Annotated in this window: 38 protein-coding genes, 2 tRNA genes, 1 other RNA gene and 1 pseudogene (1 of these 42 running past the window's edge); 27 read left to right on the top strand and 15 right to left on the bottom strand. The window is 61.2% G+C overall.

What is annotated here, in order from left to right; all coding sequences use genetic code 11:
- Positions 1-1,572 carry a uracil-xanthine permease family protein gene (locus tag ACTFPK_RS05450; RefSeq protein WP_274733349.1) on the top strand — a complete coding sequence of 524 codons (1,572 nt, stop codon included), beginning with the start codon at positions 1-3 and terminating at the stop codon, positions 1,570-1,572.
- Between the two features lie 633 nt (positions 1,573-2,205).
- Entirely contained in the window at positions 2,206-2,586 is a 381-nt protein-coding gene (locus ACTFPK_RS05455; RefSeq protein WP_274733351.1) for a hypothetical protein, read from the top strand.
- A 62-nt stretch (positions 2,587-2,648) separates the two neighbouring features.
- On the opposite strand, the gene ACTFPK_RS05460 is transcribed toward ACTFPK_RS05455, so the two are convergent.
- The 3 genes from ACTFPK_RS05460 to ACTFPK_RS05470 all read right to left on the bottom strand — a co-directional run bounded on the left by ACTFPK_RS05460 (position 2,649) and on the right by ACTFPK_RS05470 (position 4,597).
- Positions 2,649-2,733: transfer RNA gene (locus ACTFPK_RS05460), tRNA-Ser, on the bottom strand.
- A gap of 95 nt (positions 2,734-2,828) precedes the next feature.
- On the bottom strand, positions 2,829-3,425 hold the full coding sequence (locus tag ACTFPK_RS05465) for a YbaK/EbsC family protein (RefSeq protein WP_241227539.1): 597 nt from the start codon (positions 3,423-3,425) through the stop codon (positions 2,829-2,831).
- 23 nt (positions 3,426-3,448) lie between these two features.
- Positions 3,449-4,597 (bottom strand): acyl-CoA dehydrogenase family protein, encoded by a 1,149-nt coding sequence (locus ACTFPK_RS05470; protein ID WP_274733355.1) that lies wholly within the window; start codon positions 4,595-4,597, stop codon positions 3,449-3,451.
- A 165-nt stretch (positions 4,598-4,762) separates the two neighbouring features.
- Between ACTFPK_RS05470 and ffs the strand changes: the two genes are divergently transcribed.
- From ffs to ACTFPK_RS05495, 5 genes and pseudogenes are all read left to right on the top strand, one after another.
- An RNA gene (gene ffs / locus ACTFPK_RS05475) (signal recognition particle sRNA small type) lies at positions 4,763-4,859 on the top strand.
- Between the two features lie 62 nt (positions 4,860-4,921).
- On the top strand, positions 4,922-7,597 hold the full coding sequence (locus ACTFPK_RS05480) for a DNA polymerase III subunit gamma and tau (RefSeq protein WP_274733418.1): 2,676 nt from the start codon (positions 4,922-4,924) through the stop codon (positions 7,595-7,597).
- Positions 7,597-8,202 (top strand): annotated as a pseudogene (gene recR / locus ACTFPK_RS05485) (recombination mediator RecR); the annotation flags it as partial. The gene ACTFPK_RS05480 and the pseudogene recR, both read left to right, overlap by 1 nt.
- Before the next feature lie 347 nt (positions 8,203-8,549).
- Positions 8,550-9,815, top strand: coding sequence for an aspartate kinase (locus ACTFPK_RS05490; RefSeq protein WP_126135699.1), 1,266 nt, complete (start codon positions 8,550-8,552; stop codon positions 9,813-9,815).
- Positions 9,812-10,867 carry an aspartate-semialdehyde dehydrogenase gene (locus ACTFPK_RS05495; RefSeq protein ID WP_126135698.1) on the top strand — a complete coding sequence of 352 codons (1,056 nt, stop codon included), beginning with the start codon at positions 9,812-9,814 and terminating at the stop codon, positions 10,865-10,867. The genes ACTFPK_RS05490 and ACTFPK_RS05495 overlap by 4 nt, the downstream gene beginning before the upstream one ends.
- Before the next feature lie 61 nt (positions 10,868-10,928).
- Here the strand turns inward: ACTFPK_RS05495 and ACTFPK_RS05500 are convergent, their stop codons facing one another.
- Both ACTFPK_RS05500 and ACTFPK_RS05505 read right to left on the bottom strand, forming a co-directional pair.
- Positions 10,929-12,182, bottom strand: coding sequence for a DUF4032 domain-containing protein (locus tag ACTFPK_RS05500; RefSeq protein ID WP_274733358.1), 1,254 nt, complete (start codon positions 12,180-12,182; stop codon positions 10,929-10,931).
- A gap of 28 nt (positions 12,183-12,210) precedes the next feature.
- Positions 12,211-12,990, bottom strand: coding sequence for an ABC transporter ATP-binding protein (locus ACTFPK_RS05505; protein WP_274736280.1), 780 nt, complete (start codon positions 12,988-12,990; stop codon positions 12,211-12,213).
- Between the two features lie 133 nt (positions 12,991-13,123).
- Here ACTFPK_RS05505 and ACTFPK_RS05510 point away from each other — a divergent pair, with 133 nt between their 5' ends.
- The 7 genes from ACTFPK_RS05510 to ACTFPK_RS05540 all read left to right on the top strand — a co-directional run bounded on the left by ACTFPK_RS05510 (position 13,124) and on the right by ACTFPK_RS05540 (position 20,399).
- A complete protein-coding gene (locus tag ACTFPK_RS05510; RefSeq protein ID WP_274733360.1) occupies positions 13,124-14,998 on the top strand; it encodes a serine/threonine-protein kinase in 1,875 nt (624 codons plus the stop codon).
- 139 nt (positions 14,999-15,137) lie between these two features.
- Complete coding sequence (locus ACTFPK_RS05515; RefSeq protein WP_274733362.1) at positions 15,138-16,037, top strand: DsbA family protein; 900 nt, start codon at positions 15,138-15,140, stop codon at positions 16,035-16,037.
- Between the two features lie 170 nt (positions 16,038-16,207).
- Positions 16,208-16,283 (top strand) — tRNA-Thr (locus ACTFPK_RS05520).
- Positions 16,284-16,487: 204 nt separating this feature from the next.
- Positions 16,488-17,174, top strand: coding sequence for a hypothetical protein (locus ACTFPK_RS05525; protein ID WP_439911295.1), 687 nt, complete (start codon positions 16,488-16,490; stop codon positions 17,172-17,174).
- Positions 17,175-17,549: 375 nt separating this feature from the next.
- Entirely contained in the window at positions 17,550-18,260 is a 711-nt protein-coding gene (locus tag ACTFPK_RS05530) for a hypothetical protein (protein WP_439911296.1), read from the top strand.
- A 390-nt stretch (positions 18,261-18,650) separates the two neighbouring features.
- Positions 18,651-19,313 carry a hypothetical protein gene (locus ACTFPK_RS05535; protein ID WP_274733365.1) on the top strand — a complete coding sequence of 221 codons (663 nt, stop codon included), beginning with the start codon at positions 18,651-18,653 and terminating at the stop codon, positions 19,311-19,313.
- Between the two features lie 375 nt (positions 19,314-19,688).
- A complete protein-coding gene (locus ACTFPK_RS05540; protein WP_274733366.1) occupies positions 19,689-20,399 on the top strand; it encodes a hypothetical protein in 711 nt (236 codons plus the stop codon).
- Here the strand turns inward: ACTFPK_RS05540 and ACTFPK_RS05545 are convergent.
- The 3 genes from ACTFPK_RS05545 to ACTFPK_RS05555 form a co-directional block, all read right to left on the bottom strand.
- Complete coding sequence (locus ACTFPK_RS05545) at positions 20,396-21,058, bottom strand: hypothetical protein (protein WP_274733367.1); 663 nt, start codon at positions 21,056-21,058, stop codon at positions 20,396-20,398. The two genes, ACTFPK_RS05540 and ACTFPK_RS05545, sit on opposite strands and share 4 nt — an antisense overlap.
- A gap of 118 nt (positions 21,059-21,176) precedes the next feature.
- The gene (locus ACTFPK_RS05550) at positions 21,177-26,876 is read right to left on the bottom strand and encodes a DUF6531 domain-containing protein (protein WP_274733368.1); all 5,700 of its coding nucleotides are present in this window, start codon (positions 26,874-26,876) and stop codon (positions 21,177-21,179) included.
- A 273-nt stretch (positions 26,877-27,149) separates the two neighbouring features.
- Positions 27,150-27,431, bottom strand: coding sequence for a pyrophosphorylase (locus ACTFPK_RS05555; protein WP_087070350.1), 282 nt, complete (start codon positions 27,429-27,431; stop codon positions 27,150-27,152).
- 450 nt (positions 27,432-27,881) lie between these two features.
- On the opposite strand from ACTFPK_RS05555, the gene ACTFPK_RS05560 reads away from it, so the two are divergent.
- The 4 genes from ACTFPK_RS05560 to ACTFPK_RS05575 all read left to right on the top strand — a co-directional run bounded on the left by ACTFPK_RS05560 (position 27,882) and on the right by ACTFPK_RS05575 (position 38,892).
- Positions 27,882-31,022 carry a hypothetical protein gene (locus ACTFPK_RS05560; RefSeq protein WP_311376864.1) on the top strand — a complete coding sequence of 1,047 codons (3,141 nt, stop codon included), beginning with the start codon at positions 27,882-27,884 and terminating at the stop codon, positions 31,020-31,022.
- Entirely contained in the window at positions 31,019-32,386 is a 1,368-nt protein-coding gene (locus ACTFPK_RS05565; RefSeq protein WP_279058509.1) for an ABC transporter substrate-binding protein, read from the top strand. Before ACTFPK_RS05560 ends, ACTFPK_RS05565 begins: the two co-directional genes overlap by 4 nt.
- Before the next feature lie 138 nt (positions 32,387-32,524).
- On the top strand, positions 32,525-36,730 hold the full coding sequence (locus ACTFPK_RS05570; protein WP_274733373.1) for an FtsK/SpoIIIE domain-containing protein: 4,206 nt from the start codon (positions 32,525-32,527) through the stop codon (positions 36,728-36,730).
- Entirely contained in the window at positions 36,727-38,892 is a 2,166-nt protein-coding gene (locus tag ACTFPK_RS05575) for a serine/threonine-protein kinase (protein ID WP_274733375.1), read from the top strand. The genes ACTFPK_RS05570 and ACTFPK_RS05575 overlap by 4 nt, the downstream gene beginning before the upstream one ends.
- Before the next feature lie 67 nt (positions 38,893-38,959).
- Here ACTFPK_RS05575 and ACTFPK_RS05580 read toward each other — a convergent pair whose 3' ends face one another.
- Positions 38,960-40,417, bottom strand: coding sequence for a hypothetical protein (locus tag ACTFPK_RS05580; protein ID WP_274733377.1), 1,458 nt, complete (start codon positions 40,415-40,417; stop codon positions 38,960-38,962).
- 133 nt (positions 40,418-40,550) lie between these two features.
- Positions 40,551-41,219, bottom strand: coding sequence for a uracil-DNA glycosylase (locus tag ACTFPK_RS05585; RefSeq protein ID WP_274733378.1), 669 nt, complete (start codon positions 41,217-41,219; stop codon positions 40,551-40,553).
- Between the two features lies 1 nt (position 41,220).
- On the opposite strand from ACTFPK_RS05585, the gene ACTFPK_RS05590 reads away from it, so the two are divergent.
- The 3 genes from ACTFPK_RS05590 (at position 41,221) to groL (ending at position 44,170) form a co-directional block, all read left to right on the top strand.
- Positions 41,221-41,595: a DUF3263 domain-containing protein gene (locus ACTFPK_RS05590; protein ID WP_274733379.1), complete on the top strand. Its 375-nt coding sequence runs from the start codon at positions 41,221-41,223 to the stop codon at positions 41,593-41,595.
- A gap of 4 nt (positions 41,596-41,599) precedes the next feature.
- Complete coding sequence (locus ACTFPK_RS05595; protein ID WP_274733381.1) at positions 41,600-42,226, top strand: LytR C-terminal domain-containing protein; 627 nt, start codon at positions 41,600-41,602, stop codon at positions 42,224-42,226.
- Between the two features lie 321 nt (positions 42,227-42,547).
- On the top strand, positions 42,548-44,170 hold the full coding sequence (gene groL / locus ACTFPK_RS05600) for a chaperonin GroEL (protein ID WP_016443292.1): 1,623 nt from the start codon (positions 42,548-42,550) through the stop codon (positions 44,168-44,170).
- A 204-nt stretch (positions 44,171-44,374) separates the two neighbouring features.
- On the opposite strand, the gene ACTFPK_RS05605 is transcribed toward groL, so the two are convergent.
- The gene (locus ACTFPK_RS05605) at positions 44,375-45,841 is read right to left on the bottom strand and encodes an HD domain-containing protein (protein WP_274733384.1); all 1,467 of its coding nucleotides are present in this window, start codon (positions 45,839-45,841) and stop codon (positions 44,375-44,377) included.
- 200 nt (positions 45,842-46,041) lie between these two features.
- Here ACTFPK_RS05605 and ACTFPK_RS05610 point away from each other — a divergent pair, with 200 nt between their 5' ends.
- Positions 46,042-46,857, top strand: a complete 816-nt coding sequence (locus ACTFPK_RS05610) for an SDR family NAD(P)-dependent oxidoreductase (RefSeq protein ID WP_241227402.1) — start codon at positions 46,042-46,044, stop codon at positions 46,855-46,857.
- Positions 46,854-47,687 carry a lysophospholipid acyltransferase family protein gene (locus tag ACTFPK_RS05615; RefSeq protein WP_274733386.1) on the top strand — a complete coding sequence of 278 codons (834 nt, stop codon included), beginning with the start codon at positions 46,854-46,856 and terminating at the stop codon, positions 47,685-47,687. Before ACTFPK_RS05610 ends, ACTFPK_RS05615 begins: the two co-directional genes overlap by 4 nt.
- 24 nt (positions 47,688-47,711) lie before the next feature.
- On the opposite strand, the gene ACTFPK_RS05620 is transcribed toward ACTFPK_RS05615, so the two are convergent.
- The 4 genes from ACTFPK_RS05620 to ACTFPK_RS05635 form a co-directional block, all read right to left on the bottom strand.
- Complete coding sequence (locus ACTFPK_RS05620; RefSeq protein ID WP_279058556.1) at positions 47,712-49,319, bottom strand: sensor histidine kinase; 1,608 nt, start codon at positions 49,317-49,319, stop codon at positions 47,712-47,714.
- Positions 49,320-49,328: 9 nt separating this feature from the next.
- Positions 49,329-50,072: a response regulator transcription factor gene (locus ACTFPK_RS05625; RefSeq protein ID WP_026428430.1), complete on the bottom strand. Its 744-nt coding sequence runs from the start codon at positions 50,070-50,072 to the stop codon at positions 49,329-49,331.
- A 233-nt stretch (positions 50,073-50,305) separates the two neighbouring features.
- Entirely contained in the window at positions 50,306-51,061 is a 756-nt protein-coding gene (locus ACTFPK_RS05630; RefSeq protein WP_279058552.1) for a PspA/IM30 family protein, read from the bottom strand.
- 102 nt (positions 51,062-51,163) lie between these two features.
- Positions 51,164-53,101: a TPM domain-containing protein gene (locus tag ACTFPK_RS05635; RefSeq protein WP_284891626.1), complete on the bottom strand. Its 1,938-nt coding sequence runs from the start codon at positions 53,099-53,101 to the stop codon at positions 51,164-51,166.
- 216 nt (positions 53,102-53,317) lie between these two features.
- On the opposite strand from ACTFPK_RS05635, the gene ACTFPK_RS05640 reads away from it, so the two are divergent.
- The 4 genes from ACTFPK_RS05640 to ACTFPK_RS05655 all read left to right on the top strand — a co-directional run.
- On the top strand, positions 53,318-53,695 hold the full coding sequence (locus ACTFPK_RS05640; RefSeq protein WP_016443284.1) for a cold-shock protein: 378 nt from the start codon (positions 53,318-53,320) through the stop codon (positions 53,693-53,695).
- A complete protein-coding gene (locus tag ACTFPK_RS05645) occupies positions 53,688-54,479 on the top strand; it encodes a DUF3027 domain-containing protein (protein WP_274733395.1) in 792 nt (263 codons plus the stop codon). The genes ACTFPK_RS05640 and ACTFPK_RS05645 overlap by 8 nt, the downstream gene beginning before the upstream one ends.
- A gap of 16 nt (positions 54,480-54,495) precedes the next feature.
- Complete coding sequence (gene manA / locus ACTFPK_RS05650) at positions 54,496-55,923, top strand: mannose-6-phosphate isomerase, class I (protein WP_279058107.1); 1,428 nt, start codon at positions 54,496-54,498, stop codon at positions 55,921-55,923.
- Between the two features lie 298 nt (positions 55,924-56,221).
- Positions 56,222-57,671, top strand: the 5' portion of a protein-coding gene (locus tag ACTFPK_RS05655) for an NCS2 family permease (protein ID WP_274778297.1). Its footprint extends 26 nt past the window's final position; 1,450 of the gene's 1,476 nt are visible here — the first part of the coding sequence; it begins with the start codon at positions 56,222-56,224; its stop codon lies off the right edge, out of view.

Genomic DNA, 57,671 nt, shown 5'->3' on the forward strand with positions numbered 1-57,671 from the left:
ATGGCACAAGTATGGAAACTTCACGGCGACGGTGTGCGCATCGCGCCGGGTGAGGTGGTTCAACCGGACGAACGGCTGGGGTGGCCAGCCACAATCGGCATTGGAATGCAGCACGTTGTTGCAATGTTTGGCGCAACGTTCCTCGTTCCCCTACTAACGGGTTTCGATCCTTCGACGACATTGTTCTTCACGGGATGCGGAACCCTTCTTTTTATCCTTATTACCGCCGGAAAATTGCCCAGTTACCTGGGCTCTTCTTTTGCCCTCATCGCGCCCATCGGTGCGGTGACCGGCTACACCCAGGGCGGCGGCCCCATTGATTCGCACGGGATGGCGCTCGCGCAGGGTGGCATTATTTCGACGGGCGCGGCCCTGCTGGTGGTCGGCCTCATCGTCATGGTTTTCGGTGCGGGGTGGATCGATAAGCTCATGCCCCCGGTGGTGACCGGTACGATCGTGGCGCTTATCGGCTTCAACCTGGCGCCCGCGGCCTGGAATAACGTCAAGGCGGCGCCGGTGACGGCGGTCGTCACTATCGTGGCGGTGCTCGCGGTGACGGTGCTCTTCAAGGGCATTATCGGGCGCCTATCCATCCTTATCGGCGTCATTATCGGCTATGTGTGCGCCTGCATCCGCGGCGAAGTGGACTTCAGCGCGATTGGCGATGCCAGCTGGGTGGGTATCCCCACCTTCCACGCCCCGGCTTTCGACGTGTCCACCCTCGGGTTGTTCGTACCGGTGGTGCTGGTGCTTATTGCGGAGAACGTGGGCCACGTGAAATCGGTGTCCGCGATGACCGGGCGTAATCTGGACGGCGTGACCGGCCGCGCCCTGTTCGCTGACGGCCTGTCCACCGTTTTCGCCGGTGCCGGCGGGGGATCGGGTACCACAACGTACGCGGAAAACATCGGCGTGATGGCCGCGACCCGCGTCTACTCGACCGCGGCCTACATCGTTGCGGCGGTGACTGCCCTGCTGCTGTCCATGTTCCCGAAGTTCGGTGTGGTTGTTGCGACGATTGCTCCCGGGGTGCTCGGCGGGGCGGCCACGATTCTTTACGGCATGATCGGGATGCTCGGGGTGCGTATCTGGGTGCAGAATCGCGTGGACTTCTCCGACCCGGTCAATCTCAATACCGCCGCGGTGGCGATGGTGGTTGCGATCGCGAACTACACCTGGGCGGTGGGGGATATGGTCTTTGAGGGGATCGCGCTTGGTTCCTTCGGTGCCATTATCATCTACCACTGCATGCGCGCGGTATCGCGCCTGCGCGGTACGTCCCTCGAACCGGCGACGCCGGCCTCGGCCCCGGCAGGTACCGAAGTTGTGGAAGGTCACCTGGAGCGGTCCTGGGATGTGCAGCCTGATGGCAAGCTCGCGCGCACGCCGGCGAGCCAGCGGGTGCAGAGCGCACCGGAGCTTGCGGATCTCGTGGAAATTGCGGGGCTTGCGGAAGGTACGAGCGGTGCCCGCGGTCCGGAGGCTGCGGATAGCGCGCGCGGCACGGACGTTTCGCGCGATGCTTCGCATGGCGCTTCGCACGGCGCGGACGGTACGCACGCTAGCAACTAGTAGCAGCATGGTGTAGCACGACGGCGCAGCTACGCGCCCTGGACTTTGCCACATAAGGTACGGGCCGGGGTGGGAGCTGGGTCGGCCTCAATAAATAAATGGATGCACGCGGGGCGGGAAGCTGAAGAAGTTTCCCACCCCGCGGTGCTTATGCCGTGACGGCTGTGACGGCTGGTCTGAGAGTGAGGCTAAAACCGCTATTTTCGACGTGCCCCAAGTTCCCCAATTTCGACGTACCCCACAAGTTCCCCACGAGTCACACGCGTCCTTGCGGGGGTGCTATGTGTTGTCAGAGCTGTACTGCATTTGTCGTACACGCGCAGTACACCTCGGAAAAACAACCCTTGCCCCGCTGGTGGCCGGGTAGGCCGGAGTGTTTAGCGACTTGACACACTGGTGTTTAGTTACTAAATTCATGGGCGCGAAGGCAAGAGAAATCAACAAACGCATCGAGCGAGCAGGGGGCGAGTGTGTCCGGCAAGAAGGCTCACATCGCCGCTACAAGCTCACGCGCGACGGATGAACCGTTTTCGCAACCGTTCCACACCACGGAAGTCACGACATTCGTATCGGAACCCTGAAAACTATCGAAAAACAACTCGCTCCAATGCTTGGGAAAGGATGGCTCACAACATGAGAACCTATCGCGTTACCGTAACCCGCGAAGAAAGCGACTGGCTTGGGCAGTGTGCTGAATATCCCGAAGCGGTAGACTTTGCCCCCACTCTCAAAAAACTGTGCAAAGGAATGGTGGACGCAATCGTTCTTGCTGCAGATTTACCCAGCGGAGCTAAATTTAATATCCAGTTGGAAGCGGGGGAAGGCCTAAGTCCGGAGCTCAACGTGGCGTTCGCAATCGCGAACAGGCGCCTTGAGCTCCGAGCTGAACAGGCGCGTCTGCAAGAAGCGACTTTGCATTCCATACATGTTTTGCGGGAGGAAGGGTACTCTACGCGGGACATTGCGTCGGCTCTCGGCATTACTGCGGGGCGTGTGAGCCAGCTTGCCGCCTAGCTGGGGTGATAGATAAAAGTAAGTACCCGCTCCGAAAAATCGGAGCGGGCACTTCACATCCGCGGAGGATGGGGGATTCGAACCCCCGAGGGCTTGCACCCAACACGCTTTCCAAGCGTGCGCCATAGGCCACTAGGCGAATCCTCCAGGGCAGTTTTAAACTGCCTGTACAGCTTAGCGTAGATTCGGCCGTGAGCACCACTCAGCTCAATGAGGTGATGCCCACGTTATTCGATTGCCGATTATTCTGTTGCCAAGTTGCTCAGCACGTGCGCGCCGGGTAGCTGCGCGAGCAGCGCCCCCGGCACCACGAGCTTCGAGCGGCGCAGTCCCGAGCCTATTAGGGCAGTGCCCGCAGCCACTCGCGCATCAATAAGGAGATTCCATGCCTGCGGAACTCCAACCGGGGAAATTCCGCCGTACTCCATACCAGAAGCTTCCACCGCTAGTTCGGTGGGCCAGAATGAAGCCTTACGAACGTTGAGGAACTTCTTCACCACGTGATTCACATCCGCGCGGGTAGTTGCCCGCACCACGCAGGCGGCCACCCGTTCCTCACCTTCACGCTTACCAGCCACCAGCACGCAATTGCACGACACCGCCAAATCCAGGCCGTAATGCTCCGTCATAGGTTCGGTATCCGCGAACTCCGGGTCAATCTCTGTGACCAGGGCCTGCGCTGCCAGCTCAGGATGGCGCTGCGCAACAGCCTGCAATCCCTGTGCCACCGGCGTGGCCAATAGATCCAGATTCTCCAGAGCCGGCTGCCAGGGAAGGTCACCGAGCAGCGCCCGATCCACGTTCGTGCTGTAGGAAACTTCGGGTACGGATTCACTCATGCACATACTCCTTGATTTTGGGGCTAGTTCTCCTTCGGGGTGACGGGCCCGAGCACCAGGCCTGCCCACGAACCGTGCAGGGATTCCTGGTCGGAAGGCTGGAAAAGCCCGGCCAGCACATCGCGGTAGAGCCGCGAAAGCTCATGGCCCGCGTAGTACGAGCTTCCCCCGCAGGCGCGGATGCATTCTTCCACGGTGCGCAGCGACGCTTCTGCCGCCACATTCTTGGCCGCGGAGAAACGCGGGTACTCATCCGCCCCGCCCAGCTCCCCGCTGTCAATATGTGCAGCCAGTTCACGCAGCTGCGGACCCACCGCGTTCATTGTGAGCGCGGCTTCCGCGATACGCCAGCGAATATCAGGATCATTTGCGTAAACATCGTTGTGGAGAACCGAGCGGCGCTTCTTGACATGCTCAACGGCAACCTCAATGGCGCGTTCGCCAATGCCCTGATAGGTAGCCCCGAGGAGGATCTCAAAATTGGAGAAGATGCCGTAGACCACCGGTTCCTTATTCGGGCCCGGCGCCACGATCCCCAACACGTTTTCATCGCGAAGTAGCGCGCCATCCAAAACCGTGGAATTGGATTGGGTGGCCCGCATCCCGAGGGTGTTCCAATCATCCTTGATGGCGAAGCCGCCGTCGCCCCGTTCAACCAGGCCGAAAACGTCACGCACTCCGGAATCATCCTTGAGCGCGCCGAAAGTCATGAGGTAATCCCACGCCGGCGCGAGGGACGTGAAAACTTTGGTGCCGTACAGCCGGTACCCTGCCTCATCACGTTCGGCCCGGGTGAGCGAACCGAAAAGCACCAGGTCATTACCCGGCTCAGAAATACCGAAAGCGAAGAGCTTACCGGCCGCGGCTTCACGCAGGATCTTTTCCCCGGCCGTAACGCCGTTGCGCACCAGGTGGCGGCCGAGCCCCACAATGATCTGGTGCATATTAATTCCCAGCGCGGTGGCGGGGGCGTACTTCGCCAAACGGGTTTGTTCCGCGCAGATCTCCACCAGGCTCAAGCCGGCTCCGCCGTATTCCTTGGGGACAAAAGCGCCGTAGTAGCCAGCCTGCTTCAAATCTTCGTAGTCTTCACGCGGGAATTCATTGGCGGCATCCACCGCCGCCGCCCGCGAGCGCAGTGTTTCCAATAGATCTTCGGTAAGGAAAGCCATTGATTCTCCCTGTTGTTGTGGACGACGGCGATACTCCCGCCACCGCGGGGATCGCCCACTCACGCTAGAGAGTGTACCGCGGGCCTCCGACACAAAAAATGGTGAAAACGAAGCCGGGCCATCTCCCCGTGTTTTGCATTCTTCGCGAACTCGTTTAGACTGGCACCTGACTCCCCACGTGGCGTCATCTTGCAAAACTCCCCCAGGGCCGGAAGGCAGCAAGGGTATGCGGGCTCTGGCGGGTGCGTGGGGCGTCTTGTATCCACAGATTTTTCACGCGGATGATTCGTGTCGTAGGTACCCCGTAGACTGATACTCGTGAGCATGGCATTGTATCGGCGGTATCGCCCGGAACGTTTTCAAGATGTTATCGGCCAGGAGCAGGTAACTCGTCCCCTCATGGCTGCGTTGCGCGGGGAGCGGACCGTGCATGCCTATCTCTTCTCCGGCCCGCGCGGGTGCGGTAAAACCACCTCGGCTCGCATCCTGGCCCGCTGCTTGAATTGCGCGCAGGCTCCCACGGATACGCCGTGCGGAGAATGCGCCTCGTGCCGGGAACTCGCGGGGGATGGCCCCGGCTCCCTGGACGTGGTGGAAATGGACGCGGCCAGCCACGGCGGGGTGGATGATGCCCGTGACCTGGTTGAACGCGCGGCTTTTGCCCCCAGCCGGGATCGCTACAAGATTTTCATTATTGACGAAGCCCATATGGTCACCACCCAGGGCTTCAATGCCCTGCTCAAGCTCGTGGAAGAACCCCCGGCTCATATCAAGTTCATTTTCGCTACCACGGAGCCGGAAAAAGTCATCGGCACTATTCGCTCGCGTACCCACCACTATCCCTTCCGCCTGGTGTCACCGGCGCGAATGGAGGAATACCTCTCGCAGATCTGCGCAGAAGAAGGGATTACCCCGGAACCGGGGGTGCTCGGCTTGGTGGTGCGGGCGGGCGGCGGCTCGGTGCGGGATTCTCTCTCGGTTCTGGATCAGCTCATGGGCGGTTCGGAAACATCCACGCTGTCTTATTCTCAGGCGGTTGCGTTGCTGGGCTACACGGATAGTGGCCTGCTGGATCGCGCGGTCAACGCTATTGCGGAAAGTTCTGGGAGTCAGCTTTTCGGCGTCGTCGAAGAACTTATCGGTGCCGGGCATGAACCGCGCCGTTTCGTGGAAGATCTGCTCCAGCGCCTGCGCGATGTGATCGTCATCGATTTGGCGGGGGAAGCTGCGGCGGATGCTTTGGGCGAATTGCCGCAGGATCAGCTTGCCACCATGCGCGCCCAGGCGCAGGCCTTGGGGGCGGCGCGTGCCACCGAAAGCGCCGAGCGTGCGAACGAGGCCCTCTCCGCGATGGTCGGCGCTACGTCGCCGCGTTTGCAGCTGGAGTTGCTCTGCGCTCGGCTTCTGCTTCCAGCCAGTGCTGCTCCGTCGCCTTCGGAGGCGGCTCCCGGTAGTGCGGGGCGGGAAAATAGCGGGGTGCGCTCGGGTGCCCCAGCTAGCGGGACCGCGCGGAAATCACCGCAGGAAATCGCGCGCGAAAAGGCGCGGGCGGCAGCAGCCGCGGCCGCAGCGCAGCGCGGGGCACCGGTGGCGCCAGGGTCTCCTAGCGTTCCGCCTGCGTCCGCACAACAGTCCGGTGCTTCCGTTTCGGTGCAGAACGACGCCGCAGCCCCCGCCCAGCCCGCTCCTCAACAAGCTACGGAATCGCCCGCGCCGCCAGCCGCGGATCGGCCGGTGCAAGAACCGGGCGAGCCTTCGGCTCAGCAGCCCGTGCAGGCACCTGCTTCGCAGCCGGTCCAGAAGCCCGATCGGAGCGCTGAGCAAGCTGCCACTCCTGAAGTATCGGGACCGGATCATGCCGCGGAACTCACGGCCGCGTGGGCGGAAGTCACCTCCTCCGGGCGTTTCGCCCAAGCTATTTTCTCCGGGCCTACCCGGGTACTCGGTTCGCAGGGAAACCAGGTTGCCCTGGAATTCACTTCGGAGAAAGTCCTCGGAGCCTTGCAGGATCCGCGCAATGTGGAGCGCCTGAGCGCGCACCTGTCACATTTCACCTCGGTTCCTGTTACCGTGCGGGTCGTTCCCGCGGCGGCAAAGCAGGCCGATGCCGCGGGGCAGCCGGGCGGTGCGGCAGCTGCGGAGAATCCCCAGTCCGCGGCGGTAGCTCTTCGGCCTCACCCGGGTGTTTCTGACGGCGGTGGTGCCCACCCAAAAGCTAATGCCGCCACCGCGGCGGCCGCTCCCGTTTCCGCAGGCGCTGGCGCTGCATCGGCGCGGCCGGGAACTGCCAACAGCGCTGGTGGAGCAGCTAGGGATAGCAGGGATGATGAGTGGCCCGAACCCGAAGAACTTTCCGATCCGGATGACGCGGAAGATTACCCGCCCAGCCGGCACAGTGTTGCGCCCCGTTCGGCTAGTTCTGGCGCGGTCAGCTCCGGCGGGGCTGGTGTGGAAACGAGCCGTCCTGGGGCAGGCAATGCCGGCGTAGCTAGTTCCGGCGGGGAGATTCCTTTCTACCTTCAAAACATGCCCATGCCGCAACCCTTCGCCGGCCCGGGAGATACGTCCGGGCAGCTGGCTGCACATGAACATGCGCAAGATTTCCATATCCCGCGCCCGCCGCAGCGTACCCAGGATGTCCCTACCTATGACGCGCGGGAGCACCTGCGGCAGCTCCGCCACGGCAGTGCAGGCGGTAACGCGCCCGCAGGAAGTGCATCTTTTGGTGGCGGACTCACCGCGCCGGCTAGCGCCGCACCCGCAAACAACACCGGCGGGGGTAGCGTGGCCGGTGCGAACGGCCTGAACAGTGCGAATGGTTCAAATAACCAGCATCATGCCGCCTCGCAGCCGGGGGTGGGGTATTCTACTGAAGAGGATGATGTCTCCTTAGACGATCCCACAATCGAGCAGAGCAATGTTGTCGGGCTGCACGTTGTGGTTGAGATGCTCTCGGGAACCATTGTTGAAGAAATTGATACCGCGCAAGGAGGAATGTAGTGGCGGGGGTGTATGATGGCGCCGTGCAGGAGCTCATTGATGAGCTCGGGCGTCTGCCGGGCATCGGCCCGAAGAGCGCCCAACGCATTGCCTTCTACCTCCTCGAACAAGAAGAACCCGAGGTGCGGGCGCTCGCGGAAGCCATGCTCCGAGTCAAGGAACGCGTCCACTTCTGCCAGATCTGCGGCAACGTGACCGAAACCGATATCTGTTCACTATGCTCAGATACCCGGCGCAGTGATTCCGTGATCTGCGTTGTTGAAGAAGCCAAAGACATTATGGTCATCGAACGCACCCGCGAATACCGCGGGCGCTACCATGTTCTAGGCGGATCCATTAACCCCATCCAGGGTATCGGCCCGGAAGATCTGCGCATCCGCGAACTGCTCACCCGCCTCCAAGATGGCCGTGTCACCGAAGTCATTATCGCCACTGACCCCAATATTGAAGGCGATGCCACCGCGGCCTACCTCATTCGCCTCCTCACTCCCATCGGTATCGCGCTTTCCCGCCTCGCCTCCGGACTCCCCGTGGGCGGAGACCTCGAATACGCCGACGAAATTACACTCTCGCGTGCTTTCGAAGGCCGCACCCGCATTACCAGCGGCATAACCGCGAACACCGCCACGGGTGCCACCGGCACCACACTGGAAACCGCCGGCACTGGCGCGAACACCACGGACACACCCGGCACAGGCACAACAGATACGGGACGAATGCCCTCGGTGGTTCCGGGCACCACGCCTTCCGCACCAGTCGCGGAAACGCACGGCGAGCACGACTAAGCAGCTCAGCTCCGGGATCACCATAAAGCCCAGCGCTCAGCCCGAATGCGGCATCACATCAGGCAGCCGATCAGGAGAACAATCTCACCTGAAAATATCGGAAAGCTCCGCAGGCGGCTACGCGCTTCCAGTTACCATTAGTACGTCTCGGAAAAATAGGAGTTAATGTGGCACTCATCGTGCAGAAGTTCGGGGGATCCTCGGTCGCAGATCCTGCCGGGCTCAGACGAGTGGCGAAACGAATTGCCCAGACCAGCAAGGCCGGAAACAAAGTCGTCGTCGTGGTTTCCGCCATGGGAGACACCACCGATAATCTCTTGGACCTCGCCCACAACGTTACCGATAACCCGCCCGCGCGGGAACTCGATATTCTTCTGACCGCGGGGGAACGCATTTCCATGGCCCTGCTCGCCATGGCCGTCAATGACGAAGGCGTCGTCGCCCGCGCATTCACCGGCCAGCAAGCCGGCCTCCACACCGATGCCCGCTACGGCAATGCCTCTATTACCGGGATCGTTCCCGAACGCATTTTCCGGACCGTGCAAGACGGTGCCGTCGCCATTATTGCCGGATTCCAAGGCGTGAACGACACCAATGATGTCACCACCCTCGGGCGGGGCGGATCCGATACCACCGCCGTGGCTTTCGCCGCCGCCCTCGGCGCCGACGTATGCGAAATCTACACGGATGTGGATGGGGTGCTCTCCGCGGATCCCCGCATCGTCCCCGCGGCCAGCCAACGCCGCGAACTCAGCTACGAAGAAACGTTAGAATTAGCGGCACACGGAGCGAAAGTGCTCCATTTGCGGGCGGTGGAATTCGCCCGGAAATTCAATGTGGCCTTGCACGTACGATCATCATTCTCCGAGAACGAAGGGACGTGGATAGTGGAAGAAACCGCGAAACAGGGCGGATACGAAGACGCCGTCGTCGTCGGAGTGGCACACGACCGCAACCAGGGGAAAATTTCGGTCACCGGTGTCCCTAACCTTCCCGGATCCGCCGCGAAAATCTTTTCCTGCGTGGCCGAAGCGGACTGCAATATTGACATGATCGTGCAGAACACCGCGCTTACCCGCGTGGGCCTGAGCAATATTTCCTTCACGGTTCCCCGCGACCAGGTGGATATCGCCGTCGCCGCGCTGCGCGCCAACCAGGCTGAATTCGGTTTTGAGGACATCGCCGTCACCTCCGAAATCGGGATCCTCTCCATCGTGGGGGCGGGTATGCGCTCCCATAGCGGCGTTTCCTCCAAGCTCTTCAAGACGCTGGGAGATAACGGGGTCAATGTGGATATGATCGGCACCTCGGAAATCCGGATTTCCGTGGTGGTGGACCCGGATGTGCTGGACGCGGCCGCCCGCGCCGTCCACACCGCCTTCGGGCTGGACGCCAGCGAAGAAGCAATCGTATACGGAGGGACAGGTCGATGAGCATCACCTTGGCAGTAGTGGGAGCAACCGGGCAGGTCGGGCGAGTTATGCGCGCCCTGCTGGAAGAACGCCAGGTTCCGGTGGATCGAGTGCGTTTCTTTGCGACGGCGCGCTCAGCCGGCACCGAACTTCCCTTCCGGGGTGAGAACATTGTGGTGGAAGATATTGCCACCGCTGACCTGGCCGGTATTGATATCGCGGTGTTCTCCGCCGGCGGGGATGCCTCACGCACCTACGCGCCGAAGTTCGTGGAGGCAGGTGCCGTCGTCGTCGATAATTCTTCCGCGTGGCGCCGCGACCCGGATGTTCCGCTCGTCGTTTCCGAAGTGAATCCGCAAGATATCGCGCGCCGCCCCAAGGGCATTATCGCCAACCCGAATTGCACCACTATGGCCGCGATGCCGATCCTCAAACCGCTGCACGATGCGTACGGGCTCACTCGCCTTATCGCTTCGTCCTACCAGGCGGTGTCCGGTTCCGGGGTGCGCGGTGTGCACGAACTGACCACCGGAATCCGCAGCGCCCTGGGCGGCGACGTGGAAGCCCTCGCCCTGGACGGGCACGCCGTGGAGCTGCCCGCCCCCGAGGTCTATCGGGCCCCCATTGCCTTCAACGCGGTCGCTTTCGCCGGGAACCTTGCCGAGGATGGCAGCGGTGAAACGGACGAAGAACAGAAACTACGCAACGAATCGCGCAAGATTCTAGGTATCCCGGACCTCGCGGTGGCCGGAACATGCGTCCGCGTGCCGGTGTATACCGCGCACGGGATGTCCGTCAACGCGGAATTTGAGCGGGAGGTCGACGTCGCAGCCGCTATCCAGCTGCTCGAAGCAGCCCCCGGTGTTGCGGTAGTTGATCTGCCCAATCCCCTGGATGCGGCCGGGAAGGACGCCTGCTTCGTGGGGCGCATCCGGCGTGATCCCTCGGTGCCGGGCGGGCGCGGGCTGGCCTTCTTCTGCGTGGCCGATAACCTGCGCAAAGGCGCGGCCCTCAATACCATCCAGCTGGCTGAGCTGGTTATCAAGGAGCTCACGGAGAAAAGCGCGGCCTAGGGGCAGGTGCGGCCTGAGTCCTGCAGCGCTCCGGCACACTACTCCGGCGCCGTGCCGCGCTTTATTCCGGCGTGGCGGTGACCGCGGGGATCTCCCCGGTTTCTCCGTCCAGGAAGGTTGATTCGTCACGCCGGTGGCGCAGCACTTTCTCCACGAAGGAGGCCACAGCCTCGGCCTGCGGCACATCGCGCTGCTGGTCTTCGGAGATGAACCAGCGGTGTTCGAGGATTTCGTGGAACAGCTCGGCCGGCTCCAGTTTCGCGGTGAGTTCGGGCGGGATTGCGGCTACGGTCGGCTCATAGACATCCGCGAGCCAATCGTGGGCAATCATCATGTCGGATTTGCCGCTCTTATTGTGGAGGGCGGCGTATTCGTCAATATCGTTGAGGATGCGCCGAGCCTGGTTTTCTTCCACATCTAGGCCGGTCAGGCGCCACACCTTGCGTGAATAATGCCCGGCCTCCACGATCTTAGGCTGGATGAGGAGGCGGTCTTCGTCCGGGCCGGAATTGATAGCGATTTCGTCCACGTCAAAGCCGAGGTCGTTGAGGCGCCGCACCCGCTCGGTGACCTTCCACTTTTCATCCGGGCCGATAGCCACCTGCGCGGTGATTTCTTCCCATAGCTCGAAGTAGCGATCAGCGAAAGTATCACCCACCCCGATGGTGTCGAAATCTTCGGGGAGGACGCCGCCGGCTTGCAAATCCATGAGCTCACCGATGATATTCGTGCGGGCCACGTCAATATCGTATTCGCGTTTACGTTGGGTGATGGGGCTGTAGAGCTCCCCGGTTTCCGCGTCCACCAAATAGGCCGCGAAAGTTCCCGCATCGCGGCGGAACAGGGTATTCGAAAGTGACACATCGCCCCAGAAAAACCCGAGAAGGTGGAGTCGTACCAGGAGCACGGCCAGCCCGTCGATGAGCTGGGCGATGGTGGCGCGCCGGTGCTGCTGCCCGAAAATAGCGCGGTAGGGGAGTGAGAAGGGAAGATGCTCGGTGATGAGGCAGGCGTTGAGGGCATTGCCTTCCGCGTCGGTACGTTTGGAGACCACCGCTACCGGTTCCACCGAGGGCGCCCCGAGGCGCTTCAAGGTGCGTAAGAGTTCGTATTCGCGTACCGCCACGAGTTCGGAAATCTCTTTGATGGCGATAATGCGCCCGGAGAGCCGCACGAAACGCACCGTGTGGCGGGAAATACCGCGGGGGAGCGCAGCGATGAGATCGCGCGGCCACTCTTCGAGCGCCACGTTCCACGGCAGATCGAGGAGGTCAGGTTCAACGCTAGCCGCCATAATGGATAGCGAGGATCGCATGAGTGTCCTTTCCGGGAGTAGCTGCGGCTTAATCGTAGCCGAAAGCTCGCGAGCCCGGCGTGCCATCAACCAGCGCACCCGCCTCCACCATCCCGGCTTCTTCCAGGAAGGCCCGTACGGGCGGGGTGAGATCCGCCAAGATTTCGGCGGGGGTGCCGACCTGCTGGAGCGCACCGTCCACCATCACACCCACGCGGTGAGCGCAACTGAAAGCTTCGCGCGGATCGTTCGTCACGTACACCGTGGTGATCCCGGTGCGTTCTTGAAGTACGGAAATCTGTTCGCGAATCTCATCGCGAATTTCCACATCCATATTTTTCAGCGGCTCGTCCATGAGGAAAATACGCGGCCGGCGCACCACCGCCCGCCCCATGGAGACTCGCTGGCGTTCCGCGCGGGTCAGCTGCGCGGGTTTCGCGTCCAATAACTCGGTGAGTTCCAAAATATCCGCCGCCTGCGCCACCCGCGCGGCGATATCTTCCGGGTCCGCCCCGGCTATTTTCAGGTGGAAGCCCATATTATCCGCGACCGTCATATGCGGATACAGGGCGTAATTCTGAAATACGATCACTACATCGCGCATGGAGGGCGGTAGCGCGGTCACATCTTCTCCGTCCAGCAGCACAGCTCCGTAGTCGATATCCTCCAGCCCCGCAATCATGCGTAAAACCGTGGATTTACCGGAGCTAACCGGGCCGGTGAGCGCGAAAAATTCGCCGTCGTTGATATGGAGATTCACGTGGTCAACCGCCGGCGCGGGCGCATCGGGATAGTACAGTGTCGCGTTGACGAGTGACACAGAAGCCATGGGAATTCTCCATCAGTAACAGCGGTCGGCATTGACACGCTCACCCACTATTATGCCACGTCAGGAACTCGAATACGAGGGCGTGCTCCGCGGGAAAAATGCGCCGGCCCGCACACTTCGGTATTTTTGAGGTATGCGGGAGGAAATCGGTGGCTATCGGCTGGTGCGGCGCATCGGCTTTGGCGGCATGTCCACGGTCTACGAGGCGGTGGATGGTGCCGGCACCCGCGTTGCCCTGAAACTTCTCCACCCGGCGGCCGTGGACGGGGTGGCCGGGCGCGAACGCCTCCGGCGCGAAGTTGCGATGTTGCAGCGGGTGCGCGGGCCCTACGTTGCCGAAGTTCTCGACGCGGAAACGGATGACGAGGATGCCTTTATCGTCACTCAGCTGGTGGAAGGCCCCACCCTCGCGGAGGATGTGCGCGTGGACGGCCCTTACCCGCCGGCGGAACTCGTCACCCTGGCCCGCCAGCTCCACGCCGCGGTCACGTCTGTACATCGCCTCGGGGTACTGCATCGTGATCTCAAGCCTTCGAATGTCATGCTCGGCGCGGGCGGCCCGGTTCTCATCGATTTCGGAATCGCGCAAACGGGTGGCGATGCCCGCCTAACCGTATCCGGCGCGGTCACCCACACTCCCGGTTACCTCGATCCGCGGGTGCTGCGCGGTCACGCCCCGGACGAAGCCGCTGACCTGTGGGCCCTCGCCGCGGTCATCGCTTTCGCCGCCACCGGGCACGACCCGTATCCCGGCGCGAACCCGGCGGTTATTATGCGCCGCGTGCTCGAAGGGGACGTGGATGTCACCGGCGTGCCCCCGCGCATCGCGCACGCCTTGCGCGCCGCGCTCGCGGAGCCGGTGGAGGAACGCTGGGGGATTGACGCGGTGGTCGCGGCGCTCGCGGATCCGGCCGCGTGGGCGGAGCCTCCGGTGAGCGCACCGCCTCCTGCACCCGCACAGCGGCCTGCACCCGCGCCACTTCCCGCTACCGCGCCACTTTGTGCGCCGGCGGCACTGCCGCTCACCTCCCCGGAGAGTTCAGAAGATGCGGGGGAGAGCGGGGAGTACGACGCCGCCGCTACCGCCCCCCGCCTGCTGCCCACCCAGGTGGCGCCAGTCACGCCGGCCGCCGCTCCCGGAGCCGCCGCAGGGCCGAGCTACAACGCCGCGGATAGCGTGCCCAGTGCTTTCCCGGAGACCTGGCCCCAGCCCATTTACGCCGGGTCCGCCACCGCACCCTACCCGGCAGCCGTACCGGGGCCTGCTGCGCCGGGTCCCACCGCGCCAGCTACCTTCAGCCCCGCAGCTTTCGAATCCCAGTCGGAATCCGCACCCTATTCGCAGTTCGCACCGCAGGAACCCACGCCGCCGGAACCCACGCCGCTCCCGCTGTGGGCCCGCCCGCCGCGCCGTACTCCCATTCTCACCTTCGTGGCGGGTGCGCTGCTGTGCGCCCTGGTTGCTGCCTGGCAGATAGCCGGATACGTGGGATATGCACTCGTCACAGTGGGCTTGGTTTTCGCGAAGCGGAACGCGGCGCGGCTGCTGCGGCGTCGTGAAGAAGAAGGCGGGCCGTTCCGCGGGGAACACCTGGGGCAAATTTTGCGCGCCCCGCTCACCTTTGTGGAAAGCGTCGTCAGTGTAGTTCCGCTGCACGGGATCGGGCTTCTCGCGGTGACGTTCGGCTACGTGGCGGCGCGCCTGGGCGGGTTTTCCGGGCCGGGCGCCGGCGCGGTGGCGGCGCTCGCGGGGGTGGGAATCTCCTGGCTGAGCCCGAGCGGGCGGCCCGCACGCCGCGGCAGCGCGGTTGTTTTTGGGCGCCTAGCCCCCACGCGCTCCTACCGAGTTTTCTGGACCGTGGTGCTGGCCGCCGGCGCGGCCGGGATCGCGTTGCTGGCCCTTGGCGGGGTGCTGGGCGTGCCCGCGGATACCCCGCTCAGTTTCGGATATTACGGCGAACCGCTCGTCGCGATGATCAGGGATATTATGGGCGGCGTGGCCAACTAATTGGCCCGCGCGGGCAATGTCACCCGGCTGGCCCTCACTTTTCCCAGGGAAAGCGGCGATAATTGACATGTTAAAGTCAGGGTGAAAGGCGCAGTGGCCGGCTGGCCGCAGGCGCGTCGTCGTAACCGAGGGAAAGTGAATGGCACAGACTCAGAAGAATAACCGGCAGACCTCCGCGGCACAGCGGCGTGAAACCGCGCGCGCGGCGGCGGCCCGGCTCCAGGAACAGGAAAAGAAGCGGGCGCGGCGCAATCGCGCGCTCGCGGTTGTTGCAGCTGTTGTGGTGGTGGCGCTTATCGCTGCGGCCGTGTGGTTCATCCTCTCGAATAAGAAGGATGAGGCGGGCGGACCGGCCACGCAGGAAAGCTCCGCGGCCGCGTACCCGAGCGCGCCGGCTACGCCGCTGGCTGAACGCCCCGCCCCGAAGGTCACCGCGGAACTGCCCAAGAACACCACCCCGGATGTGGGGGTGAGCGTGGGGAGCTCGCTGGCGGCCGGCACCGTGAACGAAGGTAAGCCGGTTGTTGATATTTACTTCGACTACCTGTGCGTGTGGTGCAACCGCCTGGAAACCTCCTATGCGGAGGAGCTCACCCAGCGCGCGAAGAATGGCGAGATTACGCTGGTCTACCACCCGCTCGTGGTGGAATCCCAGTACGAATTCTCGCATACTGCCTCCGCTTCGGCCCTGTGGGTCGCGGAGCACCGCCCCGATGTTTTCGCGGCCTACCACAATGAGATTTTCGCGATGACGGCCCCGCTTTTCGAATCGAAGGAAAAGGTGCCGGTGCCGCAGACCGCGCAGCTGGCCGAGCTCGGTAAGAAGGCCGGCCTCACCGATGCCGAAGCCGAGCAGATGATCGCGGACGTGGCCGTTGGCGAAGGCAAGCCCGGCATGTACTCCGAGCTGCTGGGGCAGTCGCTCCAACAGTTCAGCGCCGACGGCTTCACCGGCACGCCCACCGTGCTTCTCAACGGCAAACAGGTGGCAGACTGGACCGACGGTAAGCTCACCGCCGCGCTGGACGCCCTCAAGTAGCGCTTTACCCGGCGCCGCGTGCCGTGATGGTACGACGACGCCGCAGCGGGGCGGTCGCTTCGCGCCGCCCCGCTAGCGCTTAGCTCCCGGGATCCCTATTTGTTCCAGAGGGGGGATTCTGGCATGATAAACTCTGGTTCCTTGCTTGGCGGGTGCGCCGGGCAAGAATTGCCTCCGTAGCTCAGTTGGTAGAGCAGCTGTCTTGTAAACAGCAGGTCACAGGTTCGAGTCCTGCCGGGGGCTCCACTACAACAGATTTTTTATGGACACCACCCCTCGTGACATAGTCGGATAAACGGCTGCTTGCATTCCAGCAGTTTATTGGTAGCGCAGGATGAGCTTCGCATCGTACCGTTAGCGGTGATGGTGCGTGGTATTGGCAGCTGCGTCCATTTGGTCGTTCTAGTGAAGCACTCTAGCCGCAGCGGCTCGTGAGTATGGAGGTCCCTTATGTCCGTTCCTGTCAGTACTTTGGTAGCTGCCGCACCCTCGTTCCAGCGGGCTTTGCGGAAAATGAGTAAATACCCGCGCGAGCCGCGGGTATTTTCACACAAAAAGCTTTTTCTCACATTTGGATGGGTAAGTGAATTCACGATTGCTTTTACCGGCATTGCTTTAGTTTTCTCTGACGAAGCAAGCCGACCCGATGATGCCACGATTGGAATTATTTTGTGCCCCATTATGATGGTTTTCTGTTCTTGGTTCTTGTGGGTCGGATACAAGCGCCGGCTTGGCGTGGATAATGAAAAAACTTGGTACAGCTTCTCGCCATTGCCTTATCGGGAGGTCTATTTTACTGATATAACTCGAATTATTTATACCGGTATATCGTTTAGTCTTTTTACAGATAAAAAAGATAAGCGCTTTGCAAAGAAAAAGAATTCCATTGGTATTGGGATTAATCACTTCGACTACACTCTTGCCTATCTGCGGATTCTTGAGGAGATGCGGGTGCGGCGTTTTACGGTTGGGAAGATTGAGCCGGATGATCCGCGCTGGCCGGAGGCGTGGCAGGAAATGCGTAATCGGCTTGCGGCCGAAGCGTATCGAAACCACCAAGAGTACTATGATTCCCACCCGGCTGAATTAGAAGAACTTAACGCATTAGCGGTAGGGCGTTACCCTGTGGGCTCTTAGTGCCCTTCGGAGAGTTTGTGATATCCCGCGTCACGTTTCCGTTTTGTTTTTTCCGGTAGTTCCTATGCGGCTTCGGGCCAGCATGGGTCGTGCGGGGCGACGTCGCCCACCGTGAACCTGCGGTGCTTCAGCTCTTCAAAGATCCGTAAGTAGGCGAGGGTGTAATCGAAAAGAACTTTGGAGAGCGTGAGACTCGCACCGAGAGAAGTGGGAATTCTCGTAGAAGTTGGCAAGAACTTTGCTGATGATGGGCGGAGCGAATGGGAGAAAAAATTTGCGAATCACTTAAAGGAGCTATCGGAGTTTGGTTCCGTATTCAAGTACGCTGGGAATCGGTGAGTATTCGCTGGAGGTGATTCCCGTTAGCTGATCTCAGTGGAGTTTTCTGTATCTGCAGGTGTCACTCTTGATTTTTATTTCTTTGGAGGTCTTATGTTTCTTCCTTTTAGTGCTGCGGCGCCCACGATACAGCGAGCTTTGCGAAAAATGAGTAAATATCCGCGCGAGCCGCGGGTGTTTTCTCAAGCTAAGATTTGGATTACTGTTGGTTGGCCGGGCTTAATTGTTATGGCTATAACTGTTATTGCGTTAGCAACCGCTGATGAGGCGAATCGTCCTGATGATGCCACACTCGGAATTATTTGTTGCTCCGGCATGATGGCCCTTTTTTCATGGTTTCTGTGGATGGGGTACAAGCGGCGTTTTGGTGTAGATGATCAAAAAGTGTGGTCCAGTTTTGCGCCGGTCTTTTATCGGGAGATTTATTTCTCGGAGATAACACGGGTGACCTTCGCGGGGGTATCTTTCGGAGTCTTTGCGCACAATAAGAAGCCTCTTGTTTTGGGTATCAATCGCTTTGACTACACGCTTGCTTATTTGCGGATTCTTGAGGAGATGCGGATCCGGCGTTTTACGGTTGGGAAGATTGAGCCGGATGATCCGCGCTGGCCGGAGGCGTGGCAGGAAATGCGTAACGCGCTTGCGGCCGAAGCGTATCGGAACCACCAAAACTACTATGATTCTCACCCGGCTGAATTAGAAGAACTTAATGCATTAGCGGTAGGGCGTTACTCTGTGGGCTCTTAGTGCCCTTCGGAGAGTGCAATCAGTGTTTGGAGCTTTTCCGGGTTACTCTCGTAGTAGCTTCGGTGGTTGCGGTAGGTTTCCGCGGCTAGTTCGTAACGTAGCTTTTGTGCGGCTTCGGGTCAGTGCGGGTCGTGCGGGGCGACGTCGCCCACCGTGAAACGGCGGTGCTTCAGCTCTTCAAGGATCCGTAAGTAAGCGATAGGGTATTCTTCCGTCCATGGCCGTGCAGCACGGCTGACGGTTATACTGACGAGACTAGAAAGTTGGGCTACTTTTCGACCGTTGCTTACAAGGCGCTATCGGAGTTTGGTTCCGTATTCAAGTACGCTGGGAATCGATGAGTATTTGCTGGAGGTGATTCCCGTTAGCTGATCTCATTGGAGGTTTCTGATGTCCCTTCCTGTTGGCGCATTCACTGCTGCGGCGCCCTCGATTCAACGCCGTTTGCGGAAAATGAGCAAGTATCCGCGCGAGCCGCGGGTGTTCTCGCAAGCGAAGCTCTTTATTCTGAGTGGGGCAATATGTACATTTCCTCCGCTTATGGGCTTGGTTATTGTTTTGACTACTGATGAGGTTCCTGATCCCGTCGATAAAATCCTGTTTCTCGTTTTGATTTCGACAGTAATTATTTTGGGTCTTTTGTTTTTGATGCATGGTTTCTGGCGGCGTTTCGGCGTAGATGATCAAAAAGTGTGGTCGAGGTTTGGGGCTGTTTTCTATCGGGAGATTTATTTCTCGGAGATAACACGCGTGACTTTCGTCGGCATATCCTTTGGAATCTTTGCGCACAATAAGAAGCCTCTTGCTTTGGGTATCAATCGTTTTGACTACACGCTTGCTTATTTGCGGATTTTGGAGGAGATGCGGGTGCGGCGTTTTACGGTTGGGAAGATTGAGCCGGATGATCCGCGCTGGCCGGAGGCGTGGCAGGAAATGCGTAATCGGCTTGCGGCCGAAGCGTATCGAAACCACCAAGAGTACTATGATTCCCACCCGGCTGAATTAGAAGAACTTAACGCATTAGCGGTAGGGCGTTACCCTGTGGGCTCTTAGTGCCCTTCGGAGAGTTTGTGATATCCCGCGTCACGTTTCCGTTTTGTTTTTTCCGGTAGTTCCTATGCGGCTTCGGGCCAGCATGGGTCGTGCGGGGCGACGTCGCCCACCGTGAACCTGCGGTGCTTCAGCTCTTCAAAGATCCGTAAGTAGGCGAGGGTGTAATCGAAAAGAACTTTGGAGAGCGTGAGACTCGCACCGAGAGAAGTGGGAATTCTCGTAGAAGTTGGCAAGAACTTTGCTGATGATGGGCGGAGCGAATGGGAGAAAAAATTTGCGAATCACTTAAAGGAGCTATCGGAGTTTGGTTCCGTATTCAAGTACGCTGGGAATCGGTGAGTATTCGCTGGAGGTGATTCCCGTTAGCTGATCTCAGTGGAGTTTTCTGTATCTGCAGGTGTCACTCTTGATTTTTATTTCTTTGGAGGTCTTATGTTTCTTCCTTTTAGTGCTGCGGCGCCCACGATACAGCGAGCTTTGCGAAAAATGAGTAAATATCCGCGCGAGCCGCGGGTGTTTTCTCAAGCTAAGATTTGGATTACTGTTGGTTGGCCGGGCTTAATTGTTATGGCTATAACTGTTATTGCGTTAGCAACCGCTGATGAGGCGAATCGTCCTGATGATGCCACACTCGGAATTATTTGTTGCTCCGGCATGATGGCCCTTTTTTCATGGTTTCTGTGGATGGGGTACAAGCGGCGTTTTGGTGTAGATGATCAAAAAGTGTGGTCCAGTTTTGCGCCGGTCTTTTATCGGGAGATTTATTTCTCGGAGATAACACGGGTGACCTTCGCGGGGGTATCTTTCGGAGTCTTTGCGCACAATAAGAAGCCTCTTGTTTTGGGTATCAATCGCTTTGACTACACGCTTGCTTATTTGCGGATTCTTGAGGAGATGCGGATCCGGCGTTTTACGGTTGGGAAGATTGAGCCGGATGATCCGCGCTGGCCGGAGGCGTGGCAGGAAATGCGTAACGCGCTTGCGGCCGAAGCGTATCGAAACCACCACAAGTACTATGATTCTCACCCGGCAGAATTAGAAGAACTTAACGCATTAGCGGTAGGGCGTTACCCCGCGGGCTCCTAACGCACCTCGGCAAGCTCGATCAGTGCTTGGAGTTCAGTCGGGCGGCTGTTGTAGTACTTCTGGTGGTTGCGATAAGCTTCCGCGGCTAGTTCATAACGTAGGTTTTGTGCGGCTTCGGGCCAACGCGGGTCGTGGGGTTCAACATTGTTGGCGGTGAAACGACGGTACTTGAGTTCCTCAAGGATCCGTAGGTAGGCAAGAGTGTAATCGAAAACATCTTTGGAGAGCGTGAGATGGGTGCCATTCCCATAAACCTTCCAGCCGTCGGTGCCAGCAGTGGTGATATTGGTGATCTGAGAGTATTGGATGTCGTGATGGAAAAACGGGGCCAGACGGGACCACATGCTCGTCTGATTGGCGCCGTATTGGCGAGCTAGACCTCCCCATACAAGGAGCAAACCTAGAATAAGACTGACGTAAAATCCCGCGAGTTCCGGCATGAAGTCACCCAGGTCTGATCCTGATGATGCGATGAAGGTACCGAGAAGACCGAGGATTCCGATTGTGAGGAAAACGCCGGCGATCGGCACAGTCCGCTTCGCTATCGAGAAAACTCGCTCTTGCCGCGGATAGTCGCTCATTTTCCGGATCCGACGCTGCAGCGAGGATTGTGTGGCACCGGTAACAAAGCCTGCGAACGGAGCAAATGCAACTGACACAGTCGTTCCTTTCAAGAACATTGATGTTTGAGAAAGCACAGTGGTGGGTGGGATCATGAAAGTTATCCCACCCACCGTTTTCTTACCTGACGGCATTTGATTGATTACACAGAAAACCTTATTTCTGTGTAATTTTCGATAATGAGTCACCAACTGCCTTGATCTGTTTCTCGGCGTGTGACTCCTTTTTATTGAGGGTGGGATCCCCATCCAGGAATCTATCTTGGACGTATCCGCCGAGGTTCTTGATCTCCTTCGAGGTCATTTCTACTGCGAATTGTCCCCCACTGTTGAGCACCCGTTGGCCGACATCCTTTAGCTTGGGGTTCTGAGGAAGCTTGTCAATGCCAATCTTGTCCAGACCCTTGGTTTTGGCAATTCCGCTTCCAGTGGCCCCGAGCCCCGATTTTACGAGATTTCCCGTAAGTTTTCCGACATCGTAATTGGGTTTAAACTGTCCGTTCTCAACAAAGTTTTCGAACGTTCCGTTTATGGCCCATGATGTCGTCTCTTTTGCGGCATCGGAAGCAAAGCTTTTCATTCCATTTATAGCTACGTTAGTAACAAACTCTCGTCCGCCCTTAGAAAGCTCTGAGATGGTGTTCTTAGCGAGAGGTGTTTTACCAAGGAAACGTTGTCCGAGTTTGTTCATTCCGGAAATCACGCCATTGATTTTATCTGGAGCGGCTGCGCCAAAACGCCCGGCGAAGTTCTTAACGATACCGAGGTCTCCGACCCATTTTCCTAACCCTCCGGTTGCTCCCCCGACCACAGTACTAAGGGCGAATTCCGAGAAGCTAAATTGATTAGCTGGTTTGAATATCGCTTGAGTAGTCATATTAGCGCCGCCAGCAACCGCAGCTCCCGCTAGAACCGCAGCTGCGAGCCCAGTTCCAACTAGCGCGGGCACTGCAAAAATACCGACTGCAACGAGCGCGATTCCACCAACAATGAGTGCTCCGCGCTTGATATCTTCCCAGTGCACCTTAACCCAATTGACAGTTGCGTTGAACGTGCCCTTGAGCCAGTTCCACCCGTTCTGAAGGAAGTTGCCGACCGGTTTGAGGATTTTCTCCTGGAAAGCCATACGACCAGCGTGACGCAGCAGAGTAACGCGATCCATGATGGGACGCAGTCCCTTCAGCATGCTTCCGAAGTAGGTGTCGGTTGCGGGGGAGAGTCCGAGCGGGTCCATGAGCGCGAGTGGGTTATTCGCAGCGAAGTTATACGGATTAGTTTGGTAAGAAGTCCCGGCCGGTGCCGCAAGCGGGTCCGGAGACAAGAACGCTTGGGTAGCCGGGTCATACAAACGCTCACCCATCCACTCCATACCACCAACACGCAACGACCCAGTCCCGAGCATGTCAACACCCTCAGGCAAATACCCAGACAAACCCGAGACCACACCCGGGCTAGCAAACGGGGACATCGGGTCAGTGCCCCGCCCCGCCCTCCAGCTAGAACCAGCCAGAGTCTCAACACCCTGAGGGCTGAGCATCACACCACCAGGAAGAGACATGAACGAGGTACCACTCATCGCCCCTACCGTGGGAATAGGAGAGGCATAATCCCAATCAATATCAGCTTTACCATCGAAACCGATAGGATTACCCAACGCATCCAACGTGATAGCCAAATCGTGTTCCCGGCCGTCGGTCACTTCCGTGATACCCGCCAGGCTCCCACTCGCGTCCCAACGCAACCGCCTAGCAAGCTCACCATCCACGGTCTCACTGACCCTATGACCATCCGCGTCATAGGCAAAGACCGTGTGGCTCGTGCCTTGCGGGCTAGTAAGACGACGCTCAACGAGCTGGCTCGCGCTGTCATAGGTGTACTCGCTGACCGTATCACCGTCGATGAAACGGATAATACGAGCAGCCTGGTCATACTCCCACGCCTTCGTAGCCCCGCTAGTAGAAACAGCAGCAACAAGCTGGCCATCCCCACCATACTCATAAGTGACTTTCTCACTACCAGTAGTCACCGAGGTGACACGACCCCACGAATCATGCTCAACACGGGTGGTTTCCTCCACACCGGCTGTTGTGTGAGTATGGCGGGAAACAAAACCATCCTTATAGGCCCACTGGTGGGTATCTTCACCGGCAACCATGTGGGTGACTCGGCCCATCGGATCGTAACCAAAGCGGACTGTATCCAACTCCGGATGCGTGATCGTGGCAAGATTACCAACCGCATCATAGCCATAACGATAAGTTGCCCCGCCAGCTGGAGTATAGGAGGTCCGCTCACCATCCTTCCCGTACGTCCAGGTAGAACACCGCTCCTGGCCTGCCACGGTAGTGTTCTGGGAAATCAAACGCCCCAGGCGGTCATAGGTGAACACATACCGATTATGTGAAGCATCGGTGAGGGTGAGGGTACGGTCATCATAATTAAGGTCCGAACAGGCAACTTCCTGATCCCCGATACGAGCCTTGGTAACCGCGCCATCCTTATACTCGAAACTCGTCACGGTTCCATCAGCACCCGTACGGGAGAGCGGGTTCCCAAGCTCGTCATACGCCACCGACACGGTACGCCCGAGCGGGTCAGTGACCGAGACAAGGTTATCCACACTGTCATAGACCCGCTTGGTCACCCCGCCAGCCGGGTCAACCACCCGCACCAAGCGATTACGCACATCGTATTCATAACGCGTAATACCGCCCAGGCCGTTACGCACCGAGACTAGATTCCCCGCCGCATCGTAACGGAAATAGCGTATACCGGTGAGGATATCCCGCGAGTAGGTCACCCTCCCACACGAGTCATACCGGAACTCGGAGGTACCCCGCCCAGCCACCCGGGCCCGCAACAACCTCCCACACGAGTCATACTCGAAAGTCGAACGCTCCCCAGCAGTATTCACCGTGGCAACCACCCGGCTATCAGCATCGTATTCGAAGCTTGTCACGCCTTCCGCGGTGGTGAGAGCTTCCAGACGCCCGGAAGGCCCATACGTGTAGTCAGTGACTTTCCCACCCGGACTCGTCATGGAAACCACACGCCCGGCAGCATCATAATCCAGGGTTGTTAGCCCGCCCTGGGCATCCAACATTTCCGTGACATTACCGTTCGTATCGTAAGTAACCACGGCCGCGTCTGTCGCGGTGTCATAACTAGCCACCGGACGCCCGAACTGGTCGAACTGCATAACCGCACCATTACCCTGGCTATCAACCGAGGTAGCGGTCCGTTCCTGAGAGTCTCTCACCGTCCGGGTAGTAACCCCAGCCGGGTCAATCACCGTTGAGAGATCACCCACCGCGTCATACTCAAACTTCCAGGCATGGCCCACCGGGTCAGCAACCTGGCGCAGGCGTGAGAGAGCATCAAAAACGAAAGTGAACTCATCACCGTCCGGCATAGTGATAGAACGCAGATTACCCAAGTCATCCACATCGTTACTCAGGGCATGGCCTAGCGGGTCAATGATTTTCTCTACCCGCCCATCAACCTCGCTATACACCAAGGTCAGTTTCGCCCCGCCAGGATCAGTGACCACAACCGGGCGCCCATAAACATCGTAATCAACCGTGGTCGTAGCCCCATCAGGATCAATACGGCGCGCTAACGTACCATCGGCGTTATAAACAAGCCGAGTCGTGAAACCGAGCGGCGTGACCATCTCAACCACGCGCCCCGCGCTATCACGCTCCATCCGATAGGTATTACCCAACGCGTCAGCGAAAGAAATAACCTCACCGGCATCGTTGTAGCCAATAGTCTGGAACACTCCGGTTGGATCCGTCGCCTTAACAAGGAGCCCGTTTACCCACTCCAGGCTGGTCACCGCACCATCAGCGTTAATGAAACGGCTCGGATTAGGGCTATCACCCTCATACTCATACCGGGCCACCAAACCAGTAGGCCCTACCGCCTCAACCAGGCGGTCCTGCTCATCATAGGAGGCAGTCAGTTCCCCGCCAGCCGGGGAAACCGTGCGAACCAGGTGTCCACGCTCATCATAAAAATGCGTAGTGACTTTATTATCTCGATCACGCGAACGCAGCAAGTTCCCGTGCCGGTCATAAGACATGGTCTGGCGGTTACCATCAGAATCCTCAGCAGCAATGGTACGCCCCCGACTATCAGCCACCCAGGTATTCGAACGAGTACCATCCCCATCACTGACCACCGTGACCCGGCCCGGTAGATAAGCAAAATGAGTATCCCGACCATGCTCAGAGGTCTGCTTGACCACGCGAGCTTCGCCGTCGTAAACATTCACGCACTCAACCACGCCAGTTGTCGCAACCACACGCGCAACCAACCCAGCATCATCAATCTCGTAACGCCGGGTACCATGCGGGCCGCTCGCGCCCACCAAATGCTCGCCCTCGTAGTGGTATTCGAAACGGGTACCATCCCAGCCACGGGCCACAACCACCCGGCCATCCCGATACTCAATATCGATACGCCGCCCACGCTCGGTTACCAGTGCACTGACCAGGCCATCACGATCACGCTCGGCTCGCACCCCGAAACCTACACGCCCACACACCTCAATCCACGCGCCAGCACGGGTGAAGACCCAACGCTGACCAGTATTATCCGAAACCTCCCAGCACGGCACTCCCTCGCTATCGCCAGGCACCGCAACCGCACGCAGCCAGAAGTTTTCTCCCTCAGCACGCACCACACCCGAACCTGGTTCGAACCGCTCAGCATCTACCGGGAAATACACATGCTGGCCATCCGCACGCATCCACACCACGTGATCAGCACGCTCGACCAGACACTGATCAAGCACGCTCACCCACCCGATACCAAAAACACCCCGCGCGGGAGCATCCTGCGCGCCCGTATGCTGCATATGACTCAGGATCGAGTTATACATCCGCGACAGGCCACCAACCTGGCAACCCTCCGGGAAACTAATATCCAACTCCGGTTCAAGGAAATTACCCGTCGCACTATTAACCGGATCAGACACCAAAGCAGAATTAACAACCTGACCAGTCAGACACGGCCACGCTACCTGAATAGCCTTACGCCCCGCATCCAAACCAGCATTATCAAGCACCGCATCAATATGCGAATCCAGCAACGTAAGCACCGGACCACCCTCGCCAGCCTCCTTGAAAGCCTGACGCACCACATCAATCCAGTCCGCATCGTTATCGTTATTACGAATGTAATCGTTAATACCCCACGCGATACTCTCACCACCAGAAAGACTCCCAAACTTCCAACCGCCCACAAAGGCGCTGACGGCAGTCTGCAAGGCACGCGGATGGCTTTCGAGAGTGTCATGCGCTGAACGGGTGGCTAGTACGTATTCGTACAGGTTCGCGGGGTAGCAGGAAGAACGCCCGCCTGAGCCGCCCCCGCCGCTGCCTGGCATGGGGGTGTCGTGCTGGGGTAAGGCAGGCTGATCGATGGAATGTGCGGGCGGGGTGCCCGGGTAGCGCGCGCTCGGAGGGATGAGGAGTGGTTCGTTAGCCAGCCACAACGGTATGAGCTCCGGGTTAATGGGCCGCCGCGCAAGCCAGCGGTTGTGGTCATCTTCCCAAGCATTGAAGATATCGATCATCTTCTGCTCAGCCTCAGCCGCTTCTTCCAGATCGGTAACGCCCGATTCCAGAGCCGTCAAGGACGCGACGAGCATCTCTTTATCCGCGCGTTGGATATCCATATTCTGCGCGTACACATCCGCGAAACGCCCAGCGAAGTCAATTTGCGCGTAGGCGATACCGCCGTTAAGAGTGGCTTGGGCGGTGTTTAGCGCCTCAATCGCGTTCTTGATAGCGCTCTTTAAATTGCTCGCGAGACCGATTTCGAAACCGGTATATACGTTGGGTCTTGGCATGGGAACTACCTATCGTTGTAAATCGACATCCGGGCTGGGCAAGCTGTGTTTCGCGCGCTCGGTGTGAGCACCTCGCGGGGCACGGGACAGTGTGCTGTGGTGGCGAGGCGAGACAGGGCGAGCGATGAAGAAGCCATAGAGGAGAAAGAAGCCATAGGGAAGAAACACGACATAAGGGGAACGCACGATCCGGGCGGTCCGCCGCGTGGTGACACGCAAATGCGGTGAACCGCCCGGATTGCGCGCAAATCGGACTGGGTGGTGGTGTGGTGCTTACTCGCCGCCGCCGGCGGTGAAGATATTGGTCGAGATCTGGTCGAGCTGGTTACGCAGATCTTCAAGCTCCTGCTTGGCCTTGTCCAGAGCCGACTTGGTCTGCGGCCACACATCACCGCGGAACTGCTGAGCGAGCGGACCGTCCCACACATTCGCATCCGAGAGAGTCTGACCCTGGGTATCGAGCTGCGAAATCTGATCGGTCAGGCCACCGTTAATAATGGACTGCATCTGCTGAATGGCCTGCTTGGCTTCACTGGATGTAAGAACACGAGCCATGATTGGTCTCCTTTATTGGGTAGAGAAGAGTTCTGACAGTGCCGACAGGGCGACATTGTCATGTCTAGCCATCGACGCTTTTGACGCTACTGACCCTGGGTAAATACTCCGTAACGCGAAATGTTACAAATCGATAACATTTTCGTGGGTGGTGGTGGGCTTGCGTTAATCTTCTCGCGGGCTTTACTGCTCTGCGGTGGAATATAACGACGACGGCGCCTTTCCGGCCGGGTGGAACCGCGCGGTGAAGGTAAATTCGCATAGTATGTGCCCCCAAGGTTAATAAAAATCAAACTCCCGGGAAACGGCTTTCTGGCGCGGTTTAAGCCGCGGAAATATGTCATCGCATGGTGATAGGGTGTGGCCGTCATGCGCTCACCACACTACGAAAGGCGCCCAATGTTTCCTGTCCGCAACTTTGTGAAGCGATGCCGGCCAGCGCTTCTGGCCTTGGCGGTTCCCGCTCTGGCCGTGGCCGGGGTAGCGGTGGCCGTCCCGGCTCAGGCCGATCCTGGAGTTGTTACGATCCAGGTGGGCGGCGACGGAGCTATCACGGCGATGGCCGGCGGTGATGGCCATCGTATTGATCCGGCAGCCGCCGGTGGAGAGCTCCCCATCCGGGTGGTGACCTCCTACACCTTTAACGGGATCACCACCTCGGATGCCAGCAGTGTTGCAGGCGCTACCGGCCCGGTTCGCATCGATGTGACTGTGCAAAATGTCACAGGTAAATTGGAGCGGGTGAATGCCGATGTTGACGGGCGCGCGGTTAGTCACGAGGTCCTGGTGGCCACCCCGATGTCGGTTGCTGCCGGTGTGGAATTGCCCGGGATCGCCCCCGAAGCCGTTCGGACTCCCCAGGCCGGCGGTGAAGGCGTAGCAACCAACGGCGTCGTCGCCGTTAATGACCGCGGTACCACCACGGTGCAGTGGGCTGGACTTACCGGAGTAGGGTCCACCACCTCTCTGCTGCATTTCACGTTGGTTGTTGAGGCGCAGGATTTCGTCACGCCCGTTATTAATATTGCGACGCAGCCAGGCTTCGGAATCAACCCGGATTCGCGCAAGCAACGTGAGGAAACACTGCTCGTTTCCCAAACGATCCGTACCCTGCAAGAATCCGCGGATATCCTCGCGGATTCCGGAACCGCCCTGGAGGATGCGCGTGCCATGCTCGCCAACGCCGGTGGTTCCATCGGTTCGCGCACTATCCGGGATTTGGAGATGTCACGCGGGCGCATTGAGAATTCGGCGCAATCCGTCTCATCCACGCTGGAGAGCCTGGAATCGCGCCTCAACAGCCTCTTCGCCAGCACGGGCTCCACCATGTCTAGCTCGCTGGCGGAAACAACCGCCACCGTGCGTACCCTTTTGGGTAACCCGGATGCTCCGCGGCCGCGTATCGATATCAACCCCGATACCTGCGAAATCAACTTCGGTCTGGAAGAAGATCTGCCGGCTACGCCGAGCCCGGCGGCTCCCAGCCCGGGGGAGGGGCCGAGCGCTTCGGCATCCCCGGTCCCTTCGCCTTCCGCTTCTGCGGGTACGGGTGCCGCGCCTTCGCCGTGGCCTACCCTCCCGAACGGGGATCCCAGCCCCAGGCCAACCGCAAGCTCCATCCCCATGGCCACGCTTTCGCCGGCGCCCAAGCCCAGTGGTCCGGCCGCGGGCGATGACCTGCCCACCGTCACCAACCCGGAAGAAGTAATTCCGGCCGGTGGGGTATACGGGGTTATCAACGGTCTCTCAGCCCGTTTGGAAGCACTGAGCGCCACCACCACCCGCTGCCAAGAACATATTCTTTCCGATCTGGATAGCATCCTCGGACCGCAAAATCCCTCCCCGGAAGACTGCGCAAATCCGGCCGTTGCCACCACCTTGACCTGCACGATTCTCAGCGCCCACCACGATCTGAATGAGCTGAGCAACCAGGTGCGTGCCGAAGGTGAGGAACTTGTGACGCAGCTGCGGGGCGGCTCCCAGCACAAAAACCTGGATACCGTGGAGCAATTGGATGGCGCGCTGCGCAGCGTGAATGCCCTCGCGAAAGATCTCCAGATCTACCAGCATGAGGGCCGCCTGCCGCAGCCGGCACCCACGCCGGAGCTTGCCCCCAGCGTCCCGGCGCTTCCGGGAACCGAACCTTCTGGTTCGCCCGAACCGAGTGCGGGGTCGGAACCGAGTGCGGGGTCGGAACCAAGCGCGGCTCCCGCGCCTTCTAGTTCGCCGGCACCCAGCACGGCACCCAGCGCGGCTGCGCCCCAAGTGATCCCGCCCGAAACGGTGGATTCCAGCGCACCCATGACGCCCTATATTGACGAACTCAAGAAGCGTTTCGATGCTGCCCTCAAGCTCGTGGATACCCTGGATAAGGAATTTGCGCGGGTGAATGCGGAAGCCGGAAAGGCTTTTGAACGCAATCAAGCCCAGGACAAGCGCCTCACGGAGATCACGGAATCCATGTGTATTGACGCGGGCCTCACCCGCGCGGTTGGCGCCGAGGATCCTATCGCCAATCCCAAGCTCGATAAGAAGACCGTGCGGGGAGTTGTTCGTGATCTCACCGGCGCTGAATGTCCGCATACCGCGGGAATGATCGGCAACCGGGCGGGCAAATATCGCGAATCTGTACGTTTCCTCGGGCAGGAAACCCGCGATCACATCACCTCAATTATGGAAGCCACCCAATCGGTGAGCGGAACGAATCAGCCGGAGGCAATTGCCGGGCTCACGCAGCTACGCGAGGGCCTCACGCAATCCCAGCAGATCCTCACCGATCTGGATACCGAACGTGCCCGCCTCGATGATCAGCGCAAGGACCGCACCGCACAACTCGCCCAGATGGTCGATGAACTCAATAAGAACATCGCCACAACCGTTAATATCTACGCAGATCTGGCCCCGCTGGCCCGTGACGTAGTGGGAGAATTGGATGCCTTCGCCACGGAGCTAGACGGCTTCGTTGGAAAATCAAAGACCCGTGCCGACGAAACGGGCACTACCAATCGTGACCGCCTCTACACCGGGGTCTCTACCGCGCGGGACCGCACAGAACGTTCCTCCAGCGCAATTTTCGATAGCGTATCCAATCAGCTGACGGTCTTCTCCGGGAACCTGCGCGATACCGGATCCCGAGCGGTGCGGAGCACCACCGGTCTTATTACGGATGCTAATAAGACCCTCGATGCGGAAACCAGCCAACTCATGGATGAGAACAGTACAACCGTGAGCGCAACCAGCCGCAACGCCGTCACCAATTCGGATGCCGTTTCCGCCCTCATCATGCAGGACCTCGTGAACGTGCTCGCGGATATCGGGACCAATACCCCCGGTGGGGGCGGTCTGCTCGGAGCAATGAAAACCTCCGAAGGGCACCTTGGAATTGCCGATGCCAAGCTCAGCGATTCCACCGCGACCACCACAACCATTCAATCCGGGTACCGTTCGGCACTCGGGGCGGATGCCTTCGGGGCCGCACGGCTGCGCGCCTCCCTGGCCCGCCTTGAACAGTTGCCCACGCTACCGGCAACCGGTAACGCGGAAATCGGAATGTACTCCTTCCACGTCATTCCTACCGAGGAGGAAAAGTGAGCGAATCCGCCAAGCACACCGAGGCCGATACGCAATCCCCGGGGGCCTACCCGGCGGGCAGCGAATCCATTCGTGATCGGCGCCGTACCGCATTCGGTATTCTCGCGACTCTTCTGCTGCTCGCCCTTCTCGCGGTCCTGGTCTGGTTCTTCCGGTACCAATCCGAAAAGGCGCGGACGACCGAAGACCCCGATTTCGAGGCATTCCCGCCGGCATCCGTGGAGCTCGCCGTGGAGAATGCTCCCGAGGGGCTCAAGCTCGGCGTCGTCGTATCCTATACGGAAGATCTCACCCAGGGACCGGGCTGGGACCTCAGCGGTGAAGGCGTGCGAGTGGCGCAATGGCGCCTCGCGCAGGGCGGCACCCCAGTGGAGCTTGTGACCGTTTCCGATCAGGGCAGTGACGACGGCGCCCGCGCCGCCATCACCGAATTATCCGATAGTGATGTTTCTGGGGTCATCGCCCTGACTACCGGTAGCCACACCCTGGCGCTCGCGAACGCGGCTGCCGATGCCGGGCTTCCCATTATCTTCCCCTACCAACTTCAGCCCTCCGCCAACGTGCCCGAGGGTGCACACTATCGGCTTCCCACCGCGGGTGGCTGGATCACCGGGCTGACCAACCAGCTCGGTGACCTCCAGTGTTCCACCGTGGTTTCGGTGGGCGGAGAACTTGCTAACGGGGTGCGGGGAGTGCGCGGGGTAGATGCCCACATCGGCCTGGCCGAACCGGCCACCGTGAGCGCCCAGGTGCTTGAAGCAACCCTGGGGCGGCCCAATCCCTGCGTGGTTATTGACGCTCCGGCATCCACGATCGCCCAGCAGATCACCGGCTTGCGCGGGGCGCGATACGATGGCCCGATTTTGGTGGGGCCGGAAGCTTTTAATGGCGTGCTGAGCACGGGCCTTACCGATGCGCACACCCCGATTGCCGGTATCTACAGCTACGGATTCCCCACCCCGGGCGGACTATCCCTCACCTCACCGGATGCCAGCGGACTACCGGCCGGCGGTTTCCTTCAGGCCGTGGAAGTGATGCGCACCAACGGCGCACTTCCCTCCTTGCGAGATGACACCGAGTTCAGCGCACGCTGGCAGTACGCGGACGGCCTCAGCCACGATGCGGTTCTCAGCTTCGTGGCGGCCGCTGCGGTAGCCGACTCCACCGACCCGGCCAAGATCACGCAGGCCCTCACCACCCCCGAAGCACACGAAGCCGCGGTAGCGGGAACCGAACGGGTGGCGCGCTGCGGTGCCGGCGGCAAGGGCAACGGGGCTGGCGGCCAGACCGACGGGCCGTGCCCGGTGCAAGCGGCCATCGTGGACGGGCGCATCGAATGGATTTCTTCTGAGGCCGTGCGCTAAGGAGCAACCCGAAGAAAAAGCGGAGCGGGCCGCCCGCATTCCCCAGGCGTGGCCCCTGAAGGTAAAGGCACAGCGGATAACGATATGCGTATTGTCATTAGGAGCGATCACTCGGATCGGTTGTTTTCTCTGACAAACGTGACAGAGGAGACGCGCGTCGGGGATATTCTCGACGGCGCCCACCTCGACCGGCGCGAATGGGCCACCGTGTGGGTGGATGGCGTAGCGGTCACTCCCTCCACCACCCTGGCCCGCGCCGGGGTGCACGAGGGGAGCGTCATCTCCGCCGTCGAACCGGAGCATCCCACCGATGAATGGGGCTTCATCATCACCGCGGGGCCGGATACCGGGCGCTATATTTCCCTCCCCGCGGGTCGCACCCTGCGCATTGGCCGCAGTCCGCAAGCCGATATCCACCTTAATTCCCCCACGGTTTCGTGGTCGCATTGCCTCGTGGAAGTACGCGAGGATGGCCTGTGGATGAGTGACGATAACTCCTCGAACGGAACCATCCTGGACGGTGCGGCCCTGAAGGGGGAAGAAGGCGCCACCGAATTGCACCCCGGCGACATTATCGGCATCGGGGCCTTCTACCTCGAAGCGGTTCGGCGTGATGAGGAGGGCTCTCACCAGAACGACGACGCGGCTAACGGCGTGCTCACCGCCGTCTCCACGGTCGCTTTTAACCGTCCCCCGCGCCGGGCCCTGCCCGCCCACCCTAAACAACTCGAAGCACCGGAAAAGAAAACTCCGGAAAAGCCCGGTCGGCTCTCCTGGGCTGCGATCCTGGCTCCGATTTTCATGGCCGTGGTGCTCGTAGCGGTTCTTGGTTCCTTCCGCTTCGCCCTCATCGCGCTTTTCTCCCCGGTTATCGCCATAGGTTCTTTTATTGAACAGAAACGCCGCTCCAAGAAGAGCAAAATCGAAGAAGAAGAAAAGTTCGTGGCCGCGCTCCAGGATTTCACCGTGGATATTGGCAAAGCGGCCCTGGTGGAACGCTCCCGCATGCGCTCCCAAACTCCCTACCAGCATGAGCTGGCCGAACAAGCCCGGCGTGGCGGGCCGCGCCTGTGGCAGGTGCGCTCCGATCATTTCGATTTCGGCAGCGCCCAGATTGGTACCGGGCCGGTTCCCTTCGAGGTCCCGCTGGAAAATGCCAGCACCAAACCGGAGCCGCGGGTGCGCGAGGTGCTCGACCTGGCCCGCATCCCCGCAGCCCCGGTTCGGGTGGATTTCACCAAGGGCCCGGTAGGGATCTGGGGTGAGCGTGACGAAGCCCTGGCGTTGGCGCGTTCCCTGGTGACCCAACTAGCCACCCTCTCCGGTCCGGCCGATGTGACAATCGCGGTCGCCACGGACCGGGCTCGTTCCGAACACTGGCGCTGGTGCGCCTGGCTGCCCCATACCCGCGTGGGCGGAGCTAACCCGAATAACCGCCATCTCGCTTTCGAACGCACCCCGGCCCAAACGATGCTGCGCGGCCTGCGCGATGGCCTCAACGGCTTACCTTCAGCATCCCTCTTCCTCGTTATTGATGATGTTGCGCTCCTGGAAGGCCGCGATTGCCCGGCCCGTGACCTTCTCGCGTACCGCGGGGAGGATGTGACCGGTTCCCAGAAAGCCAAAGAAGTAAGCGGTATCGTGTTGGCTACCCGCCCCGAACAGCTCCCCGCTTCTTGCCATAGTGTGATCGAGGCAAAACCCGGGGCAGAGCTGATTCTGAGTATCCCCTCCGAGGACATCACCATCGAGCATATCGCCGGGGCGGTGTCCACCGAGCCGCGCCTGGAAGAGTGGGCGCGTTCACTCTCCCTCTTCGACGATCCGGAAGTGCGAGACGCCGGCGCGGCCCTACCTCCCCTCGTTCACCTTCTCGGTTTGCTCGGGCTTTCCCGCGATATGACCAGTGCGGATATCACCCAACTGTGGCAGAACAACAAGGGGTTCCGCTTCCCGCTAGGCGTATCCGAAGATGGTACGTACTGGCTGGATATGGTTCGGGATGGGCCGCACGGCCTCGTGGGTGGCACCACCGGTTCAGGTAAATCGGAAATGCTGCGCACCATGGTTGCCGGGCTCGCCGCCCGGGTAGACCCCCAGCACCTCACCTTCATCCTTGTTGATTTCAAGGGCGGGGCTGCCTTCGCCACTCTCGACCAGCTCCCGCACACCATCGGCACTCTCTCGAACCTGGAGCCCTCCCTGGCTTACCGCGCTCTGCGTGCCCTAGAAGCTGAGATGCTCTACCGTCAGCAGTGCTTCGCGGCCGCCGGGGAAGGCGTGGACAACCTCGATAACTACTTGGCAACGAACCCTAGCGAGCCCATGCCGCGCATTCTCGTCGTCGTCGATGAATTCGCGCAGCTCGCGAAAGAGTACCCGGACGTGCTCTCCTCCCTGGTTTCCATCGGCGCGGTGGGGCGTACCCTCGGTGTACATATGGTGCTCGCTACCCAGCGCCCGGCTGGCGTTGTCAATGATGACATCCTCGCGAATACCAATATGCGGGTGGCTCTGCGTGTGCAATCACGCGATGATTCCTCGAATGTTATCGGGGTGCCGCACGCCTCCAGCATCGGTCGCGAACAGCGCGGGCGCGCCTATATCAAACTTGGGGAAGAGGATATTCACCCCATTCAAACCGCGCTCGTCACCGGCATAAGCGACGCCGCCCAATCCACCGATCTTCACGTGGACGAAATTGAGCTGGGCGGGCCGCTGCCCGATCACACCGTGGCCCGTGCCGGGGACGAAGAATCCGACGTCGATCTTCTTATTCGCGCCATTCAAGAAGCCCACCGTGCCGCGGGCTTTGGTACCCCGCGTCCCGTGTGGCCCGAACCGCTGGGCGAACGCGTGGATCTGCTTCTCGATACCGATACCCCGCGCGCAGGGGTGGCCAATATTCGCGTAACCGAGGGTGGGGATACCGTTGCTGTGGCCCTGGCTGATGATCCCAGCCACCAGCGCCAAATCCCGGCTGGCTGGCGGCCCGCGGAGGGGAATCTTATGCTCGCCGGCATTCCCGGTTCGGGAACAACGACGACGCTGCAATCCCTCGCCCTCGTGATCGCGGCAACATCCGACCCGGCCACCACGGATTTTCTTTACCTCGACCTGGGTGGGCGCGGCCTGGAACCCCTCCACGAACTGCCCCATTCCATTGGTTACGCCGGGCCGGGCAAAGCCAATCGCGAACTTCAGCAGCGCCTGCTGCGCTACCTGCGCACCGAATACGATAAACGCACCACGGACCCGGGAGAATATTCCGATATTTACGTCTTTATCGATTCTTTTGCCACCCTGCGTGAAGAATACGATGATGCGGAAGGTATGGAACTCCTCGAAGGTCTCTACCAGGTGTGGGGTAAGGGGCCGGGCGTAGGCATCCACATGGCGGGTGCTACCTCGCGCCTCAAAGCAATTCCTGCGGCAGTCGATGAAGTCACCACCCAGAAATGGCTCTATCGCCTGGCTGATTCTTATGACTACTCCCTGGTGGGGGTCTCGCGTGATAACATCCCCGCCCAGGTTCCGGGCCGCTACGTGGACGCGGTCACGAAACTCCACGGGCATGTGGCCACCGTTCCCGCCTCGCTCGAGCAGGCTATTGCCTCGGTGGCAGCGCGCTGGCAGCCGGTGGAGAAAAGCACCGTGGTGGCGCGCCTGAGCGATGACCTGCGAGTATCCGATCTGAGCACCACCGCGCAGCTGACGGGGGAGCCCTGGATTATCCCGGTCGGAGTGGAAGAAGCCACCCTGCACGATTACTGCCTGGAAGCCTACGCCGGGGAACATATGCTCATTTCCGGCCCGGCCCGCAGCGGGAAAAGCTCCGTGCTCCTGGGCATCGCCATAAAACTTGCCGGCGATGCCCGGGCTGCCGGAAGTCCCCTGCGGATTATCGGCCTGGCTTCGCGCCGCTCCCCGCTGCACGGTAGCGATGTCTTCGATATTGTTTATGACCATGAGGACGTTCCCTCCGCGGTGGCGGAGGCGGGTCTGGGCACCACGCCCACAATTCTTGTGATCGACGACGCCCACCACATCACAGAAGGGGAAGACGCTCTCAAGGATCTCCTCGCCACCGCCAACCAGCAGCTCCTCATTATCGCGGCCGGCCGCAATGATGACCTGCGTTCCGCCTACGGTAAATGGACGGCCACGTTGCGTAAATCGCGATTGGGTATTCTGCTCCATCCGAACCGCGATTATGATGGCGACCTCCTGGGCGTGCGCCTCCCGCGCCGCTCCCCGGTCAAAATGACCGCAGGGCGCGGGTATGCCTGCGAAGGCGGCACCGCGACCCTTATCCAAGCCGTGACCGTGCGAGATGACGCATGAGTACCGCTTTTGATTTCGGAGCATCCTACCGCGCCCTCAGCCCCATCGGTCGCGGTGCCTCCGGTGTGGTGTACGAGGGGGAACGTAAGGACGATGGCACTCGCGTCGCCATTAAATTCCTGCGCGATGAATACGTGGGAGACCCGGAAATTCTGCGGCGCTTCATTACCGAACGTTCCGTCCTCACGCAGCTCAGCCACCCCCATATTGTCGGGGTGCATGATCTGGTGGCCGACGGCGGGAAACTCGGCATCGTCATGGAGTACGCTCCGGGCCCCAACCTGCGTGAATACCTTACCGAACGCGGTCCCTTAGCACCTGCGGACGCCTTGGCTATCACCCGCCAGGTGGTCGAAGCATTACAGAGCGCACACGCGGGCGATGTGGTCCATCGCGATATTAAACCGGACAATATTATTTTGACCGCGCTCGCACCGGACGCGGCGCACACGCCGGACTCCGCCTCTCACGAAGATAAAGATAGGGTGCTTCCGGGGCGGAAAAAACTGCGGGGGCGCACCGAAGCGGAGGACCGTTTCAACGTCAAAGTAACAGACTTCGGTATTGCCGCGATTATCGGGACCGGCTCAAAAACCACGAGCATCGTGGGAACCCCGGATTATATGGCCCCGGAACTCATTGCGCAGGCGCGCGCCACCCCGAGCGTGGATATGTACGCGGTGGGCATTATGCTCTACGAGATGCTCACCGGGCGCACCCCCTTCGGAGGGGAGGGCCTCAACCCTTTCACCATTGCGCATCGTCACCTCACGGAGAAAATTGCTCCATTGGCCGGCCTGGAAGAAAATACCGCCGCGCTCCTTGATGAACTGGTCGGGAAGAACCCGGATACCCGGCCGAATGCCGCGGAAGTGCTGGAACGGCTACCCGACTGCCTGGAAGCAACTGCCGGCCATGCCCCTCTGGAGATCAACACCTCTGCTCCGGCCTTTTATCCGGCCACCATGTTGGACGGTGCTTTCAGCGCCGCCGCGCTCACCCCTGCTGCGCTGAGCTCGACTAACGATACTGAGAAAGAAGCGCCGGCCCGCCCCGCCGTCGTCCTTTCCCATGAAAATTTAGCGGAGCTCGATGCTGCGCCGTCGGCCACCATTATTAGTTCCGGCGCGGCACTGGACCTTAACTACGCGCCCGCGCCCGTGGTTGAACATGAGCCGAGCTTCTGGGAAAAAATCGGGAGCTTTATACGGGAGCACTGGATGCTCGTGACTCTAGGCGCCGTGACGCTCATCGCAGCGATTGCCGGGGTGGTGTGGATGCTGTGGCCGCAGGCAGAAAGCGCCGATACCGGCCCAACCGAACCGATCCAGGCGCGGCTGGAGGACCATCCGCTTCCCTCCGGCCTGTCGATTGTGCGCGAGGCGAAGTGGAATCCGCAACGCCAGGTTATCGACTACACCGTCACATATAAAACCGCGAAAAGTCCGATTTCGGGCAATGTGCTGGAGGTACTTCCCGCTCCGCAACCCAAGGACGAGGGTGGGGACGCCCCGAAGAATCAGTCTGATAAGCAGAACGCGCCGGGCACAGGCGGGGCAGCGGCGCCGCAATGCGCCGACGTGGTGTGGGATCGGGCCGGCAAACCGCATTCCAATGCGACGACCTCGCTCACTGCCCGCTGCGCCTGGACTCTCGCGGCTCCCACCGTTACCGTGGGGCAGCCGGTGACCATTACCGCCACGGTGAGCTCCGACTACATTCCTGAAGACGAACAAGAACTGTCACGGTGGCTCACGGAGGTCAGTGAGGCAACTGCGAAGGCGGCCGGGGACGAAACAGCTACGTCTACCGCCTATCCGCTCCAGCGCTTACGCTCCGTCAAAGTCACGGTGCCTCCGCGGATCCAGCAGGGGCAGCCGATCCCCATCAGCATTATCGGGGTGTGGCCCAATGGTGAGAACGTGACGACGCCGCTTTACACCAGTCCCGCCAGCGGTGCCCCGACGAGTATCCTCGCGGATCTCACGGGTGGGGATACCAAGAACCTGCGCTTCACCGATCGCTGTTCCGGGGCGGTGACCATCAGTTCGGACGGCCACGCAGTTTCCGCGCTCTACCCGGCCCAATGCGAGATCGGTGCGGTTGTCGGTAATTTCGATGCTGCTCCTGGCACCATCGCCATTACCGGCGCGGGCTCGTAGCAATACGAAGCAGCATCGGAGGGAGCCGGGCGCGGGCCCGGAGCGGCAAACGGATTTTGGGCCAGCTTTAGCCTTGGAGACGCCGCCCCACCGCGAGTGCTAATCCGACTCCGCCCAGCAATGCCGCGAGTACCAGGCCCGCAGTAGAACTCGCTCCGGTGCGTTGCAACGAGGTTGGGCGCGGCGTGGGCATATTCACCGGCGGGCGCGGCGTGCTTACCGAAGACGGTGAGCTGGGAACGCTCGGAGTGCTCGGGACCGTGGGAGTGCTGATAATAGCCGGCGCGGTGGGTGTAGGCGCCGGCGGCGCGGGCGTGGGCGGCGTCGGGCTGGGAACGCTCCGGTCGCTAGGTTCCGGTTCCGGTGAAGATGACGGTTCTGGCGAAGGCTCCGGGGACGGCTGCTCGCATAGCGTGATCACCGCGGCGGCTTGATCGCAACCGTCCTCCCCAATGCCGCTCAGGTCATACGTGACCGCGGGGTTGGCGTAGAGAGCATAGGTGTAGGCGTACCAATCGCCCGCACCCAACGCGCCCTCAATATCGGTCCCGATAAGATCGCTGCGCCCGCTTTCCTTCGTGGCGACACACTGCGGCGAACCGGTCAATCCGGCATCCGTCACCCGTTCGCGCGCAGCCGCATTGACCGCCGGGTCGCTGAGCGAATACGTGGGTAGATCACCCATGCGGCCCCACTCGAATTCCTGTAGGCTCTGGCAGCCCTCGAGATACGATCCGGGACCGCCACCTTCCTGGGAACATTTCCACAGCTTATTCGTGGCTCGCACCGGAAGCACAGTCACCTCCGACTGCACCGCCACATCACCTTCCACCCGGAGCGTGTAGATACCCGGACCGTGCAACCCGAAAGAATATTCGTCGTACAGGGCCATATTCCCGACCACGCCGTCGTAGGCCTGGTACGACGGCGGATCTGTGGACACGGCTCTATCGGCCTTCATATGCCACACACCCAGATCCATATCCTCGAAATCCGGCCCGATATGGGGATACCAGGGGAAAGTTTCGGGGTCCCGGCCGGGATTGAGCTCGGGATCGACAATGACCGCGCCTTCCTCACCCCGGCGTACTTCCCAGATGGGCAACTCCTGATTCACCGGAACGGTGGGAACCGTCCAGCGCGTCTCCCAATCGAAATCAGGTTGCGTCAGGCGGGCCTCGAGAGCGGCATGGTCCGGAACACTGGTGACCGTCAATGTGACGTTCTCCAGCACCGTGGGGACGAAAACGGCCACCCCCTGCGCGCTTTGGATATGATCCGAGGAACCCAGCAGACGGGCTACCTGAATCGTGTAGCTCACATGGGCGACGTCGCCCACCTTCTCCACGCACGTATCCCCGCCGCGGCAATTCACCCCGCCGCCGGTAGGATTCACGACGTTTCCGATAACGGTGCGGCTCGGGTCAGGCCCGCCGGCTTTCGCGGTGGCGGGAAGGAAAATGCCGGCGCCGGCCAGCGCGGCAGCAAGGGCGAAACGCCCCCAGACACATGCGTGATTAGCCATGGGTACCCCCGTGGAAATTATGTTCCCGATGCGGTTTCGGCAATGACGCCGCATCGAGAAAGGCGTGATATGCGGGTAAATAGTCCGCACCTAGTTTCATACTACGCCTTAGTAAATTAATATGCGCGGGTTTTTAGGGTAGCCGCCAATCAACCGGCGCGGCACCCTGCTCGGCAAGAAGTGCATTGGCCCGCGAGAAAGGCTTGGAGCCGAAGAAGCCGCGGGATGCTGAAAGCGGGGACGGGTGCGGGCTGGCAATCACCGGGGTAGCGCCCAGTAGCGGGCGTAGCTCCTGAGCGTTACGGCCCCACAGAATCGCCACCAGGGGCTTCCCGCGCGCCGCGAGAGTGCGGATCGCGTGATCGGTGACCTTTTCCCAGCCGCGCCCACGATGGGAATTGGCGTTATTCGGGGTCACGGTCAGCACCCTATTGAGGAGCATAACGCCCTGTTCGCACCACGGCGTGAGGTCACCGCTGCTGGGAAGCGGGGCGCCAACGTCGTCGTGCAATTCTCGGAAAATATTGACGAGCGAGCGCGGCGGGGCCACATTCGGCGCCACACTAAAGGAGAGCCCCACCGCATTCCCGGGAGTGGGGTAGGGGTCCTGACCCACAATGAGCACCTTGACGGCATCGAGGGGATACGTGAAAGCACGCAGCACATTCTTGCCCGCGGGAAGATAGCCGCGCCCGGCCGCGTTTTCCTCGCGTAAGAACGTCCCCATCTCGTGAATGATAGGTTCAACAGGGGCAAGAGCCCGCGCCCAATCGGGGCTGATGATCTCGGAAAGAGGCTGCATAGTGTCAGAGTACCGGAGTGAAGAACCTCCTTTTGCGGAAGCGCCCTCGGGAGGCGGGCGCGGGGAAGGGGATTCCGCGCGCCGCGAGCGCGAGGCCGCCTGGGAGGATTTCCTGCGCGGTGCCGGGCCCGCATTGCACGACGACGAGCTGCGCGTCCTCACCACGGAGATGCGCTGGCGGGCCGCGTACCGCACGAAAACCGAGGCGATTCGGGCACTCGGCATGACTCCCACCCGCTACTACCTGATCCTTTCCGGGATTCTCAATAACCCGCGCGCTGAAGTGGAGTATCCGGATGTGGTGCGCGCTATTACCCGCTTGCGGGATCTGCGCGATAAAGAACGCGGCGGTCGCGGCGGAAAACAGCTAGGCTAGCCGTGTGGCAGGAAAGTACCCAGTAGACGAATTTGATATCGCGGCGCGCCAGCGCACAACCCGCGGGGCTCACCGCAAGCGCGAATCCTCGGTGAAGTGGTGGATCGCGCTTATCGCTATCCTCATTCTCGCCCCGGCTCTCGGGTACGGCATTGTCAAAATGAACCAGATTTCAGTAGCGCCGCCCTCCCAGAAACCGAGCGTAAGCGCACCGGCCCAGTCCGCAACGCCGGCGCCCGAAGCTGGTACCGAAGGCGCGGGTGCGGAAAGTAGCCAGGCGCCCGCGGCGCAGGCTCCGAACCCCGCGGAAGCCGCCTCGCCTTCGGCTTCCCCCACTCCGGCCGCTGAGGTGGATCACAGCCGTTCTACCCTCATCCTCAACGCCTCCGGAATTTCCGGATATGCCGCGGCCCACCAGAGCCAGCTCACGGAGGCTGGCTTTACCGCCACCTCCATCGGTAACTACCAGCACGCCGCTCCGGCCCATTCCCAGATTTTCTATCCGGCGGCCGCCGATCTGCCCACGGTGGAGGCCATCGGTGCGGAACTGGGGATCACCGATTTCGTTGAAAACGCCAGTGCCAGCGGGGATAGCATCGTCGTTGTGCTGGTGGGAGATACCCGCGGCTAAAGAACCGCGCGCGAAGATTCCCGGCTTCGCCAGCCGCTAAAAGTTGAGCGTATTCCGCTCAAGTGTTCGGGGCGGTAATCCGGGGTGAGGCGCGCGGAATTGCGGGCATATCGCGCTTTTCTGGCGGGTGGCTGCTGCGTCGTCGTACCTGAACCAAAGCTTGCACTCGAGCCGTGAGAGTGCCAGAATCTCTGTTAGCACTCCGAGTATGTGAGTGATAAGTCCACCTGGTTGGTGAGGCTGACCGTGAGCGAAGAAAGGCTTCGCGCGGAAGGCCGTCCGTCGCGGGCACCGGCCACAGTGATTCTGGAGGAATATCGCATGGCAAAGACCATTGCTTTTGATGAGGAAGCACGCCGCTCCATGGAGCGCGGCCTCAATCTCCTCGCGGACACCGTCAAGGTGACGCTGGGACCCAAGGGCCGTAACGTCGTTCTCGATAAGAAGTGGGGCGCCCCCACCATCACGAATGACGGCGTGTCCATCGCCAAGGAAATTGAGCTGGAAGATCCGTACGAGCGCATCGGTGCTGAGCTCGTCAAGGAAGTTGCCAAGAAGACTGACGACATCGCCGGTGACGGCACCACCACCGCGACGGTTCTCGCGCAGGCTCTCGTGCAGGAAGGTCTGCGCAATGTGGCCGCCGGCGCCAACCCCATCGCGCTGAAGAAGGGCATCGATACCGCGGTTAAGGCCGTGACCGAGCGCCTCCTCGCGGACGCGAAGGAAGTTGATACCCGCGAAGAAATCGCCTCCACCGCCGCTATTTCGGCCGGTGACCAGGAAATTGGTGAGGTCATTGCCGAGGCCATGGATAAGGCCGGCAAGGAAGGCGTTATCACCGTGGAAGAGTCCTCCGGCCTGGAGCTGGAGCTTGAGCTCACCGAAGGTATGTCCTTCGATAAGGGCTACCTTTCCCCCTACTTCGTGACCGACGCCGAGCGTCAGGAAGCCGTTCTGGAAGATCCCTTCATCCTCTTCGTGGATTCGAAGATCTCCAACCAGAAGGAACTCCTCCCGGTTCTCGAAAAGGTTATGCAGGCGGATCGCCCGCTCCTCATCATCGCTGAGGATGTGGAATCCGAAGCGCTGGCCACCCTCGTGGTCAACAAGATTCGCGGCACCTTCCGCTCCGTGGCCGTCAAGGCTCCGGGCTTCGGTGATCGCCGCAAGGAAATGCTTCAGGATATGGCCATCCTCACCGGCGGCCAGGTCATCTCTGAATCGGTTGGCCTCAAGCTTGAGAACACCGATCTCACGCTCCTCGGCCGTGCCCGCAAGGTGGTTGTCACCAAGGAAAACACCACCATCGTGGACGGCGCTGGCGACCAGGAGCAGATCGACGGGCGCGTTTCCCAGATCCGCACCCAGATCGAGAACTCCACGTCCGAATACGACACCGAGAAGCTCCAGGAGCGCCTGGCCAAGCTTGCCGGTGGCGTGGCGATTATCAAGGCCGGTGCGGCTACCGAGGTAGAACTCAAGGAACGCAAGCACCGCATCGAGGATGCCGTGCGTAACGCCAAGGCAGCCGTGGAAGAAGGCACCGTCGCCGGTGGTGGCGTGGCTCTTATCCAGGCCGGTAAGGAAGCTTTCGCTGACCTCAAGCTCGAGGGCGACGAAGCAACCGGCGCGGCCATCGTGCGCTACGCTATCGAAGCTCCGCTCAAGCAGATCGCCAGCAACGCCGGCCTCGAGGGCGGCGTGGTGGCCGAGAAGGTCCGCAACCTCCCCAAGGGCGAGGGCCTCAACGCGGCCACCGGCGAATACGTCAACCTCATGGAGGCGGGCGTTATGGATCCGGTCAAGGTGACTCGCTCGGCACTGCAGAACGCGGCGTCCATCGCGGGCCTCTTCCTCACCACCGAAGCCGTGGTGGCGGACAAGCCCGAACCGCCGGCTCCGGCCGCGCAGGGTGATGGCGGCATGGGCGGTATGTACTAAACCGCAAAGCTAAGGTGCTAACCGTCAGGGTGGCGCGCTTTCCGAGTGGAGGGCGCGCCACCCTTGGCATATACGGAAGTGCAGACAGGCCCGGCCCGCAGTGCGCGGATCCGGCCCGCAGTGCGCAGGTCCGGTCCGTAGCGCGGGCCCTGTCCGTAGGTCGCATGCTATCGATTTCGGCCGCACGCGTATATCCGGCCGGGCTTACATATCCGGTTCGCGCTCGATACCGTGCGTGGGGGAGGGATCGGCGGGCCGGGCCACAATATCTCCCTCGGGATCATCTTCGATCAGCGGCGGAATAGTATCCGTGTAACGCGGGGTACGCCGGGGCGCGCCCTCGCGTTCCTTCTCTTTCCACACCTCGGCCTGGGCACGATCCGCGAGCGGGGAGTCGATATTCTCCGCCAGTGCTAGTGCCTCATCGCGTTCCTTTTCGGCTGCCCGCCGCCGCTCATTAATTTTATTGAGCATGGCCTGGGAAACTTCTTCGCGCTGGCGCTTGCGGAGCTGCTCGGCGCTCAGCTGCGGCTCACTCACGTCCGTCACCGTCCCGGTGGGGATCACCCGCGTGACCTCGCCGGAATCCTCCTCCGGAATACGTGCTTCCACCGCTTCCAACGTTGAGGTTTCGGTGCGAGCATCGCGGTAGGGCTCCGCCCCGGCCGGCGTTACGGGTGTGGCCAGCGATACGGGCGCGGCTGGCGCGGTGAGAGGTGGCAGCGCCGTCGTACCTAAATCTGTATCGCCCGGGCGCGTAACGTCTGCCGTGCGCGCTACCTCAACCGTGCGTGCTACCTCTCCGCTCCGCGTAGTCTCCCCGCTGTGCGGCCCATCGGCCGGTACCATCGCCTCCGCGGGGCGCTCGGGCTCCGCCAGGCGCTTGCGCAGCTTCGCGGCCTCCGCCTGCAAATTCTGACGCGCCGCATCCTCCCATTTTTGGCCCTCGGGCGTATAAAACAAATGCTTGCGCTCCAGCAGCTTCGCCACGATTTTTTCGCGCCCGCGCCAGAAACTCTCATCGGGAATATGCGGGTATTCCTCGCGAATCGCCTGGGTATAGCGCCGGTAGCTCTGCGGGGACGAAGCCAAAATCGCCAGGTGTGCATCACGCAGCACCATAATGTCAATATCCTGTTCGGCGGTCCCAAGGCTGGTCGCCGGGGCGCGCCCCATGACCGGCATAGCGGTAAGCGCGGGAGCTTTCATACCCCAAATCAATTCGGCCACCCGGCGCGCAGTTTCCGCGGCGATACCCAGCTGCGTCAGCTCATTTTCGGCCGTGCGCGCCGAGAGCAGCTCATCTTCACCCCCGCGTTTCGTGTAGACGCGGTAGCGCGACGTCGAAAAAACCACCCCGTGGTACCAGGCCGCAAGCCGCACAGTATCCGGGTGATGCGTTTCGTTAATGAGTTTTTCCACGTTGGCGAGCATGGCCGTGAGGTGGTGAATATCGTGGAAGATGCGATCAGGTTCCGACCAGCGCCCCAGCACCGACGCGCACGTCGCCTGAATCTCCGCGCTGGACGCGGTCGCCCCCAGCCCCGTCACTGCCTTCTCGAAAGAAACCGGCAGCCACGAAGGAACGGACATATTTCCTCCCACCGTGGTGCGCACCCGCGGCGAACTTTTCGCCAGGGGACGACGACGCACGTCGCCCTCCGCACTCAAACGCAACTGATTCTAATCATGCCCCGGCCCGGGTGGGGACACTTTGGGCCTTTTCGCACCTCAGGACCGCAGTGGAGGCAGACGGGGAGGACCTTGTTTGAGCGCGGGTAACGCCGCGGACCCTCCACTTTTCGCCCAGCTGAACGCGATAACCGGGCCGGCGAGGTGCACGGGCGCGGCCGGTGCACTAACGTAGAGACGTGATATCTGACGCAGCCTTCTCCGCCTCGCCCACCGCCGGCCGGCCCCGGGCGCTGGTGACCGGGGGAAGTTCCGGTATCGGGCTCGCTTTCGCCCGCCAGCTCGCCGCGCGCGGATACGCGCTAGTCCTGGTGGCGCGCGGGGCAGCACGCCTGAACGCCGTTGCCGAACAATTCCGGGAGCGGGGCGTGGAATGCGAAACGATGTGTTGCGATCTGGGTGCGGGCAACGACGTCGCACGCCTGTGCACCTACCTAGCTGACCATGCTGTTGATGTGGTGGTCAATAATGCCGGGGCGGGCCTTTACGAGAGCCTCGTGGATGGGGATATGGACCGGATCGAAGCCGCGGCGGCCCTCATGGCGGGGGCGCCGGTACGGATCGGCGCGGCAGCCACAGCGGCAATGGCGCGGCGCGGGCGGGGCGCTCTCATAAATATCGCCTCGGTGCAGAGTTTTGTTCCCATGGGTGCCTACGCGGCCCTCAAATCCTTTGTGCGAGTATGGTCCGAATCCTTGGCTGTGGAATTGCACGGTAGTGGAGTGACGGTCACCGCGGTTCTGCCCGGATGGGTGCGTTCGGATTTCCACCGCAACTCGGGTGGGAAACGCTCCGGGGTTCCCGATGTGCTCTGGCTCGAACCCGATACGGTGGCGCGGGCCGCGCTTGCGGCGGCCGCGCGCGGAAAAGTCCGCTGCACCCCCACGGTGCGCTACAAGATTATTGGTTTTCTCGCGGAAAAGGGCCCGCGCTGCGCGGTAAACTGGGTGGCAAGGAAAATTAACGGCAGTGGGCGAAAGGCGGACCGCGGGTGAGCGAGCTCGAACCGATCGATCCGTATTTGGATGACTCCAAAGCCCGCCGCCGGCATCGGGTGCGCCGTGCCCTCACAAAACCGGTCATGTCCACGATCCTCCGGCCCACCGTGCTGGGAGAAGAAAATATCGAGAACCTGGACGGCGCATTTATCCTGGTGCCGAACCATTCTTCGCACCTGGATGCTCCCATGATTTTCTCGCTGCTCCCCGATAAACTCACCGAGCGGTTAGCCACGGGGGCGGCCGCGGATTATTTCTATCGCCGCCGCGGCATCTCCAATCTCACCTCGTTATTCTTTAATACCTATCCTATTGAGCGCGGTAAAAAGCCCACGGGTAAAGCCGGTTCGGAATACCAGCCCGGCCGTGCCAAAGGGATGACAGGCCGCCTGTTAGCAGCGGGTGTTCCGATTCTGATTTTCCCGGAAGGTACGCGTTCACGTACCGGGGAGCTCGGTACTCCGAAGGCGGGTGCCGCGGCCCTCGCCCAGCGTTTCAATGTTCCCATCGTCCCGATTGCCATGTCCGGCGGGCACGAAGTTATGCCGGTGGGTGCGATGCTCCCGAAATTCCGCGGCGAAGTCTTTTTGTTTATCGGCCGGCCCATGTACGGCCTCGCGGAGGAAGACTCGGCAGATTTTATGGGCCGAGTTTTCACCGCCATCCAGATGATGCTCGAGCAGAAAAGCGCGCATCCGCTCACCCCGGAAGGCACCAGTCCTTTTGACGCGGCGCAGGCCGGTCAGGCTCCCACTGCAGGTGCGGCGCCCGAAGCGGGCGATCCGAGCGAGGCCGGTGAGGCCGGCGAGTTTCCGGAAACCGAGTAACTGCTTGGAACCTGAGTAGCTCGTTTAGCTGGGCGATGCCGGATTCTGGCACGGCTCGGTGGGAGCGGGGAAGGTGAGCTGCACCGTGAGCCCACCACCGGGGGTTGTGAGCGCCCGAGCGGTACCGTGATGCGCGGCCATAATAGCGGCAACGATGGCCAAGCCGAGCCCGGAACCACCCGATTCGCGCGAACGTGAATAATCCGGGCGGTAGAAGCGCTCGAAGATGCGCTGGGAATCCGCTTCAGAAATACCGGGGCCGTGGTCGCGCACTTCAATAGTGGGCTGGCCTTCCGCGATGCCTACCGCCACTTCCACCGGGCTGGCTTCCGGGGCGTGCGCGAGCACATTAGAAAGCAGATTTGCGATCACCTGGGTGATGCGATCCGCATCCCCGTGGACCTCCACCATCGCGGGCGGTGGGGTGCTCCCATCCAAAGCAACCACCGTGGCGGTGCGCTGCGGGGCACGCACCCGGAAATCAAGGATGGCGTTATCGGCCAGCTTGGCAAGATTGACACAATCGAGGTTAAGGGGGCGATTTTCGTCCAGGCGGGCCAGCTGGAGCAGATCCTCCACGAGCCCGGCCATTCGGTTGGCTTCCGATTCCACTCGCTCCATAGCTTCGGGGACACGCTCGGGGGGAACTCCGCCCAGGCGATACAGTTCGGAATACCCGCGGACGGTTGCTAGCGGGGTGCGTAATTCGTGGGAGGCGTCCGAAACGAAGCGCCGCATTTTTGCTTCCGAGCGTTCCTTTTCCGCGAAGGCGTGCTCGATTTGGGCGAGCATAACGTTAATGGATTTAGCGAGCATCCCAACTTCGTCGTCGTCCTGACCGTGCGGAACACGTTCGGCCAGGTGCCCTTCCGCAATGGTGTGCGTGGCTGCTTCGATATCACGCAAGGACCGCAAGGTACGCGATACCAGACCGGTCACGGCCAGTCCGGCCGCCAGCACGGTCGCGAGTCCGGCGAGCACAAAAATAAGGCGTAGTCGCGCAATCGTAAACTCGATCGGCCCGAGTGGCTGGGCGATAATGATGTTCCCGGTAATGAGGCCGCCGGTGGAGGCCGGGCTAATGGGGTGGACCAGCACCCGCCAATCCGAGCCGTACAGGGTGGAAGGAACCGTTACGGGCTCTTCGGAACCCAGGCTGGCAATACGGTCAAGTTCGCGCGGGTAGCCGAATTCTTCTACGGCCCCCGGATTGGGAAGTTCGTAGGTGGTTACCTCGCGCTGCCCGGCAATACCCCAATTGACCCGCACGAAGAAATCGGAGAGGTTGAGGGGGGAGGACTGGCTGGCACCGGGCAGCTCCTGGAGGAACATCCGCTCCACCGAGCGCGCATTCGTGGTCAAATCCTGGTCGATAGTGGAGACTAGGTATTGCTTGAGAAGGGTGACCGAGGCGAAACCCAAAAAGGTTGCCGCGGTGCCCACCAGGATGACGAACGCGATAATGAGGCGGCCGGCAAGGGTGCGGGCCGGCCGCAGCGCGCGCCGGAAAACTCCGCCGCGGTGGTTGCGCGCGGGAGATTCGGTTGCCGGGTTGCCGGGCTGCGCGGGGCGGCTCGGCAACGGCGGAGCCCCCGCGCTTTCCGGGGGAAGCGGATCGTGACGTTGGGTCATAACCGAATGCTATTTGGAAGCACGCAGAACGTAGCCGATGCCGCGGCGAGTGTGGATGAGAGGAACGAGGTTGCGGGCCTCTTCCGGATCGGTGATCCCCAGGGCTTCCGGGGAATCAATTTTGCGCCGCAAATAGGAAATATAGGATTCCACGATGGAAATCTCGCCCTGCCAGTTGTAATCCCATACATGGTCGAGGATCTGTGATTTAGAAACCACTCGTTCGGCATTAATAATGAGGTAGCGCAACAGCTTGAATTCTGTGGGGGAGAGTTCCACCGGCCGGCCGGCGCGCGTGACCTCATAGGAATCTTCGTTCATTTCCAGGTCTGCGTAGCGCAGCACCGCAGATTCGGTTTCCTCCGGGCTGGTGCGCCGCAGCACCGCGCGAATACGTGCCACCACTTCCTCCAGGGAGAAAGGCTTGGTGATGTAGTCATCCCCGCCGACCGTCAGACCTTGGACTTTGTCCTTCACATCATCGCGGGCGGTGAGGAACAGCACCGGGAGATCGTGGTCGCGTTCGCGCAGCCGGCGCAGCACCTCAAAGCCATCCATGCCCGGCATCATGATATCGAGGACGGCCAGGTCCAGGTGCTGATTTTGCTGGTGAGCGAGGGCTTCCGCGCCATCGGCGGCGGTGTACACATCGAATCCGGCGAACCGGAGAGAAACGGAAAGAAGTTCGCGAATCGAGGGCTCATCATCAACAACGAGGATGGCCGCTTCGGGAGTGTGCTCGGTAGGCGTCATAAAACTAAGGAAACTCGAGCTTTCTGAAAGCTTCCTGGAAGTTTGCGGGAAGCGAAAGGAAAGAGGTGAGGGAGAGGGGAGGAACGACGACGATGCGGGCCGGGGTGGCAGCGCCACCCCGGCCCGGGAAGCCACGCGGAGCTTGGGTCACATAGGTGCATATGACTTGCGCCCGCTCCCGATGCGGGATATGCCCAGCGCGGGATATTCCCCGCGCTGGAGAGCCCGGTACTTTAGTAGCTGGTGAAGTCCCGGCCTTCGATTTGCTCGGGGGCTTCCCCGCTCTTGAGGGCGGCGAGGCGCGCTTCGATTTCTGCGTCGTCGGAATGATCCTCCAATTCTGCGAATTGATCGGCCAAGCTCAGGGAGGCGACTTCGGCCTTGCCCTGCGCCAGGGCTTCCTGGCGGCGGACCCGCTCTTCGAAACGGGCCAGCTCACTGGTGGGATCCAACACGTTGATCGAGGAGATGGCATCCTGCACCTGGCTTTGCGCCTGGGCGGACTTCTGGCGCGCCACGAGGGTATCGCGCTTGTTCTTGAGTTCGGTGAGCTTGTCCTTCATCTGGGTGAGCCCGGACTTGAGCTGCTCCACAACCTTTTCCTGGGAGGCGAGCATGGGTTCGGCGTCCTTGGCTTCGCGCTCGTATTGAATCTGCTTGCTCAGCGCTACTTTCGCGAGGTCATCCCAGTGGTTCGCACCTGCTTCATCGCCCTTGGTGCGCATCTCATCGGCGCGGCGCGAGGAGGCGATGGCTTTCTGCCCCCAGTCGCGGGCGGCTTTGATGTCCTCGTTGTAATCGGATTGTGCCAGGCGCAGATTACCCACGGTCAGGGCCACGGCATCTTCGGCTTCCGCAATGGAATTCTTGTAATCCCGCACCATCTGGTCGAGCATCTTCTGCGGGTCTTCGGCGCGGTCGAGGAGCGCGTTAATATTCGCCTTCGCCAGCTGGGTAATGCGTCCGAGGATTGTTTGTTTTTCAGCCATGATCAGCCTTTCTCTGTGTCGTCGAGTAGGAATGGTGTGATGAATAATGGATAAATAGTATCCGGGCGGGGCGCGATCAACGGACGCACGCGGCCACCGGTTTTAGAACGAACGGCTCCCTCCTCCCGCGGCGCCCCCGCCGCCAAATCCGCCGGAGCCACCTCCGAAACCACCGAAACCACCGAAACCGCCAGCACGCCCGCCGCCGAAGCCGGAGCCCCAACCGGAACCCCAGCCCGAATTGTGGCGGGATCCGCCCCCGGAGAGCGAACCGAGGAACATTCCGAGCAGCAGGCTACCTACGTCCCCGCCGCCGTTATTGCCACCAAAACCACCGGAGCTGCGGGCGGACAGCGCCGCCTGGACCGCATCCGTGGCGCGCTGGGCATAGGATTCGGCCCGCGCGTAATAGTCGCGGCGTTTAGCCAGGTCATCACTGGTATCCCCGGCTTGGAGGGCGGTGCGGGCCGCTTCTAGCGGGGCGCGTGCTTCGTTACCGGTACTCCAGCGGTTCTGCGACACCATGGCTTCCGCTCGCTGCACCGCGGCCTGGGCCCGCTGGCGATCCCGCTCCACTCCGGCTGCCTGGCGCCGGTAGTTTTCCTCCGCGTTCCGGGCCGGGGCGAGGGCGCCGTCCAGTGCACGTTCCGCCTCGGTGAGCTCCCGAATTCCGGCCAGCGGATCCACGCGCTCCCCGCGATACTTTTCCACCAGCGCCGCCGCCCGATCCCGCGCGGCCACCACCGGGGCATGATCCCCGCCGATGCGATGGGCATCCGCAATATCCGCGGAAATGGAGGAAATATGCTCGGCCAGTTGGGTGAAAGCACGATTAACAGATTCTTGGACGTTGGAAATCGCGCGGTAGCGTTCCGCAGCCTCATCCAGGGCCTGTTCTGCGATACGCACAAAAGGCACGGCCTGGTTGCGTTCGCCCCCGCTAAGGAGCCGATCAACCTGCCCGAGCGCATCCTCCGCTCCGGCCAGCAAGGACTCAATATCCGCGGGGTAGGTACGGAAAGTTGCCACCGCGCCCTCCCCGTAGCTTGCCGCCAGCGAGTCCAATTGCCGGGTAGCGCTGGGAAGATTAGTGCGAATATCCGCCGCGCCTTCGCGCACCCGCGCCGCGGCCTCTTCCACATTCGCGGCCAAATCACGCAGCCGGGAGAATTCTTCTTCCTGTTCGGTAATGGCCCGCTGCGCTTTGTCGGTCAGTTCCAGAATCGCGGTGTTATAGGCACGCACTTGCTCCGGGGTGTCGGGGATATCGTCGTCTAAGAGCTGGCGTTGGTTGAAAGCTTCTTGGAGATAATGCTGTGCCTGCGCGAGCGCCTGGTCAAAGCCGCGCACTGAGTTCACCCCGAATTGCGCCCGCGCGAAATTGAGTTCCGCGGCGGCGCTGCGGACGCCGTCGTCGGTCGCTAAAAGCGCGGCTGCGGCACGTTTGCCGAGCGCAGCAAGATCTTCACGAATTTTATTTTCCGACTGTTTGCGTTTGCGCGAACGCACGAAAACAACGGCCCCGATAATAACGACGACGACGCCACCCCCGAGCGCCACACCGGCCCAATTCGTTTCTTCCCCTTGCGCCAGCTCCCGGGTGTAGGCGAGGGAACCTTCCAGCCAGCGGCCTTCCCGGAAGGCGGCGCGCACGTCACCGGTAAAAGCGTTGTCCAGATCCGAGGCGGAGAAACTGGAGCGGCCGTAGGCGTAGCTGAACTGGCGGCTATCCACGGCCACGGCGATGAGGGTGGCATCGCTGGACAGCCCGGCGCGGTTGAACGTGTCGATGGGCCACTGGTCCGCGCTGGCGCCGTCGAACCTATCGACAAAAACGAAACGCACCGCGTAATCCGTCTCATCTTGGAGGCGGTTGAGGGAGGTGCGCAGCTGCTCTTCTTCCGTGGTGGACAGCACCTGGGCGTGATCCGTGACCGGATCAACGCTGGAGAGGGGTTCTTCCGCGGCGGCCAGCGGGCCGGAGAGTAGCAGGGCGCCCGCGAGCGCTAATGTTCCAGCTATCCGGCGTGCGATCCCCATAATTTCAACCTTCCGTGCGCCCGGTGGCGATCACCGGCCTTAGCCCTCAAGTGGTGGACAGCACAATTTAACCACAGCATGCTGGGAGGGGGATGGGAAAAGGGGCCGGGGGCGTTCAGCCGGTAGCGTTGCCTGTGCCCGCGGGGGCGCTGGTAGAATGACGCTGGTGCTTCGCCCGACCGTGTGCGAAGCGTTTTTGCTAGAAATGAGAGTGTTGTGCCAACCGGAAAGGTTAAGTTTTTCGACGCCGCTAAGGGCTTCGGCTTTATTGTCAGCGATGAGGACGGTGCGCAGGTATTCCTGCCCGCCTCGGCCCTCCCGGAAGGGCTGACGCCGCGCAAGGGCCAGCGGGTATCTTTCGGGCTTGCCGATACGCGTCGCGGTCCGCAAGCACTCAATGTCGAACCCATGACCAAACTTGAATCGCTCGCGCGGAAGAATCGGCGTTCCCCGGAAGAAACGGTGGTGATCGTGGAAGATCTCATTCGGCTTCTGGACGGGGCCTCCACCCAGCTTCGGCGCGGCCGCTACCCGGAAGGGGGAGGGCAGATCGCGCGCGCCTTGCGTGCGGTTGCCGATGATTTTGATGCCTAAGAATGCCGAACATGCCAACTGCGCGGGGGAAGAATCCGCCGCGGTCCACTTTCCCGATGTGAGGGTGGAAGGACACGCGGATGAGGGCGCGGATATGGCGCGCCCGGAGGATCGCGTCGATGAAAATGTAGCGGTGGCACCCGATGATAAACGGGTGGAACCGCTCCCCGGCCTGCCCGAAGATCGAGTTCTCGCGGGGGCTGTTGATGAGGCGCGGGCAACTCTGCTCGCGGCCATTGCCGAACGTTTCGTGGGGGAGTACGCGGGATTCCTCGCTGAGGATACCCGGGTGGTCTCCTACCTCTTTACCTGTACTCATCCGGGTTATCACGGCTGGTACTGGAGTATTACGGTGAGCCGAGCGAGCCGGGCCCGCACCGTGACGTTTAACGAAATTGAGATGTTGCCCGGAGCGGGGGCTTTGCTGGCTCCGCGCTGGGTGCCGTGGAGTGAACGGCTGGCCAAGCTGGAAACGGAGAAAGCGCAGGCGCGGGCCGCCTCGGAAAAGGAACGTCAGGAATCGGTGCGGGCTGCCGCATCGGACAAAGCCGAGCGGGCTGAGCGCAGCGGCCGGCGCCGCCGGGTGCGGCGCAAGGTCACGGTGGCGGAAAGTGAAACCGCCAAGGTGGAAACGGAAACTGCCGGGGCGGAAACAGAAACCGCAGCAGCGGCAGAAGTACCTGCGGTGGAAGTGGCAGCCCCGGTGGTGCGCCGCGGGCGCGGGCGGACCGTGGTGCGCGGATCGCGCGGGCGGCGCTACCAGGCCACCGGCGCCCTGAGCTAAAACAGGAGCAGCGGTGATGCGGATCCAAGGGCGGGCCAGAGATTACGCGTGGGGCGGCACCAGTGCGCTTCCCGCGCTCTTCGGTTACGCTCCGGCGGAAACCCGGGTGGCGGAAATTTGGCTCGGTGCCCACCCTGATGATTCGGCCCAGGTGATCAGCGCTGCGGATGCTCCACTCTTCGACCTGGCCCAGCTCTACCCCTCTGCACCCGCTGGCGAACACCGGATCGGGCGTGAAGATGAGGTGGGCGGGCGCAGGAGCGCCGTGGCGCGCACCCCGCGCGGGCGGTGGCGCGCGCGGCACCGGACTGGCCTGGCGCGAGGCATGCGCACGCCGGATCGCTCGGAGTTCCCGGGGTGTTCGGGGCACTCGGAGCGTGCCGAAGAATCCACTACGTTCTTGGGTGCCGGTGGGCCGAGTCTGCGCGATCTTATCGCCCGGGCACCCGAGGAGATGCTCGGTGCGGATGTGGCGCGCCGGCACGGGGGTGAATTACCGTATTTGCTCAAACTCATTGCCCCGCATCAGCCGCTCTCCCTCCAGGTGCATCCCTCCCTTGAGCAGGCCCGCGCGGGGTTCGAGCGGGAAGAAACCGCCGGAATTGCCCGCACCGCTCCCCATCGTTCCTATCGGGATCGCAACCATAAACCGGAACTGGCCTATGCTCTCACGCCGTTTGAGGCTATTTGTGGGCTGCGCACGCCGCGCCGCATCGCTGAAGTGCTGGGTGGGCTCGGGCTGCCGCTCACGGATCGACTTGCGGCTCTCGTGGAAGAACGCGGGGTGGGGGCGGTTTTCGCCGAGCTGCTTTCCGCGGGAACCCGCCCGGAACCCGCCCAGATTGCGCAGGTGGTGGCTGCCTGCGCCGCGCGTCTGGAGCGGGGCGCCTCGCCTTCCCCGCGCGCGGATCGCATCGTGGAAACCCTGGCGCAGTACTATCCCGGCGACCCGGGAGTGGTGGCTTCCCTCCTCATGAATCCCGTGAGTTTACGCCCGGGCGAAGCACTATTTATCCCCGCCGGGACAGTGCACGCCTACCTGTCTGGAACCGCGGTGGAAATTATGGCGGCCTCGGATAATGTGCTGCGCGCCGGCCTCACCCCGAAACATGTGGATGTGGAGGAATTGGTGCGGATTATGGACGACGCCGCAGTCCCGCCCATCCGCATCGCCCCCGAGCATATGAGCGAGGCGGTATCCACCTTCTATGTTCCCGTGGATGATTTTGAACTCTCGGTCGTTCATCTGCGCGATGCTACCTCCACGGAAAAGCTGCGCTCGCGCGGTCCGCGCACGGTGGTCTGCCTGGAGGGTGCGGTGGAAGTCTTTGCCGGAGGCCGGCGCGAACCGCTCAACTCGGGGCAGGCGATTTTTGTTCCGCACAGTGACGGGGAGCTGGCGGTACGAGGATTTGGCGACGTCGTCGTCGCATCTGTTCCGTAACGACCCGGGCCGTGCGCGTGGTGAAACGCCGTGTACGCCCAGCCGCGTGGCCGGACTCACGCGGGTGGCGGGGCGGGAGAAAACCGCGCCAGCGCGCCGTTTTCACCCAGCAGGCGGCCAGTGTCTCGAAATATGAGACAAAAAGGGCGAAAAAACATCCAAATAATGAGACGTGTCTTGCGTGGGTGGTGACCGGGTTCAAGAATGAGTGCTGGTGGCGGTCAGGACCGCCCGAAAATCTGCGGATCACGCGCTCGCCTGGCGTGCAGCGGACCGCACGACTACCGAGGAGATCTTCGTGAGCGTAACTTCCACGCACGTCGAGACGAACCACAGCACAACCTCCGAGCCGAAGCGGGATTTTTTCCGGCTGCGCGAACGCGGGACCACCGTGGCCCGGGAAGTGCGCGGCGGGCTGGTCACCTTCGTGGCCATGGCCTACATTTTGGTTCTTAACCCCATTATCCTTTCCGGTCCGGATTCCACCGGCGCCTACCTGGGCGGCGGCACCGAAGGTCCGAACCTCCCGGCCATCGCCGCGGGTACCGCCATCGTTGCGGGCCTCATGACGCTGCTCACCGGCGTTATCGCGAATTTCCCACTCGCCATGGCGGCCGGGCTGGGGCTCAATACCATCGTCGGCGTGGTGATCGTCCAGATGCCTGGCATGACCTGGGCTGACGGTATGGGCATTATCGTTATCGAAGGTATCGTCATCACGCTGCTCGTGGTGACGGGCCTGCGTGAAGCTATTTTCCGGGCGGTGCCGAAGTTCCTGCGCACCGCCATTTCTGTGGGCTTGGGGCTGTTCATCACCCTCGTTGGGCTGGTCAACGCCGGCCTCATTCGCCCCGGCGAAGGTACCATCATGTCCTTCGGAATCAACGGCTCCATCGCCTCCTGGCCGCTGGCCGTTTTCGTATTCGGACTCTTCCTCACCGCGATCTGCCTGCTGCGCGGCGTTCCCGGCGCGCTCCTCATCGGCATCGTGTCCTCGACCATCGCGGCCGTTATCGTCAATATTGTTGCCAAGCCCGGAAGCGTGGCCGGTGGGGATGTGGCCGGCTGGAACGGCGGGGCACCCGCACTGAACGGCTCCCCGGTGCAGATTCCGGACTTCTCCACCCTCGGAGCCTTCTCCGTGGTGGGCCCCTTCCAGAAGATCGGCGTGATCTCCGTGGTCGTACTGGCCTTCTCCGTGATGCTCGCTGATTTCTTCGACACCATGGGCACCATGGTCGCGGTGGCTTCTGAAGGCGACCTCCTTGATGAGGACGGCATGCCGTACCACACCTCCCGCATCCTGCTCCTCGATTCCCTCGCGGCGCTGGCCGGCGGTATGGGCGGCGTATCCTCCAACACCTCGTTCGTCGAATCGACGACGGGCGTAGCGGACGGTGCGCGCACCGGCCTCGCATCGGTGACCACCGGCGCCCTCTTCCTGCTCTCCATCTTCTTCGCACCGCTCGTGACTCTGGTTCCTTCCGAAGCGGCCGCCCCCGCACTGGTCGCGGTGGGCTTCCTCATGATGCAGCAGGTGACCGAGATTGATTGGGAAGACCTGAGCGTGGGTATCCCGGCCTTCCTCACCATCGCGCTCATGCCCTTCTCCTACTCCATTACGGTCGGCATCGGGGTGGGCTTCGTTGCTTTCGTCATCATGTCGGTGGCCGCCGGCAAGGCTCGCCGGGTTCACCCCCTCATGTGGGGTACCTTCGTTGCCTTCGTGGTCTACTTCCTGCTTGATC

It is taken from the genome of Actinotignum sp. UMB0459, from assembly GCF_051905915.1.
Classification (GTDB): domain Bacteria; phylum Actinomycetota; class Actinomycetes; order Actinomycetales; family Actinomycetaceae; genus Actinotignum; species Actinotignum sanguinis.

Excerpts from the sequence above, each read along its gene's own strand:
- ACTFPK_RS05630 (WP_279058552.1), bottom strand. The coding sequence starts at position 51,061 with ATGGCTGAAAAACAAACAATCCTCGGACGCATTACCCAGCTGGCGAAG.
- ACTFPK_RS05495 (WP_126135698.1), top strand. The coding sequence starts at position 9,812 with ATGAGCATCACCTTGGCAGTAGTGGGAGCAACCGGGCAGGTCGGGCGA.
- groL (WP_016443292.1), top strand. The coding sequence starts at position 42,548 with ATGGCAAAGACCATTGCTTTTGATGAGGAAGCACGCCGCTCCATGGAG.
- ACTFPK_RS05555 (WP_087070350.1), bottom strand. The coding sequence starts at position 27,431 with ATGGCTCGTGTTCTTACATCCAGTGAAGCCAAGCAGGCCATTCAGCAG.
- ACTFPK_RS05515 (WP_274733362.1), top strand. The coding sequence starts at position 15,138 with ATGGCACAGACTCAGAAGAATAACCGGCAGACCTCCGCGGCACAGCGG.
- ACTFPK_RS05450 (WP_274733349.1), top strand. The coding sequence starts at position 1 with ATGGCACAAGTATGGAAACTTCACGGCGACGGTGTGCGCATCGCGCCG.
- ACTFPK_RS05575 (WP_274733375.1), top strand. The coding sequence starts at position 36,727 with ATGAGTACCGCTTTTGATTTCGGAGCATCCTACCGCGCCCTCAGCCCC.
- ACTFPK_RS05505 (WP_274736280.1), bottom strand. The coding sequence starts at position 12,990 with ATGGCTTCTGTGTCACTCGTCAACGCGACACTGTACTATCCCGATGCG.
- ACTFPK_RS05535 (WP_274733365.1), top strand. The coding sequence starts at position 18,651 with ATGTCCCTTCCTGTTGGCGCATTCACTGCTGCGGCGCCCTCGATTCAA.
- ACTFPK_RS05550 (WP_274733368.1), bottom strand. The coding sequence starts at position 26,876 with ATGCCAAGACCCAACGTATATACCGGTTTCGAAATCGGTCTCGCGAGC.
- ACTFPK_RS05625 (WP_026428430.1), bottom strand. The coding sequence starts at position 50,072 with ATGACGCCTACCGAGCACACTCCCGAAGCGGCCATCCTCGTTGTTGAT.
- ACTFPK_RS05465 (WP_241227539.1), bottom strand. The coding sequence starts at position 3,425 with ATGAGTGAATCCGTACCCGAAGTTTCCTACAGCACGAACGTGGATCGG.
- ACTFPK_RS05510 (WP_274733360.1), top strand. The coding sequence starts at position 13,124 with ATGCGGGAGGAAATCGGTGGCTATCGGCTGGTGCGGCGCATCGGCTTT.
- ACTFPK_RS05455 (WP_274733351.1), top strand. The coding sequence starts at position 2,206 with ATGAGAACCTATCGCGTTACCGTAACCCGCGAAGAAAGCGACTGGCTT.
- ACTFPK_RS05620 (WP_279058556.1), bottom strand. The coding sequence starts at position 49,319 with ATGACCCAACGTCACGATCCGCTTCCCCCGGAAAGCGCGGGGGCTCCG.
- ACTFPK_RS05645 (WP_274733395.1), top strand. The coding sequence starts at position 53,688 with ATGCCTAAGAATGCCGAACATGCCAACTGCGCGGGGGAAGAATCCGCC.
- ACTFPK_RS05635 (WP_284891626.1), bottom strand. The coding sequence starts at position 53,101 with ATGGGGATCGCACGCCGGATAGCTGGAACATTAGCGCTCGCGGGCGCC.
- ACTFPK_RS05585 (WP_274733378.1), bottom strand. The coding sequence starts at position 41,219 with ATGCAGCCTCTTTCCGAGATCATCAGCCCCGATTGGGCGCGGGCTCTT.
- manA (WP_279058107.1), top strand. The coding sequence starts at position 54,496 with ATGCGGATCCAAGGGCGGGCCAGAGATTACGCGTGGGGCGGCACCAGT.
- ACTFPK_RS05470 (WP_274733355.1), bottom strand. The coding sequence starts at position 4,597 with ATGGCTTTCCTTACCGAAGATCTATTGGAAACACTGCGCTCGCGGGCG.
- ACTFPK_RS05500 (WP_274733358.1), bottom strand. The coding sequence starts at position 12,182 with ATGCGATCCTCGCTATCCATTATGGCGGCTAGCGTTGAACCTGACCTC.
- ACTFPK_RS05480 (WP_274733418.1), top strand. The coding sequence starts at position 4,922 with ATGGCATTGTATCGGCGGTATCGCCCGGAACGTTTTCAAGATGTTATC.
- ACTFPK_RS05580 (WP_274733377.1), bottom strand. The coding sequence starts at position 40,417 with ATGGCTAATCACGCATGTGTCTGGGGGCGTTTCGCCCTTGCTGCCGCG.
- ACTFPK_RS05525 (WP_439911295.1), top strand. The coding sequence starts at position 16,488 with ATGTCCGTTCCTGTCAGTACTTTGGTAGCTGCCGCACCCTCGTTCCAG.